Consider the following 56,522-nt stretch of genomic DNA (forward strand, 5'->3'; position numbering starts at 1 on the left):
GGCAGGACCGCCCGCCGCACCCCTCGGTCGCCCTCACCCGCCCAAGGCGCCTGACCACCGTCGCCGCCGAACCACAGATCCTACCCCTCAACCCGATGCCCGCCCAAACATTGCCAGAAACCGGTACGTCCGAGGAGGGTCTGCGGGAGGGGGCAGTCGCAAACCATGACAAAAAGCCGGTTTCCGATACACCGCCCGAGGGGCGGAGATCCGCCCCCGTCGTGGTCGTGCAGGAAGTGTCGCAGAAAGATGACACTGTTGCCGAGGACCTGCCTCCGGTGCGCTTGCGGCCGCGTCGCGTGATCGTCATAAGGTAGGGCATGGCACAGGCAGACGGAGAATTGACGGTCGCGCAGCGGCTTGGTCGGCTCTTGGATCGGGGCGTGCTTCCGGCTGGCGGCCCGGCGGAAGCGGCAGAGCGGCTGCTGGAACGCCTTGAACGCCCGGCGCGGGTGGCGCTGTTGGGCCTGCCCGGGTGCGGCAAGTCGTCCATTCTGAACCTGCTGACCGGCACCGTGGTCGTGCCAGAAATGCTGCGCCTCCCGACGATCATCGTGCAGCATGGCGAGGAGGAGCGGATGCTTTGCACGCTCGCCGATGGCAGGACCGAGGTCGTGCCTGGCCGCGACCTGTCGCAGGTGCTGACGCTCAACCCCGCGCTCATCACGATCGAGGCCGATCTGCCGGCGCTTAAAGTGATCAGCCTGCTTGAAGTGGCCGCCGGCCCGATGGAGGCCGATCAGCGCCGTGCCGCGATCTGGGCCAGCAAACGGGCAGACATCCTGATCTGGTGCACGACCTCCTACCTGCCGAAAGAACAGCAGGTGTGGGAAGGCATGCCCGACATGGTCAAGGACAACGGCTTCCTGTTCCTGACGAAGATCGATCTGCTTGGCAGCCGCGAGGCCGCACAGGGCATGATCGAGCGGGTGGAGTTGCGGGCGGGGGAAGAGTTCCGCCAGGTGCTTGCGATTTCGGCCAAGCAGGCGCGCGCGGCCATGACAGCGCCGGGAGGCCTGGACCGCGACCTGTTCCGCGACAGTGGCGCCTCTGCCGTCATCACCACGATCAAGACCCGCGTGCAGATGGCGCGGCGCGCCGACACCGACATGGCCGAGCTTCTGATCGCACGTCATGCTGCGGCAGACGGTCTTGTGACGCGGCATCCGGCTGAGGCCGGCCCCGACATCCCGCACACCTGGGAAACACGGGGCTGGACGCCGCCGCCTGACCCGGTGCCGGAGGAACCCGCGCGCGAAGCCGCTGTCCCCGCAGAGCAACGCCCGGAACCAGAGCCCGCGCCTATTCCGGAACCCGTGCCCGAGCCGTTGGCCCAACCGAAACCCGAGCTGCTGCCGGAACCAGAGCCGGAAAAGGAACCGAGCCCGGTGCCGGAGCCTGCACCAGAACCGGACCCCAGGATCTGGCAGGAACCCGTCGCAGGTCCTGTCGTTGCCCGAGACGCCGTCGCCGGGCGGCAGCCCTCTGGCGACCCGGCTGCCGGTCGCAGGCGTTTTGCCGAGCGCATCAAGCAACTGCCGATGGGGGATGATGCCGGGTCCTCCTCATCGGTGCCGTTTCGCGCAACATGGAAATCCAAGGCCGAGGCTGCCGCACCACCGTCCAGGCCCGCCCGCGAAGCCGGGCCGGAGGCTGCATCGCCTGCAGTGCCAGTGCCTGAACCCGCGGCGGGGCTTCCGCCAGAACCGGCGGTGATGAAGCGGCCCGGGCCCCGGAGTGGGCAAACCGGCGCCACGGGTGCCGACGAGGGCGGCCCGGACGATGCGGCGATCGCAGCAATGCTGTCTGCGATTTCCGCTGCGCCCGAGGCGCCGCGCGTCCCGCGGGTTCGCCTGGATGCCGGTCTGCGTTCGATGCCAGCGGAGGCTTCTGCGCCGATCGAACGTTTGGCGCGGTCATCGCTGTTTGGCGCGCGCAAGCCTGTGCCTGCCTCGCCGCAGGCTGCTGGCCGCCCTGCCGGCGGTGCCGCCGTTCCGGGCGAGCCGGTCACCCGGGTTCGGGGCCCCAGCCCGCGCCCTGCCGGGGAACAGCCCCGTGCCCCGATCCAGGCGCCAGAGGAATTCGCGTCGTCGCGCCCGGCCATGCCGCGCACGCCCCCCCCGGTTCCCCTCGATGCGCAGGGACAGCCCGATCCGGCCCCCGCAGAACGCCGTGCGCGCCCGCGCATCGCGCGTGTGGTGTCGGTCAGGCCGGCCCCCCCACCTGCGGCCGCCTCTGGCGCGGATCAGGACATCGTGGATGCTGCAATCTCGCTGATCATGACCCGTGCCGCCGATCTTGCGGGCTGGGTCGATCCCGACGCCAAGGTGCCGGTGGACCAGATCCTTGAGCACAGCCGCGAGACGGCAGAGAAGGTAGCCGAGATCATCGGCAGGGGCGCGTCAGAGGCTCTGAGGCGAATCAAGGCCGATCTGGGCGAGGTTCAGGATTTGATCATGCTGATGCAGCTTGAGAAGGGTCACGCGCCCGCAGACGATGCAATCACGCTGCTTCTGCAACTCAGGCGCGATCTGGAAACATTGCGCTCTATCTGACACGATTATTGAGCGTAGATTCGCCAAAAACCTGCCCAATTCGGACCACTTTCCCAACTTATGACACGATTGCGGGGACTTGCGCCTTGGGGTGTGACATAAATCTGGTTCAGGGCGAAGGTTGAGGGGTGATCATGGGACTTGGCGCAATCGTTCAGGATGATGATCCGGGTGCCGAACCGGTTGTTCCAGCCGTTGCGGATGCGGGTTCCGGCCTGAAGCGCAGCTTCCCCGGCCTTGGCCGCATTGCCGAGTCGATCCGGCAGTTCGAGGATGTCCTGCGCGACTTTGTCACCATGGCGGATCCGGACACATCCAAGAAAGTGACCCGCATCCTGCAGCAGGTGCGCGATGTCGAGCCGTCGGTCACGGTGATCGGGCAGATCAAGGCGGGCAAGACATCGCTGATCAACGCGATGATCGGCGCTCCGGGCCTTCTGCCTACCGACGTGAACCCGTGGACCTCGGTTGTCACCTCGCTGCACATCAATACGCCGCCGCCGGAACTGAACGTCAGGGCGAAGTTCAAGTTCTTCGACAACGCCGAATGGGAAAGGCTGGTATCGAACGGTGGCCGGATCGGCCAGCTTGCGGCACGGGCCGGTGCGGACGAGGAGCTGGAAAAGCTTCGTCTTCAGGTCGTCGCCATGCGCGAAAAGGCGCAGGCACGGCTGGGCCGCAAGTTCGAGCTGCTTCTGGGCACCGAACATCGCTATGGCACGGTCGATGACGCGCTGCTGCGCCGTTATGTCTGTGTCGGCGACGATGATGCGGGCGGCGCCGATCAGGGCAGGTTCACCGACATCACCAAGTCGGCCGATCTGTACATGGATCGCGAGGACATTCCGATCATGCTGTGCGTGCGCGACACGCCCGGCGTGAACGACACCTTCATGATGCGCGAGCAGATCACGATCAACGCGGTGCGCGACAGCCGATCCTGTATCGTCGTGCTGTCGGCGCACCAGGCGCTGACCACGATGGACATGGCGCTGATCCGCCTGATCGCCCATCGCCAGAGCCGCGAGATCATCATTTTCGTCAACCGGATCGACGAACTGCCCGATCCTGCCAACCAGGTGCCGGAAATCCATCGCGCGATTCTGGAGACGCTGGAAAAGAACAACGCGCCGCAGGACATCGACATCATCTATGGTTCGGCCCACTGGGCCAATGCGGTGCTGGAAGGCAAGATCGACGAGATGTCCGACGACTCGACCGAGTCGGCGATCAACTGGACTCGCGCTGCCTTTGCCGAAAAGATGGGCGAATGGACGGCCGAGCAGCTTGTCTGGCATGCTTCGGGCGTGCCGGCACTGCTGGATGCGCTGGGGCAGCGGATGTACGAAGGCCCGGTGCGCGAGGCGCTGCAGAAATCGGCCCGCCAGGCGCTGAACCTGGCGCAAAGCCTGGACGTGGTCGATCAGGTCCGCATCCTGGAATCCGACGGTCAGTTGAACCGGACCATGACGCCGGAACAGCTGGACGCCGAGCTGCGCCAGATCGAACAGGCAGCCGTCGACAAGCTGACCCACCTGACGAACAACGTCTGCAAGGATTTCACCAACCGCATCGACCAGAGCTACGAACGCTTCCTCGACCGGGCGACGAACAGCCTGATCGAGCATCTGCAGACCCATGGCGAGGATGCGACCTGGCACTACAGCCCCCTGGGGCTGCGGATGCTACTGTCGTCCAGCTACCAGGTCGTGCTGAAGAAGATGCACGCCATCGCGGCCGAGGTGAACAACGAGACGGCGGTCAAGATCGCCGACCTTTACGGCAAGACCTTCTCGATCGTCGTCGAGGGTTTCAAGATCGAGACCCCGGTCGTGTCCTACATTCCGCCGCCGATCAACCTGGGTCAGACCATCGCGCTGGACCTTCAGGTCAGCTGGTGGAAGGGCTGGTGGCAGCGCCGCCGCGGCTACAAGGCATTTGCACAGGACTTCAACAAGCTGATCCGGGCGGAAACCGACCCGATCATCAACGACCTGAAGACGATCCAGATCGGCCTGTTCCGCGAACGCACCCAGGCGACGCTGCGCGACTTCCTGCAGGAGCAGCGCGAACTTCTGATGAGCGCTCTGGCCAGCTCGGAAATATCGATGGAAGAGATGAAGGAGCTGTTCGGCGTGAATGCCTGGGAGGACCGGCAGCAATGCCTGGCCTCTATCATCGAAGAGCTTGGCGTCTATGCCGATTGAGGCCGGGAAGGGCAGGAAAGGATTGTACCCATGCCGATGACCCGCAAACCGCGCATCGCCATCATGGGCGAGTTCAGCTCGGGCAAGAGCACGCTTTGCAACGTGCTGATGGGCGCAAGGCCGCTGCTTGAAAAGGTCACGGCAACGCAGCTGCCGCCGGTCTGGCTATCCTATGGGCCGGAAGACGCCTATACGATGGGGCTGGATGGCGTGGCTTATGATCTTGACCTGGCCGATCTGGAACACGTGTCGCTGGATACGACGGAACATGTCCGCATCTTCATGAAAAGCGACATCCTGCGCTATTGCGACCTGATCGACATGCCGGGGATTTCCGACCCCTCGATGTCGCCTGAAGTGTGGGAACGGATGACCTATCTCGCTGATGGCGTCCTGTGGTGCACGCATGCGACCCAGGCTTGGCGGCAATCGGAAAGCGGTGTCTGGAACGGCTTCCCGCCCGAGATGCGGCGCAACAGCCTGCTGCTGATCACCCGTTTTGACAAGATCCACAGCGACACCGACCGCGCCAAGGTGTTGAAGCGTGTCCGGCAGGAAGTGGACGGGCTATTTGCCGATGTGTTCCCGGTTTCGCTTCTGAAGGCGATGAACGCGGGGGACGACCAGGAGAAATGGGCAGAAAGCGGGGCGGATGCATTCGCGACCGCGCTTTTCGAGATCATTCACCGCCTGATCGACGAAGGTTCCCCCGAGCCAGGACAGGAGAGGGCACCCGCAGTCCGACCCGAACCGTTCGACAGCGCCGAGGTGGGACAAAGCCTGATCGCCCGGTCGTTCGAGCGGCTGATGGCAGTGCGGAACAGGCCTGTTGTCAGGGTGATGCCGCGTCGCGTTGCCGCAGGCGAACGTCTGCTGCGCACCGAACGCCCGACGGGCGATACCGGCCCTGCCATCGTTTCCTTCTCGGATGACGACATGTTCGCAGCGGCCGAAGCGCAGATGACGGGCCTGCGGTCGCAAGGCAAGTAGTGCGGCGCAAGCCGGGGGGCGCAAATTGGGCGTGATCGAAAGCCTTGGCACCGTGGTCAAAGCCTTTCCCAAGGCGAGGGTGGTGGCTTTTGCCGACCTGTCGTCCAGCATGATCCTTGCCAGCCAGGGGGCAGAGGATATCACCCAGGAACATCTGGACGCCCTGTGCAAGCAGGCGCGGGCCAGCTTCGACGATCCGCTCTTCGCGCTATCGGTCGAGGCCTTTGGCGAGCCTCACGGGGCGCTGGTTGTGGGCGAAGACGGCGTTCGGGTCTTTCTGCGGTCGGAAAGCGAGCCGGCCGATGCACTGTGCTGCATCTGCGAGCATGGCATTGACCTGCCGGAATTTGTGACGAAAATCCGCGAAACGCTGGACGGGATTTCCGGCGGGTGACGCGCGGCACAGGCAGGGCGGGCAGGCCGTTGAACAAGGCAGCAATTCCGATCGTGGCTCGGCTGACGGCACTGCAGGCTGCGGCGCAGATCGCCCCCGGCGGTGCCAGGGTGATCGCCGTGGCGTCCGTTCCCAGCCCTATCGTGGCGCTTCTGCGCGAGGTGAACGAAACCATCCTTGGCAGGGCACTACGATTCGAATCCAGCAGCGGTGCCTCCCTGACTCTGGAAGTCGCCGGGCGTCGCGCACTTCGCCTGACCGAGGCCGTCGGTCTTGCCGGGGCTGAACGCTGTCTTGCCGCCGGTGCCCTGGAGGATGAACACAAGGACGAGCTGATCAAGCTGTTGCAGGCGCTTGCCGCGCCGCGCTGCGAGTTGCGCGTGACCAGCCTGCCCCTTGGCCCTGCCGGCGAAGGCGTGAACGTCGGCTTGCCGGTGGCCCTTCTGGCCGACCTTCTGCTGATCGATCTGAACGCCGTTCCCGGAATGGCACCGCCCGCGCCCGAGCCGGAACCAGAGCCCGTACGAGGGGGGCGCGGGCCGAAGGTCATTCCATTGCCGCGCACTGCTGCCGAACGAAAGGCGCCGCCGGCCGCGACATGCGATCTGGCGGCTCTGGCCCGTGCAATGGGGCCTGGCCTGGTGGCCTGGTTGGTCTCTGGCGGGGTGAGCGACGGGGTGACCGAGGGGCCGGAAGAGATGGTGGCGCATCTGCAGGGCTTTCTGGAGGAGGAAGCCGAAGCCGTTGGTCGCCAGCTTGACCTGATGTCGAACCAGCCCGGCAGCACGGTCTGTTCGCTTCTTGGGGCGACCCTTGTGGACGGCCACAGCATCCTGTGCGCCCGTTCGGGCGAGGGGCTGCTGCTTGGTGTGGTCGAGGGCGATGCGACCCAGGCACTGCTGTCTGCCTGGGCCGCGGCAAAGGCCTGATCAGCGACGCTTGCCCGCAGGATCGAACTGGAACATGCGATCGCGCTGCAGGGTCAGATAGACCGTCTCTGACACAGCGAAGTCATGCTCGCCGAACAGCCGGACGGTCAGCAGGCCATGATCGGGGTGACATGCATAGACCAGCGTCTCGCCGCCCAGCTTCTCGACATGGCTGACCTCGGCCTTCAGGTCGCCGGACTCGCGGCTGATGGTCAGGTGTTCGGGGCGGATCCCGATCCGGCCGGGTGGATAGCCCATGCTGGCCGCGTCAAGGAAGTTCATCTGGGGGCTGCCGATGAAGCCCGCGACAAAGGTGTTCGCCGGGTTGTTGTAAAGTTCCATCGGGCTGCCGACCTGTTCCACCTTGCCCGCGCGCAGCACGACGATACGATCGGCCAGCGTCATCGCCTCCACCTGATCGTGGGTGACGTAGATCATCGTCGCCTTGAGCTCGCGGTGCAGCTTTGCGATCTCGATCCGGGTGGCGACGCGCAGAGCTGCGTCCAGGTTCGACAGAGGCTCGTCGAACAGGAACAGTTTCGGCGTGCGCACGATGGCCCGACCGATGGCCACGCGCTGGCGCTGACCGCCCGAAAGTTCGGCCGGGCGCCGTTCCATCAGGGGTTCCAGCGCCAGCATTGCGGCCGCCTTGTCGGTCGCGGCCCTGATCTCGGCCCGCGAGACACCGGCCTGTTTCAGCGCCAGCCCCATGTTGTCGCGCACGGTCAGGTGGGGGTAGAGCGCATAGGTCTGGAACACCATTGCAAGTTCGCGCTTCGCGGGCGCCACGTCGTTCATGCGCTTGCCGTCCAGAAGGATGTCGCCCCCCGTCGTATCCTCCAGCCCCGCGATCATCCGCAGCAGCGTGGACTTCCCGCAGCCTGAAGGGCCGACGAAGACGCAGAATTCGCCATCGTTCACGATCAGATCGACGCCCTTGATCACGTCGGTCTTGCCGAAGCTTTTCGTGACGCCCTTCAGTTCAAGTGCGCCCATGACGTCCTCCGCACAGCGCCTGGATTGAGAATCGTCGCCTCCCCTTGCTCCGGCTGTGGAGGGGATGGCGGCGGGCGATCCGGATGCGCCCCTCCCTCCCCCCTTTTGTGGGGGAGGGAGGCGCCTTGCGGCTGGGCCGCGTTCACAGCCGCACCGGCTTGCCCGACCGGACGCTTTCGTCGGCGCCAAGGCAGATGGCAAGCGACTGGACGGCATCCTCCATGTGGCGCGTCAGATCCAGGTTCTCCGTGATCGCACGGGCGACAAAGGCCTGTTCGCGCTCGCACAACTCCTGATGGCCGGGCTCGTCGGCCATCGACAGGTCCTGATCCGGCTGGCCGACGCGGTGCACGCGGATCGTCTGGGTCGCGGTGTGGGTGGCATGGTCGTCCGACCGCGCGCTTTCCGGCATCTTGATCGACACGGCACCATTGGGGCTGACCACGTCCTTCACGAAGAACGCCGTGTCCGACATCATCGGCCCCCAGCCGGCCTCATACCAGCCGACCGAGCCGTCATCGAACAGAACCTGGAAATGGCCGTAGTTGTACATGTCGGGCGCGATCTCGTCGGTCAGGCGCACCCCCATGCCTCGCACTTCCACGGGCTTCGCGTCGGTGATCTGGCACATCACGTCAACATAGTGAACGCCGCAATCGACCAGCGGGCTGGTGGTCTTCATCAGGGTCTTGTGAACCTCCCAGGTCGGGCCCTTGGACTGCTGGTTCAGGTTCAGGCGAAAGACGTAGGGTCCGCCCAGGGCGCGCGCCTCTGCGATCAGGCGCATCCATGACGGATGGTGGCGCAGGATATAACCGACGACCAGCTTCTTTCCGTTCGCCTTCGCGCAGTCCACCACCCAACGCGCGTCCTTCACGGTCGTCGCCAGCGGCTTTTCGACGAAGACATGCGCCCCGGCCTCCATCGCGGCCACGGCATAGTCGGCATGGCTGTCGGAATAGGTGGAGATGTTCACCAGATCCGGTTTCAGCCGGTTCAAGGCGGCGTGGAACTCGGGCTCGATGGCGTAGCCGTTCAGCGCCGGGTCCAGCGTCGGGGTAGAGCGGTTGACCAGCCCCACCAGTTGAAAGGCCGGGTTGCGGTGGTAGGCCAGCGCATGGCTGCGGCCCATGGTGCCAAGACCGGCGACCATCACTTTGATCATTTGACGGCTCCTGCGGTGATCCCGCGGATCAGCTGCCGCGAGAAGATGAGGTAGAGGACAAGGACGGGAACGATAGCCAGCGACAGCGCGGCAAGGACGGCATTCCAGTTGGTGACGAACTGCCCGATGAAGACCTGTGCGCCAAGCGTGACGGTCTTGGTCTGTTCGGCCGGAGCCAGGATCAGCGGGAACCAGAGGTCATTCCAGATCGGGATCATGGTAAAGACCGCAACGGTTGCCATGGCCGGCCGCACCAGCGGCAGGACGAGGGTAAAGAAGATGCGGTATTCCGACAGCCCATCGATGCGCCCTGCATCCTTCAGATCCTTCGAGACCGACTTCATGAACTCGGACAGGATGAAGATGGCCAGCGGCAGCCCCTGCGCCGTGTAGACCAGGATGAGCGCAGTCAGTGTGTTCACCAGGCCTGTGGCCACCATGATTTCCAGGATTGCCACCGTGCCCAGACGGATCGGGATCATGATGCCGAGGGCAAGGTAAAGGCCCATCAGGGTGTTTCCCTTGAAGCGGTATTCGCTCAATGCGAAGGCCGCCATGGCGCCGAACAGAAGGACGAAGAACAGGCTGGCCACGGTCACGATCAGGCTGTTCTGGAAGTAAAGCAGGAAATCGCCCTGCTTCAGCACCGTCTGATAGCCCACCAGGTCGAAGTTGGCTGGCATCGGCAGGGCTAGCGGATCGGCAAAGATGGCCTTGCGGCTCTTGAAGCTGTTGATGACGATGACGAAGACCGGAAACAGCGCGATCAGCGTATAGGTCAGAAGGACCGCGTGGGCTGCAATCGTTCGGCCAAGTGAGGTGCGCGCGCTCATCAGAACTGATACCTCCGCAGGCGGGTCTGGATGCCGAACAGGTAAAGGCAGACGCCGATCAGGATGATGCCGAACATCGAACCCGCGATGGCCGAGCCCATGTAGGGATCGCCCAGTTGCAGCTGGAAGCCGAAGAAGGTGCGATAAAGGAAGGTTCCGAGGATATCGGTCGAGAAGTTGGGCCCCGCAAGTGCCCCCTGCGCCACATAGATCAGGTCGAAGGCGTTGAAGTTGCCAACAAAAGTCAGGATCGAGATGATGCCGATACTGGGCAGGATCAGCGGCAGCTTGATCTTCCAGAACTGCGACCAGCCGGTGATCCCGTCCATCTCGGCGGCCTCGATCACCTCGTCGGGGATCGACAGAAGAGCGGCATAGATCAGCATCATCGGAATGCCGACGAATTGCCAGACCGACACCAGCGCCAAGGTGGTCAGCGCGGTTTCCTCCTTGCCCAGCCAGGGCTGGAACAGCGATTTCAGCCCCACAAGGTCCAGAAGGCCGGGGGCGATGCCCCAGATCGGCGACAGGATCAGCTTCCAGACGAAGCCGACGATGACGAAGGAAAGGATCGTGGGGATGAAGATCGCCGTGCGGTAGAACGCCGCCATCCGCAGGCGCGGGGTCGAAAGGATCGCCGCCAGTGCGATGCCGATCGGATTCTGGACCAGCATGTGGATCACGAAGAACCAGGTGTTGTTGGCCAGCGCGTTCCAGAAGGCGTCGGACCACAGCGCGTCGCCGAACAGGCGGGCAAAGTTCGCCAGCCCGACAAAGACCCGCTCGCCAGCCGCGTCCTTGTTGAACAGCGACTGCGCCAGGGTTCCGAACAGGGGAATGATCATCAGGCTGGTGTAGACCAGCACGGCCGGGGCCAGAAACACGGCAATGTGCCAGCGCACGGGCTTACGCGAAGCCATGTTCGTTCCCTTTCATGCTGGTAAGGATTTTCAGGCAGGGTGCGGGGGGCGCAAGGCCCCCCGTCCCGAAGGATCTGGCCTATTTCTGCGGCTCATACCACGAAGCCAGACCGGCTTGCAGGCGCGCGGCCGCAGCTTCCGGCGTCTCCGCACCACGGATCACGTTGGCCGCGGCATTCCAGGTCTCGTTCTCCAGGTTCGGCGTGCCGCGCGAAAGGATCTGGTAGGTGGACCGGATCGTGGACTGGCACTTCTGCCGCCAGGACACGAATTCCTGCGCCAGCGGGTCCGACATTTCGACCGGGGTCGAGTTCAGGCTGAAGAAGCCGGGCAGGGCATTGGCATAAAGCGCCGCGAATTCGGGCGAACCCACCCATTCCAGGAACACCTTGGCGGCCTCTGCGTTCGGCGACTTCGCATTCAGGCCGATGGCGATGTCGGTGTGGTCGGAGATGTAGCAGGTATCGCCCGCAGCGCCCACCGGCGGCGGGAAGGCGCCCATCTTGAAATCGGCCTGGGCGTTGAAGCCCGCAATCTCCCACGAACCGGCCGGGTAGATCGCGGCGCGGCCGAGCGTGAAGAGGTTCTGGCTGTCCGGGTAGGTCTGGGCCTCGAAGCCGTCGCCCAGATAGTCCTTCCAGCGCGCCAGTTCGCGGAACGGCGCAACCCAAGGCTCGTCGGTCAGCTTCTGTTCGCCCTTGATCAGCGCCAGACGGCCCTCCTCGCCCTTCCAGTAGTTCGGCCCGATGTTCTGATAGCCCATCGTGGCGGCTTCCCACTGGTCGTTGGTGCCCATCGCCATCGGGATATAGGTGCCGTCTTCCTTGATCTTGTCGAGCACGGCGAAGAACTCGTCCCGGGTGGTCGGAACCGACAGGCCCAGTTGCTCGAAGGCATCGGCGTTGTAGATGAACCCGTGGATCACCGAGGCCATAGGCACGCAGAAGGTTGCGCTGCCGTCGTCGGTCTGCCAGGCCGACTTCGCAACCGGAGAGAAGTTCGCCATCGCTGCCAGATCCGAAAGGTCGGCCAGGTGGCCCTGGTTGTAAAGCTCGAGGCTGGCGTCGAACGGTCGGCAGGTGATCAGGTCACCGGCCGATCCCGCGGCAAGCTTGGAGTTCAGCACCGCATTGTATTCCGCCGGGGCCGAGGGGGCGAAAACCACCTTGATGTCGGGATGCTGCGCCTCGAAGGCCGGGATGATCGTGTCCTGCCAGATGGTCAGGTCATCGTTGCGCCAGCTTTCGATGGTCAGCGTGGTTTCGGCCAGCGCCGGACCGGCAAGCAGCGTGCTGGTCAGAAGCGCGAGGCGGATTTTTCTGGTCATTCTCGGTCTCCCTGTTGGGGCATATCGCCCGGTGGTCTTCGTGTCAGGTGTTCATCGCAGCGGCCAGATGGCCGCCCGCGCTTGCCAGCCGCGCCAGCGCAGCCTCGGGCGACGCGCCTCGTGCGACCAGCACGGCGGCCTTTACCGCCCCCCCCGTCCGATTCAGGGCGACGCGGGCGGCTGCGGTCTCTACCCCCGCCACATGGGCGACGATCCGTGCCGCACGGTCGCGGAGCTTGGCATTGTCGGCGATCACGTTCACCATCATGCCATCATGGATATGCCCCAGACGCACGCCTGTCAGCACCGAGATGAGGTTCAGCGCCACCTTCTGCGCCGTTGCAGCGCCCAGACGGGTAGACCCGGCCACGATCTCGGCCCCCGTGTCCAGCAGAACCGGCACATCGGCGGCTGTAAGCAGGGCCGAGCCTGCGACATTGGCGATGCCGATGATCCTGGCCCCCGCCGCCGCGGCCCCCTCGGCAACTTTCAGCGTATAGGGCGTCGTGCCCGAGGCCGAGACAGTTATCACCACATCGCCGGGCCGAAGCCCGGCGCGGGCAAGGTCGGCAGCGGCAAGGGCCGGGTTGTCCTCGACCCCGCCGGTCATCTTGAGCAGTGCATCTGCCCCTCCTGCAAACAGCATCGGCGTCCGCTCGGTGGGGATGCCAAAGGTGCCCAGAAGTTCCAGGCAGTCGGCCAGCGCCATAAGGCCGGAGGATCCGGCGCCGGCATAGGCCAGCTTGCCGCCGTTGCGCAGCGCCTCGGCCGCAAGGTCGGCAGCCCTTTCCAGCGCAGGAAGCGCTGGGCGCACTGCCGCAAGGGCGCCCAGCTGGGCGTCAAGCGCGCGTGACAATACCTGATCCGCCGGGGCCAGATGCAGGCCTTGCGCCAGTGGATGCAGTGCCTCGGTCGAATGGTCGGCCATGTGATTCCTCCTTGATCAGGATAATGCCAAAACAATACCACTTGTAAAGCTTCATCTTCCATCTACGGATTTTTCGGCGCAATATTGTGCCTTAAGAATACCTCAAAGATACTGCTTTCAAAATGGTATCTTTTTGGTATTATTTTCTCACAAGGGGATTCGCATGGACCTGTATCTGGGCATAGACGGTGGGGGGACCGGCTGCCGTGCGGCGGTTGCCGATGCTTCAGGCCGCATCCTGGGGCGCGGTGCGGCTGGCCCTGCCAATATCGCCAGCGATGTCCTGGGCGCGCGCGACAACATCCTGGCAGCCGCAAACAAGGCCCTTGCCGAGGCCGACTGTCCCCCCGATGCCATTGCGCGCCTTGCTGCCGGGCTGGGCCTTGCCGGGGCCAACGCGGCAGGTGCGGCGCAGGCCTTGCGACGGGCTCTGCCGTTCACGCGCCTGCGGATCGAGACCGATGGTCATGCGGCTGTCAGGGGCGCGCTTGGCGGCCATGATGGAATCGTTGCCGCAATCGGCACGGGGTCTGTCTTTGCCCGGCAAAGCGGCGGTGTCATCCGCCAGATCGGAGGCTGGGGGCTGGTTCTGGGCGACCAGGGCAGCGGGGCCTGGCTGGGGCGGGGCCTTCTGGCAGAGGTGCTGGCGGGGCTGGATGGATTCCGGCCGATGACGCCCTTGCTGCAACAGGTTGCCGCCCAATACGGCGGCAAGGAGGGGATCATCGCCTTCTCGCTTTCGGCCCGACCGGCAGACTTTGCCGCTCTTGCCCCGCGCATCCTGGACAGCGCAGACCCGGTGGCGCAGCTTCTGCTGGCCCGGGCAACCGATGACGTCGCGGCGGCGATCTCGGTAATTCAGGGCGACCGTCCGCTTCCGGTGACCTTCATCGGCGGGCTCGGCCCTGCCCATGCCGAAAGGCTGGCAGGGCGCTGGCCGATCCGTCCGTCGCAGGGTACCGCGCTGGACGGGGCGCTGATGCTGGCGCGGGAGGCTGCGTGATGGACGGGCTGTTCTCACCCGAGGGGTTCGGCGATGGCGCAGGGCCGCTTTACCTGCAACTTCAGCGCCGGCTGGTGGATGCCATGGCGCAGGGCGCGCTGCCGCCCGGATCAAGCCTTCCGGCAGAGCGCGACATAGCGGCGATGACCGGGCTTTCCCGCGTGACGGTGAGGAAGGCGATCGAGGCGCTGGTCGCCTCGGGCCAGCTGGTGCAGAAGCGCGGTTCCGGCACCTATGTCGCGCCGCGCGTTGAACGGCTGGAGCAGGCATTGTCGCTGCTGACCAGCTTCACGGAAGACATGGCCCGGCGCGGCAAGTCGGTGGAATCGGTCTGGATCAGCCGGTCGGTGCAGCCGCCCACGCCGGAAGAGGTGATGGCCCTTGGCCTTGGCGCCGGCGACCGGGTCGCGCGGCTGGAACGGGTGCGGCGATCGGACGGTGTACCGCTGGCCATCGAACGCGCCTCGATTCCGACACAGGTTCTTCCCGACCCGGAGGTGGTCGGCAGCTCGCTTTATGCCGTGCTGGAAAGATCCGGCCATCGCCCCGTGCGCGCGGTGCAGCGGATTTCGGCCGCCAATCTTGGTCCGCGGGATGCCGAGCTGCTGGGCGTGGCCCCGGGCGCTGCAGGGCTGAAGATCGAGCGCATCGGCTATCTGGCCAATGGCCGGGTGGTGGAATTCACCCGCTCGCTCTACCGGGGCGACGCATATGATTTCGCGGTGGAGCTGAAGCTTGCACCGGAACCGGAAAGGCCGCCAGCATGACCCAATCCCACATGGCCCGCGAAGTGGCCGAAATACCGGAGGCCGCGCGGCGGTTCCTGGCTTTGGCGACCGCTTCGATCGCACAGGCGGCCGAGGCGATGCGCCGCGCCGATCCCGACGTGATCGTGACCGTGGCACGCGGGTCGTCGGATCATGCCGCGACCTATGTGAAATATGCAGTCGAATTGCTGGCTGGGGTGCCGGTGGCAAGCGTCGGACCATCGGTCGCCTCGATCTACCGCCGTCCGCTGCGGCTGCGCCGGGGGGCCTGCATCGGTATCTCCCAATCCGGCCAGAGCCCGGACATCGTTGAAATGATGCGGGCGGCAGCCCAGGGGGGGGCGCTGACCGTGGCGATCACCAACCACGCGAACAGCCCGATGGCAAAGGCTTCGGCGCATTGCCTTGCCTTGCAGGCCGGGGCCGAAAACAGCGTGGCGGCGACCAAGACCTTCGTGATCTCGGTCCTTGCCGGGCTGGCGCTGCTGGCCGAGTGGCAGCAGGACGACAGCCTGCGCGCCGCCGTGGCCAGGCTGCCAGAGGCCTTTGCCCAGGCGCTGACGATGGACTGGTCGCCCCTGGCCGCACGGTTGGCTCGGGCGCAGTCCCTTTATGTGCTGGGGCGCGGGCCGGCCTTTGCCATCGCGAACGAGGCGGCGCTGAAATTCAAGGAAACCTGTGGCCTTCACGCTGAAAGCTTCTCGGCGGCAGAGGTGCTGCACGGGCCTTCGGCCATTGTCCAGGCGCAGTTCCCGGTTCTGGCGCTGGGTGTGGAGGATGCCGCACTGCCCCGCCTGCGCGAGACCGCCGAGCGGCTGGCGGTACAGGGGGCTGACGTGTTCCTGACCGGGGCTGACGCACCGGGGGCCACCCGCCTGCCCAGCCTGCCCGACCTGCACCCGCTGTGTTCGCCGCTGGTCCTGTCGGTCAGCTTCTACGCCTTCATCGAAGGCCTTGCCCGCCGCCGGGGGTTCGACCCCGACGTGCCCCCCCATCTTCGCAAGGTGACGGAAACAGTATGACTGCGCAGATCTTCACCGGCGCGGCGGTCTTTGACGGCACCCATCTGCACCACGGGGCAAGCCTGAGGGTCGAAGACGGCATCGTCACCGAAGCCGGCCCCGGAGAGGAGGTTCGGCTGCACGGCGGCATCCTTGCGCCGGGGTTCCTGGACCTTCAGGTGAATGGGGCAGGCGGGCGGATGGTGGATGCAGGCTGCACCGCCGGCTGGCTGGCCGAAATGTGCGCGATCCATGCCCGGCTGGGGGCGACGGGCATTCTGCCCACGCTGATCACGGACACGCCCGAGGCCACATCCGCGGTGATCGCTGCGGGCATCAAGGCGGCACAGGCCGGCACATCCGGCTTTCTGGGCCTGCATCTGGAAGGCCCGCATCTCGACCCTCGCCGCAAAGGCGCGCATGATCCCGCCCTGATCCGTCCGATGACCGATGGCGACCTCTCTCTCCTGCTCGAGGCCGCGCGGCATCTGCCTTCGCTGCTGGTCACCGTCGCGCCGGAAAGTGTCACGGCAGAGCAGATCGGGCAGCTCGCGGCGGCGGGCGTGGTGGTCAGCCTCGGCCATACCGACTGCACCTGGGCCCAGGCGATGGCCGCCATCGCTGCGGGCGCGACCTGCGTGACGCATCTGTTCAACGCCATGAGCCAGCTGGGCAATCGCGAGCCGGGTCTTGTCGGCGCCGCGTTGACCCAGCCGGTCCATGTCGGGCTCATCGCCGATGGCATCCACGTTGCTCCGCCAGCGATCCGGATCGCCATGGCCGCAAGCGACCGGCTGTTTCTTGTCAGCGATGCGATGGCCTCTGCGGGCAGCGACCTGACCGAATTCACGCTGGGCGGACGCCGCATCCTGCGCCGCGACGGCCGGCTGACCCTGGAGGACGGCACGCTGGCCGGGGCCGACCTGACCCTGCCGCAAGCGGTGGGGGTGATGACCGGACTGGGCTTTCCGGTCGACGTGGCACTGGCCATGGGCACGGCGCGACCGGCAGCCTGCCTGGGCCGAAGCGCGGAACTGGGCCACCTGCTGCCGGGGCGCCGGGCGGACATGGTTCATGTCACGCCAGAGGGGAAGCTTCTTGGTGTCTGGCAAGCCGGGTCGCGGATCGTCTGACCCCGGCGCAATATGGCCCGATCACGGCCTTTCCCTAAAAGCCCGCAGGTTAAGGTTGGGGAAAGTGTCCTGGTGCTATCACCCGTAACGGGTGTGACAAAGGGTGATACGGAATGGCAGGGCAAGGCAATGCCACGCCGGTCATCATCAGGCGCAGGAAGGTCGTGGCTGGCGGCGGTCACCACAGCGGGGCATGGAAGGTGGCCTATGCCGACTTCGTGACCGCGATGATGGCCTTCTTCCTCTTGATGTGGCTTCTGAACGCAACGACCGAAAGGCAGCGCAAGGGAATTTCGGATTACTTCAATCCGACGGTCCCGGTGAACCGCGTTTCGGGCGGCGGTGACGGGGCCTTTGGTGGCGACAGTGTTTTCGCCGAAGAGACGATGGCACATACCGGGACCGGTGCGATCGACACGAGGGGCATGCTGGCCGCTGCTGCCTCACCTGGCATGAACGGCAAACAGGAAACGGCGGGCATCGAAAAGGCACCATCGGACCTTGAGGACGTGGAAAAGGCCTTGCTTGCCCGTGGCGGTGAAAGCAGCACGATGCAGCGCTTGCTGCGTCATGTCGTGACCAGGATCACCGACGAGGGGCTGGTGATCGAACTGTTCGATCGGCCCGACGCCACCCTGTTCAGGCAGGAAACAGCCGAGCCTTCGGCCCTCACGCGTGAGATAGCCTTGCTTCTGGGCGAGGTTCTGAACCTGACCACGAACGAAATCGCTGTGAACGGGCATCTGCGCGCCCATCCCGTGACCCTGGCAGACAATCCCGTCTGGCCACTGTCTGCGGAACGCGCGCAGGCCACGCGTGCGCTGCTGGAAACATCTGGAATTGACGCAGGCAGGATGCAGCGCGTCACGGGCTATGCCGACCGCAAACCCGTGACAAGGGATCCGACGGCCCTGCGGAACAACCGGATCGAGATCGTTCTTCTACGCCGCGACCGATGAAGGGATCTGTCGGATTTTACCCGTTAGGCCGGTGTTAATCCACCCCGGTGCAGCTTTCCCCCATCGGGGCACAAAGCAGCAGAAGGGCGCTTTCCCATGTCGATTTCCTCATCGCTCTCCGCGGGCGTGGCCGGCCTCAATGCCAATGCGACGCGGCTTGCCGCGATTTCCGACAACATCGCGAACTCATCCACCTATGGCTACAAGCGGGCACAAACCGAATTCACCAGCATGGTGGTCTCTTCCGCCCGCGGTGCCAGTTCCTATTCCGCCGGCGGCGTGTGCGCGTCGGCTGTTCGCCTGATCGACGAGCGTGGTGATCTCATCGGCACCGGAAATGCCCTGGATCTGGCGATTTCCGGCCGGGGAATGCTGCCGGTGATCAGCGAGGCCGCGCTGGGCAACCCACTCAGCAACTCACCGCTTCTGATGACACGGACGGGCAGTTTCCGCACGGACGCGAACGGCGTTCTCAAAACCGATACCGGGCTGGTGCTGCTTGGCTGGCCGGCCAATGCCGATGGGTCGATCCCGCCGAAGCCGCGCGACACGATTGCGGGGCTTGTGCCGGTGGTGATCAACACCAACCAGGCGGCAGGCGATCCGACGACGATGATGAGCCTGGGGGTCAACCTGCCGGCGACCTACACCAATGCCGGCTCGACTTCAGTTCCGCCGCCGCTGTCGGTGGAATATTTCGGCAACCTTGGCACCTCGGAGACGCTGGAGGTGACATTCATCCCTGTTGTGCCGGTATCGGGATCCTCGAACCAGTGGCGGATGGAGATTCGCGATTCTGCCTCGGGCGGGGCGCTGATCGGGGAATACAGCCTGACCTTCGACGATTCGCGCGGCGCGGGCGGAACGCTGGCCTCGGTGAGCGTGATTTCCGGTGGGGCCTACAACCCGGCAGATGGCACGCTGGCGCTGACAGTCGCCGGGGGGCCGATGACCGTCGGGATCGGCCGGCTGGGTGATCCGAACGGGCTGACGCAGCTTTCTGACAGTTTTGCTCCGGTATCCATCGCAAAGAACGGCTCTCCGGTCGGCAACCTGACCACGATAGAAATCGACGAAAACGGTTATGTGAACGCCACCTACAACACCGGCTTCACGAAGCGGCTCTATCAGATCCCCCTCGTCGATGTGCCCAACCCCAACGGGCTGTTATCCCTCTCGAACCAAGCATATCAGGTTTCGCCCGAATCGGGCTCTTTCTTCCTGTGGGATGCCGGGGCCGGGCCCACCGGGACCATCCATGGCTATTCGCGCGAAGGATCGAAGACCGATGTCGCGGCGGAACTGACCAGCCTGATCCAGACCCAGCGCGCCTATTCATCAAACGCCAAGGTCATCCAGACCGTGGACGAGATGCTGCAGGAAACCACCAACATCAAGCGATAACGGGACATGAGCATCACCTCTGCCCTATCCTCTGCGCTGAGCGGCCTCGCGGCCACTTCGCGCCAGGCCGAGATCCTGTCGTCGAACGTGGCCAATGCTGCCACGCCCGGCTACGCCCGCCGCGAGGTCAACCTGCGCGCGGCAATCCTGGGCGGCTCCGGGCAGGGCGTGTCGATCGTCGGGATCACCCGGGATGTGGATCGGTTCCTGCTGGGCGAAAGGCGGCTTGCCCAGGCCGCCGGGGGCGATCGCGCTCTTCGAGCGCAGTTCCTGCAGCGGGTAGAGGCTGCCATGGGCACCGCGGACAAGCCGGGCTCGCTTGCGGCACGCGTTGCGGCTTTCGATGCCGCCCTGCTTGAGGCTTCGGCGCGACCGGAATCGGAGGCGCGGTTGCTGACGGTTGCCGCGACAGCCGAATCGCTTGTCCAGGGTCTGGCCGAGGCCACCGGCGAAATCCAGTCCGCCCGTGCCGCAGCCGACCGGCAGATTGCCGAACAGGTCGGCCGGCTGAACTTGGCGTTGCAGCAGGTGCGCCAGTTGAACGTCGAACTTCAGACATGCGGCGGCGCGGGCCGCGACATTTCCTCTCTCCTCGACGAACGGCAGCGGCTGGTAGACCAGATCGCCGCCATCGTTCCGGTGCGGGAAATCCCGCGCGCGCAGGACCAGATCGCGTTGTTCACCGCAGGCGGTGTGGCGTTGCTGGACGGATCGGCCGCGGTTCTGGGGTTCACCGCAGTACACACTGTCACTCCAGAGATGTCGCAGGCCCTGAGCGGTCTTTCCGGGATCTCGATCAATGGCAGGCAATACGACACCGCTGGTCCTGGAAGCCCTATTCTTGGCGGGACGCTGGGCGCCCTGTTCGCTATCCGGGACGAGCTTGCGGTCACCGCCCAGGCCAGGCTTGACGCTTTCGCGCGTGACCTCGCAGAGCGGTTTGCTGACAGCGGGCTTGATCCTACGCTGACCCCCGGTGCCGCAGGGTTGTTCACCGACATGGGCACCCCATTCCTTCCCGCCAATGAAACCGGCCTTGCCGGCCGTCTGAAACTGAATGCCCTTGTCGATCCGAGTCGGGGCGGGGCGCTCTTCCGGCTGCGCGACGGAATCGGGGCCACGGTCGAGGGGCCCCCGGGCAATGGCGCACTGCTGGCGGCGATGCATGACAGGTTGAATGCGGTCCGACCGCTTGCATCGCCCGGTTTCGCATCGGGCAGCCGCAGTCTTGCAAGCCTTGCGGCCGATCTCATTTCGGATGCGTCGGCCAGGCGGCTTTCGGCGCAGTCCGAACAGACCTTCGCCTCGGCGCGGTTGACCGCACTGACCGACCTCGAGGCTCAGAATGGCATCGACACCGACAGGGAAATGCAGACGCTGCTGACGATCGAAAAGAATTATGCCGCAAACGCGCGGGTGCTCCAGACGCTCAGCGACATGATCGACAGGTTGTTGGAGCTTGGGCGATGACCCGTGTCTCGCTTGGGGATGCCAGTCTTGCGAACATGCTTGCCCGACAGGGAGCAGAGTTGCGTGGTCAGGTCCAGCGCGCCACGCAGGAAGTGACGACCGGGCGACACGCTGACCTGGGCAAGGCCCTTCGCGGTGACTTTTCCCCCCTGCTGGCCATTGACGCAAGCATCGCGCGGCTGAGTGCCTTCGGCCGCGTAGCCACCGATGCTGGCACGCAGACTGCAGCACAGCAGGCGGCAATGGCGGGGCTGTCCTCGCTGGCTACCGGGATCACCCCAATGCTGATCGGCATGCGCGATTTTCAGACAGCTGCGCAGACAAGCACGCTTGGCGCGCAAGCGCGCGGGCGGCTGGAATCTGCCATTGGGCTTCTGAACACGCAGGCCGCGGGCCGCGCCGTGTTCTCCGGGGTCGAAACCGGCACCATGCCGCTGGGCCCGGCCGATGACATGCTCGCCGCGCTCGAGACAGCAGTGGCCGGCGCCACGACCGGGGGGCAGGTTGCTGCTGCGGTCCTTGACTGGTTCGATGATCCTTCGGGCTTTGGCGCCTTCTACCGCGGCGGCAGTCCACTGCCGGCCGTCGCGGTAGCGCCCGGCCAGATGGTCGGGCCCGGCACCACCGCGATGGACCCCGTCCTGCGCAAGACGCTTGCGGGTTTTGCCATGGCAGCCCTGCTTGACCGGGGTGTCCTTCCCGGCATGCATGAGGAACGCGCCCGGCTTGCCGTGGTCGCGGGCGAAACCCTTCTGGCCGGTGAGGATGGTCGGATCGCGCTGGCCGCAAGGATCGGCATTGCCGAGGCGCAGATTGAGGCTGCGCGCACCCGCAACGCTGCCGAAACCACAGCGTTGGGCATCCTGCGGTCCGAGATCGCCTCGGTCGATCAATACGAAGCCGCCACCCGGCTTGAAGCCGCGCGAACACAGCTGGAGGCGCTATATCTTCTGACTGCCCGTGTCTCTCGCCTGAGCCTGACGGAGTTCCTCAGATGATGCGCTTTCTGCTTGTCCTGTTTCTTGCAGCAACGGCGGCTGTCGCCGAACCGGTCCGCATCAAGGATCTGGTGGAGTTCGACGGGGTGCGCGGCAACGACCTGGTGGGCTACGGGCTGGTCGTCGGCCTGAACGGCACCGGCGATGGCATTCGCAACTCGCCCTTCACCGAAGAGATCATGGCCAACCTTCTGGAGCGCCTTGGGGCAAACGTGACGGGTGAGCAACTGCGGCCGAAGAACGTGGCCGCAGTCTTCGTCACGGCGCAACTGCCACCCTTTGCCCGCGCGGGAACGCGGATCGACGTGACCGTTTCGGCGATCGGCGATGCCAAGAGCCTGCTTGGCGGAACACTGATCATGACGCCTTTGAACGGGGCGGACGGACAGATCTATGCCGTCGCCCAGGGAACCATCATCGCGGGCGGGATCTCGGCCGAGGGTCAGGCAGCACGGGTGGTGCAGGGCGTGCCGACCGCCGGGAGCATTCCTTCGGGTGCGCGGGTCGAGCGGGAGGTGGAATTCGACTTTTCCAGCCTCTCTGTCCTTCGGCTGGCGCTGAAGTCAGCCGATTTCACCACTGCCGAACGGATCGAACGTGCGATCAACGCCGAATTCGGGGCCCGGATTGCCCTGATGAAGGATGCGGGAACGGTGTCGGTAGACATCAGGGCGACGGGCAGCGCGTCGCCAGCCCATGTCCTGAGCCGGATCGAGGGCATACGGGTGGAACCCGAGACACGCGCCCGTGTCGTGGTGGACCAGCGCTCTGGGACCATCGTCATGGGGGCGGATGTGCGGATCAGCCGGGTTGCGGTAGCGCAGGGCAATCTGACATTGCGGGTCGAGGAAGAGCCCTTGGCCGTTCAGCCGAGCCCGTTCAGCCGGGGCGAGACGATTGTCGTGCCGCGTTCCAGTGCCGAGATCGGCAAGACGGGCACCGGTCTGGCAGAGCTGCGCGGCGGCACCGACCTGGCAGAGGTGGTGGCCGGTCTCAACGCACTGGGCGTCGCGCCGCACGACATGATCGACATCCTGAAAAGCATCAATGCCGCCGGCGCCCTCCATGCCGAATTCGTGGTCAATTGACCGCCGGGGGCGAAATCAGGTGCCGATTGGTTCTGGCGGACGATGCCCGGGTCGGCGTGCTTCGGCCGCTGCAGCCAGCCGCGCCGCGGCAAGCCGGCGGAAGGTTGCCGGAAGGGGATCGGGCACTGACAGGTGCAGCGCCGAAAGCCGGGCATGCGCCCCGGCCTGATCCGCTGCGCCGCCAAGGGCGATCTGACCCAGCGCAACTGCCCAACGCGAAAGTCCCGCGGCGCCGGCGCGTTCCGCCGCCAGGGCCCAGAGCTGGTGCGTCAGCGGCGCGGCCAGTGCGCGGCGCTCGGCTTCGGCCAGAGCTGCCACCGCCCCATCCCCTAGGGCTACAAGCTCGACCAGTGACCGCGCCGCCGCACTGTCGGCCGGGTCAAGCGACAGGGCGGCGCGAAACGCAGCCATGGCGCCGTCCTTGTCGCCGCAGTCGCGCCGCAGTTCACCGACCCGGCGCGCCTTGATCTGGTCTTCCGGGTCAAGCGCCCAGGCGGCCTCGGCCTTTTCAAGGGCAGCCTCGGGCCTGTCGGCAAGAGCCGCTGCCTCGGCCAGCAAGGCATCGGCCGACCGGATCTGCGCGAGGCCCTCGGTCAGGCCGTGCCGGTCGGCCTGGGCGGCAAGCCACAGTGTTGCAGCCGCGCATCTGCGTTCGGCATGCGAAAGGCCGGGCTCGTCGGCTAGCCGGCACTCTGCCAGGGCCAGTCGCCGCCGCAGCGAGGGCTGCAATGTCAGGGCAGGCGTAGCTTCGGCCGCCAGCGACCGGTAGGGCAAATGCGCCGATCGGCGCAAGCCGCGGCGGCGTTCATCGCGAAGCAGATCGATGAGGGTGGTTGCGTCACGATGCACCGTCACCACGTCCGGCGCCCAAGCGGGCACCGCGAAGCGGGCGGCACGGCGATTCAGCACCGTGTCCTCGGTGGCGGCGAGACCCGGCGGGAAGGCGCCACAGAGATCGAGCAGGTCGCGCGAATAGGACAGTCCGTAGTGAACAAGATGCCGTCCATCCGTCAGAGGATGGCGGGTCGAGTAATGCAGCCGGTTGGCCGCAAGCGCGACTGGCCCGGTTCCATCCTCGCCGACAACGGCAGAGGAGACAGCCAGTGCGCCCGCCCGGTGACGCGCAAGCCGGCCCGTGACCCAGCCGGGACGTGCGCGGCAGTCGCCTGCCAGAAAGGCCACGAAGGGCGCGCGGCTGGCAGCTATCCCGATGTTCCTGGCCGCACCCACCTGCAGCGGCGTTTCACAGGTGATGAGCCGGATCCGGTCGAGGAACGGGGCAAGCGCGACTGCAACCCTGCCGCCACCGCTGTTGACCACCACGACTTCCGGCACCTCGTCCTGATCCAGCAGCGATTGCACGGCCGCAGGCAACCCCGGCTGGTTGCGAAAGCCGATCACCACGGTCGCAAGGTCAGAGCGGACCATCGCCAGGCCTTCTCGGATCGTTGCATCGCCTGGGGCGATGCCGCGCCATGCCGCATCGGGTGCCATCAGGTCGGCGTGGGCAAGGTTCGCCCGGCAAGCAAGCGCCGCCACCAGCGGGCTGCCGGGCACGGCTGCGTCCAGCACGCCGATGTCATCGCCCGCATCGACCGATCTGCCCAGGCCGATCAGCGCCCGTGCCCGCAGGATGCGGGGGTAAAGATCGTCAGGCCGCGCTGCAAGCGCCTCATCCACCAGATGCAGCGCCCGATCGAAGGCTTGGGCGTCGCAGGCGAACCGGGCAGACAGCAGCCGCAGGTCGTTGTCCTGGGGGCTGGCGCGGAAAAGATCGTCCATGACATGATGCGCGGACAACTGTCCCCGGCGACGGGACGAGCGCGCCGCACGCGTGAGGCAGACCTCATAGGGATCGGGCCTGATCTCACCGGTTGTGCCAGCCGGCGGGGACCAGAGGCCGTGGTCCTCCAGGAAGGGTGGATGGAAGCCTCGCCCCGGGGGGATCGGTTCCAGAACCATTCCCCGTTCGTCTGACAGATAGTCATAGCCGATCGCCTGGAACTTCCGCTCGGGATCGGCGGCAGCATAGAGATCGCGGCGAAGCTGGCGGCGGGCGGGCAAGGCCATGCGCAGATGGAACAGGCCGATGCCCGAGTGGCGGCAGACATGGCCACGATCATCAACCGCCCATCGGCCGTGCAGCCTGCGGGCCGGGTCGATCATGGCAGCCCCGATGGGGAAAAGCCGCAGCACCGTCTTGCGGCCCCACAGCCCGTCGGTCCGGATTTCGGTCGGACTGAACAGTTCGTGCAACTGGAAGGACCAGAGGATCCGGTCGCCTTCCTCCAGCAGATCGGGCAGCCAGCTTTCGATGCCTCTTTCGAAGCGTTCGTCGGGGTCGGGGGTCAGAAGCCAGTCCGCACCCAACGCCTGCGCCTCGGTCAGAAGGGCCTGACGTCGCGTCGTTTCGTCCGACAGCGTATCCGCGGCACCGCGGTCATCCCACATGACACAGCCGTGCAAACCGGGACGGACGTTCTCGATAAGGTCCGGCACCAGATGTGCATCATGGCGGAACGAGAAAGCGGCCAGCACCATCGGCTTGCCCGGCGCAGGGGTGCGGAAGATCTGGCGATGAATCATTGCTGTGGCAATTCAGGGAAGCATGTGCCGCCCGATGTTATCCGCCGCGCCCTTCCGCGCAAGCGCCGGAGCCCATGTTGACCCCGTGGGATGCCGGGCGTAATCGGGGGGCACCTGACCGGAGCTTGAGCGTGGCCATACATCTGCACAAGAACGACCTTCCCGACGGGCTGGCCCTTGGCCCCGTCGTTGCCATCGATACCGAAACGATGGGCCTGGATCCCCGCCGCGACCGGCTGTGCGTTGTGCAGCTTTCGGACGGTTCGGGTGATGCGCATCTGGTGCAGATCGCCCGGGGCCAGACCCGCGCGCCGAACCTGGAGCAGCTGCTCGCAGATCCCGGAACGCTGAAGCTGTTCCATTACGGCCGGTTTGACATCGCCATGCTGAAGAAAGCCTTCGGTGTGACTGCGGCCCCGGTCTGGTGCACCAAGATCGCCTCCAAGCTGGTGCGCACGTTCACGGACCGGCATGGTCTGAAATACCTGCTGGCCGATCTGGTGGGCATCGACGTCTCCAAACAGCAGCAGACCAGTGACTGGGGGGCCGAGACGCTGAGCGATGCGCAGAAGGAATATGCCGCGTCGGACGTCCTGTATCTGCATGCCCTCAAGGCCGAGCTGGAAGCGCGGCTGCTGCGCGAAGGGCGGCTGGAGTTGGCGCACAAGTGCTTCGACTTTCTGCCCGTGCGGGCCGAACTCGACCTTCTGGGATGGGAGGACACGAATGATATCTTCCTCCACTGACTTCCTCGCTACCGGCCGCCGTGTGATCCGGCGTGAGGCCGAGGCGCTTGCTGCCCTGGCCGATGCGCTGGGGGAAAGCTTTTCCGCCGCCGTCGCCCTGCTGATGCAGGCGAAGGGGCGGGTGATCGTATCGGGCATGGGGAAGTCGGGCCATATCGCCCGCAAGATCGCGGCGACCTTTGCCAGCACCGGGACGCCCGCGCATTTCGTTCACCCCGCCGAGGCGAGCCATGGCGACCTGGGCATGGTGGCACGGGGCGACGTTCTGATCGTGCTGTCGAACTCCGGCGAGACGCCGGAACTGGCCGACATCCTGTCCCATGCCAAGCGGTTCGGAATCCCGCTGATCGGGGTTGCGGGCCGCGAGGGATCGACCCTGCTGCGACAGGCGGATGTGGCGATCCTGCTGCCGCAGGTGGCCGAGGCCTGCGCCACGGGGATCGTGCCGACCACCTCGACCACGATGACGCTGGCGTTGGGCGATGCACTGGCGATCGCACTGATGGAACATCGTGCCTTCACGGCAGACCATTTCCGCATGTTTCACCCCGGCGGCAAGCTGGGGGCGCGGCTTCTGCGGGTGCGCGACCTGATGCACACCGATCCACCGCTGGTTCCCGAAACCATGCCGATGGGCGAGACCCTGGTGGAAATCTCGCGCCGCGGTTTCGGCGTCGTGGGGGTGACGGATGCACATGGTCACCTGACCGGCATCATCACCGATGGCGACCTGCGCCGGCACCTTGACGGGCTGCTGTCCCACCGGGCCGGAGAAGTGATGACGCGCGGCCCCCGCACCATCGAGCCCGAAGCGCTGGCCGGCGAGGCGCTGGCCCTGATGAACGACCGCAAGATAACCTGCCTTCTGGTGACCGAAGGGCCCCGCGCGATCGGTATCCTGCATGTGCACGACTGCCTGCGCGCCGGGGTTGCCTAGGCCATGGCGCGCGCCGATCCACATACGCGGATCGTGGGGTGGCTGAAGGTTGCCTTGCCGATCCTCGCCCTGGTGATCCTGGCCACGCTTTTCCTGGTTGCCGACCGGATCGACCCGGAGGACGCGCTTCCCTACGCAGAAGTCGATGTCGCAGAGCGCGCCCGCGAACCCCGGATGACGGCGCCCAGCTATGCAGGCACAACCTCTGATGGTGCTTCGCTGACGTTGACTGCCGAAGAGGCCAGGCCGGCAGCCGCAGGATCCCCGGCCTCTGCCAGGGGCGTGCGGCTGGACCTGTCCACGCCGGACGGCGCGACGACCGAATTGCGCGCGGCAACGGCGGTGGTCGATCAGGCGGCGCGGTTGCTGGTCCTGTCGGGGGGGGTCACGGTGACGACCGGAACCGGCTATCGGCTGGAGACGCCGGAAGTCGCGGCGCGGCTGGACCGGTCGGGGCTGGAAAGCCGGGGTGAAGTCAGCGCGACGGGTCCTCTGGGCGAAATCCGGGCCGACGGGATGCGGCTGGATCAGGACAACCGGACCCCCGGTGTCTATCTTCTGGTTTTCAATGGTGGCGTCCGGCTGGTATACCGTCCAGGGGGCTGAGGCCCGAGAGGTTGATGGAATGACATTGAAGCATCTGGCATTGGCGGCAGTTCTGGCGTTCGGCACATTCCCCGCATTGGCGCAGCAGGCGAAGGTCGCCTTTGGCGAGCTGAACCAGGATACGACCCTTCCGGTCGAGGTTACGGCCGACCGGCTGGCGGTCAACAACGCAGACGGCACCGCCGTGTTCAGCGGAAATGTTCTTGTCACCCAGGGCGAGATGAAGCTTTCGGCCGCGGAAGTGCTGGTGAAGTACGCCCCCGACCAGAAGGCGATCGACCAGCTTGTCGCTACCGGCGGGGTGACGATAACCAACCTGGGCGATGCGGCCGAGGCGCAGGAAGCCGTCTATACCATCGACACCGGCGTGATCGTCCTGACAGGTAACGTGCTTCTGGCACAGGGGCCTTCGGCGATGACCGGGCAGAAGCTGACGATAAACCTGAAGGACGGGACGGGCATCATGGAAGGCCGCGTGACCACGACCTTCGTGCCGGGCGGCAATTGATGGCGGTCAAGCCGGATCTGACGGTCAGGCCGGGCGAGGCCGGGTTGCAGATCCGCAGCCTGCGCAAAAGCTACAGAAAGCGCCCGGTGATCCGCGATGTCAGCATGGATTTGCGGCGCGGCGAGGTGGTTGCCCTGCTGGGGCCGAACGGATCGGGCAAGACGACCTGCTTTTACGCCATAGCCGGGCTGGTCATGCCAGAGGGCGGCCAGGTGCTGATCGACGGCAAGGATGTGACAGGGCTGCCGATGTATCGCCGCGCCCGGCTGGGGATCGGCTATCTGCCGCAGGAGGTCAGCATTTTCCGTGGCCTCAACGTCGAGGACAATATCCTGGCCGTGCTGGAAATTGCCGAGCCCGACCGCCACAAGCGGCGCGAACGGCTGGAGGAGCTTCTGTCGGAATTCTCGATTACCCACCTGCGCCGCACGCCGGCGCTGGCGCTGTCGGGTGGGGAACGCCGAAGGGTGGAAATCGCCCGCTGTCTGGCGGCCAGTCCGAAGTATCTGCTGCTGGACGAACCTTTCGCCGGGGTTGACCCGATCGCCGTGGGGGAAATCCGTCATCTGGTGCATGACCTGAAAGCGCGCGGCATCGGCGTTCTGATCACCGATCACAACGTCCGCGAGACGCTGGAGATCGTCGATCGCGCCTATATCCTGCATGATGGCAAGGTGCTGATGAGCGGCACCACGGATGAAGTCGTGCGCGATGAAACCGTGCGTCGCGTCTACCTGGGCGAGAACTTCCGTATCATCTGAAGGCGCGGCGCCGTCGTCCATCGACTCGGTTGACAAGGGGCGCGGGCGTGACGCCAAATGCCTGTGATGCGTGCGTTACAAACCCCCAGCTTCAGCCGCTTTTCCGCGCCGAATCCGGTCGGCGGGGCTTGCATGACGCAACGTTCCAACCAACATCGGAACAAGGGTCCGGACGGCCCGGAATGACCCGGCCCGCGCCGGTAGCATGCGAAAGGAGAGGCCATGCGCTATCAGATCAGTGGGAAACAGATCGACGTCGGTGAGGCCCTTCAGACCCATGTGAAGGCTGAAATGGGCGAACTGGTTGAGAAATATGCCCAGCGCCCGACCGAATGCATCGTGGTGTTTTCCCGTTCCGCGCATGAATACGTCTGCGAGGCAACGATCCACCTGTCTACGGGCCTGAATGCGCAGGCCAAGGGCCATGCGACAGAAATCTACGCGGCCTTCGAATCGTGCCGCGAAAAGATGGACAAGCAGTTGCGCCGCTACAAGCGCCGCATCCGCAACCACCACAGCCATCGCGCGACCCCGGTTGAATTCGCCGGGGCGGCCTCGTATATCCTCGCCGCACCAGAGGATGCCGAGGATGCAGAGCCCGAAACGCTCCAGCCCATCGTCATCGCCGAGATGGAGACGAAGATCCCTTCGATCACCGTCGGCGAAGCCGTGATGCAGATGGAGCTGGCGGGGCAGCGCATGCTGGTTTTCCGCAACGAAGGCCATGGGGGCGTGAACGTGGTGTATCGCCGGGATGACGGCAACATCGGCTGGATCGATCCCCGCAACAGCAAGTAAAGGTGCGCCCCCTGGCGCAGGAACATCGCCCGCTCATGGAACTTTCCAAACTGCTTACCCCCGCCGCCGTCCGCGTTGTCGGGCAATTCACATCGAAGAAGCGGCTGTTCCAGGAACTGGGCGAAATCGCGGCGCAGGTCTACGGGCTGTCGGCGGCGCAGGCCATCGACGGCTTGCAGGAACGCGAGACGCTGGGGCCCACCGGCGTGGGCCACGGCGTCGCCTTGCCGCATGCCCGGCTGGAGGATCTGAAAAGCATCGTCGGGGTCTTCGTCCGGCTGGAAAAGCCGCTGGACTATGACAGCGTGGACCGTCAGCCGGTCGATCTGGTCTTTGCCCTGTTTGCGCCGAAGGATTCGGGGGTGGATCACCTGAAGGCGCTGGCGCTGGTCAGCCGCACGATGCGGGATGCCGGAATCGTTGCGAAACTGCGGGCCAATACCGACCCGGCCAAGCTGCACGCGATCCTGACCGAAAGCCGCGCCCCTCAGGCGGCCTGAGGCGGGTCAGCGCCGCCAGCGCCCAAAGCCGAAGCCCACATAGTCGCGCCCGTAGGCCGCCTCGGCCGCCTCTTCCAGGCTATCGTCGTGTATTGCGGCCAGCGCCTCGGCGGCGGCGTCGGGGCCGGGGGGCGGCGCCGTTGCAAGGCCGATCTCGTTGCACAGGAAGGCCAACCCTTCCGCCAGGCGATCCTCGCGGATCACCAGGTCGGGCGGATGGAAGGCGGAAAAGCCTTGCACGATCGCCGTCTGGCTTGCCCAGTTCGGATCGACGCGCTGCCCGGTCTGGCCAGAGGTTGCCAGACGGCAATAGTGCAGGAAGATGCGGAATGCCTCGCGCTCGGCCGCGGCATCGGGAAAGGGCTGGCCCGGTTCGGGCAGCCTGGCCTTGTAGGCACGGATCAGGATGCGGCGGTGGTCGGCCAGCTGGCCCGAGGCGATCCTTTCTCGGAAGGCCACATGGGCGCGCAGCAGCGGATGGCGCACCACGGTAAAGGTGCGATGGCCGGCATGGGCGCGCTTCCATTGGCGCAAGGTCTTTTGGTCGAACCCTTCGCGAAGTCCGCCGAAGCCTGAAAGCCAGTTACGCAGGGCAGCGTCGGGGCCTGACCGGACCGGAAAGAACAACAGTGGCGCTTCGCCGGCCGCCACTGCGGTGGGCACCGCGGCAGGGCGCCGGGGCTCGAACACGGGGCTGCGCGACATGGCGAACAGGTCGGCGCGGGCCAGCGCCGGGGCCAGCGCCTCGGGATTTTCCAGCCTGGATTCCAGCGGTTCGGGGTTCTGCTTCTTCAGCGTGTCATCGACCGCCTTCAGCCGCCCCTCGACCCCCAGAAAGGCGGCGAGCCCGTTCAGAACCTCGACCGAGGCCAGGTCTTCGTAATCCAGGATGAAGGCCGTCTGCCCCGTAGTCTGCAGCCTGCGCAGAACCCGCAGATGGAAATCCTGCGCCGTGGCCAGGTGTTCGGCGAAGCCGTCGGGATCGAACCGGACCGTGGTGGATTTCAGGCGCCTGGCATCAGTCAGTTTCCATTGCCCCGTGGATCGCGCGGCCAGCAGGCTTACATAGCTTTCAACGGGATTGCGCGTCAGGATGATCTTGGCGCAGGTCACATCGTCCAGCACCAGGTCAAGGACACGGGGATCGTGGTCGTGAAAGAAGCGGAAGCCGGCAATCCCCCTGGTTTCCGACCGGAGCCGGCGCAGCAGCGGCATCGGGTTCGCTTCGCGTTCGGCCAGGGTGACCCCGAACAGTTCGGTCGTGTCCTTCTTGCCGATGAAATGCGGGTTGAAGACCTCGCCGTAGCTTGTGACACCAGGCAACGCATTCAGGTTCGCCTCGAGGAAGTTCGAGCCTGTCCGCATCCCCGCAAGAATGACGAAACTGTTGAAGCCGACTGCAGCCATCGGGTTACCGCACCACCCGCAGCCTGGCAGTGGGCAGCGTTTCGGGCGCCGTGTCGAGGCTTGCGTCGATATCACCGATCAGCACGGGAAGCATGCCCTGGTTGCGCAGATCCTGCACGAAATCGCCGAAACCGCGCAGCGGTACCAGCTGCGGCAGGTCGGTAACACGGTGGCTGCTGCGCGGGTTCAGGTCATCCAGAAGCTGCTGCAAGGGTTCCGCCGGGTTTTCCAGAAACTCGGCCAGGGTCCAGCGCCGAACCTGCGCCTTCGTCCAGGGAGACTCGAGTCTTGCGATCAGGTCGGCCTCGATCTTCTGCATCCGGGCAGCCAGCGGGCGGACTTCAGCCACGCTCATGCCCGATCGCCAGAGCGGCACGGCAAAGGCGCCCGACACGATGAAGACCCGCGCCTGCGGATCCTCGGCGATGAACCAGACAATGTCCTGTACGTCGCCGGGACCGAACTGGAAGCACTGGGTTTCGCCCCTGGTGTTCCAGATCAGGTTCGTCAGGAAGCTTTGCGGATTGTAGTCGCGCAGCGTCGCGCTGTCGGAAAGGCCACCCTTGAACACGGTTTCGCCGCCCGCAAACTGCACCCGCTCGGGGTCGAAAAGATGGCCGTGGACCCGCGCGCCTGCGGCCCGGGTCAGCCAGGGCCGGAAGTCCGTGAACAATTCGTCGAACCCTGCAAGCACCCCATAGGGTCCGGCCGAACACTTCGCCCCCCGGCCCCATGTGGGGAAGCGGCTTTGCATGAACAGCCCCTGCCGCCCCCGGGTGCGCCGTTCAACCGCTTTGGCGAACAGCCGGTCGATCTTGCCGGGGTTCGGGGCCGGACGGTTCTGGTCGTCCTCGCCAAGGAAGGTGCGATACAGCAGATCTGCCTGCGGCCAGATCTTGCGCGCGACGAAGGCCGGGGACTGCCGCAGAAGGTGCAGATGATCGTCATAGAACACATGCGGTCGCCCTTGGAAATCGAACTTCGCCAGCGTAAGCGACCGGCTTTCGATCCGCGTCGATACCCGCCGCACGAGGGTCTGGAAATAGCTTTCGTCGGGAATCCAGACGCGGCGGAAATACCGGTCGTGGCGTGGGCGGTCAGGATGCGTGAGGATCGCTTCCAGCGAACGGCGCGTCAGGCACCACCACTGGCTGCCAAGGTGGGGCACGATCCCCTCGGGTATGCGGCGCTGAATGCGCAGTCGGCGCTGCAGCCGGACATAGGCGTCGAAGAGACGCCGCTGCTTCTTCCACGAAAAGGGAAAGTGCAGGGTGAAGCGTTCCTTGTTCAGGCCGCCGACGGTCCAGCCGACATCGGCGGTAGTCACGCTTTCGATGAAATCGGTGTCGGGGTGGGCGGCAAGATGCGCCTTAAGGTCTGCCACCGGCCGGATCGGCAGGCAGGATCCCGAGGCAAGGAAGACATGCGAAACGTCCGGGAATTGCTCAAGCATCCGGGTCGCGGCCAGAATCGTGGCCTGGACAAGGCCGAAGGTGCCCCATTCACAGGCCACCCGCGGTGAAAAGAGGACGTCGGGCAGATCGGCCAGCCCTGCCTTCATGGCATCAAGGTCGGTTTGCGGCACCCTGCTGTCCACGTGAATGACGACCGGGCAGCCATTTTCTGCCCAGTGCCGCGCCACCTGTGCTGCGCGGTTCAGCGCCGTGTGACAGAGCATGACGACGCCAAGGCTCATGCCCAGTTCCCCTTCGACATCAGCCCCAGGATCTCGAGCTGCCGCCAGTTGATATACTTCTCGCTCCATGTGCACCACAGGTCGCGTTCCCGGGCGAGGCCATCCCGATAGGCGCGATATTCGTGGCTGTCGGCATAATGCTGGCCACGTTTCATCTCTTCCTCGGCCTTGGCGGCGAAGGTGTCGAGGAATTTTGCATGCAGAAGGCAACCCGATGGCTTTTCGCCCCCGTCCTGCTCGTAGGTCAGGTTCAGGCCGCGTGGCAGCAGCATATGCGTCGAACTGATGTAGGCATAGGAGCGGTGCCATTTCACCAGAGGGATCTTGTTCATCGCCGGGGCCTGCCTCGGCTGCGATGCGAAGAACAGCCTTGCCCTGGGACCACCCTGAATCCAGAGGTTGTGATAGTGCCAGTTGCGGCTGATCGTGTAGTTGCCGCTGTCGAAATACTGGGCGATTTCAAAGGGGCTCTGTCCTTCGCGGTAGGGCTGCTCATGCATCGCGCCCTTGGGATACATGTCCAGCAGCATGGCCGAGAAGGTTCTTGTTCCGCTGCTGTCCAGCCAGTCCGTCAGGGCGCGCAGCGGTCGGGTCTCGCAATAGGGATAGACCAGGAATTCGTCGACATCGACTGTCAGGCACCAGCGCCCGGCACCATGCCGGCGCAGCAGGTGCATGATCCAGTCCATGCCGAACCGCGACTGCTTGTAGCCCGCTTCGGCAGACCACAGCGAAACATCCGGTTGCTGTGCCAGATATTCGTGTGTGCCGTCATCGGACGCGTTGTCCACGACCAGGAAGTGATCGATGCCCAGCCTGCGGTAGTAGTCCAGAAAATAGGGCAGGCGGATGCGTTCGTTTCGCATGGTCGAGAACAGCAGGATCGGCTGATCGCGCAGCCGATCCATCCGGTTCGTGACCGGCCGCAACTGCCGGCGTTTCAGGAAGGCCCGCCAGAGAAGCCGTTTCCGCTGCAGCCGCAGGCGATAGATCGACAGCGGGTTCACCGCGATTGCCTCATACCCAACCACCACGCGAGATGAGACCCAGGGCCTCCAGCTGGCGCCAGCCGGTCAAACGGGTCGAGGCAGCGCAGCGCAGCACCGGATCGGCAGTCAACCGATCATAGTAGCTGGCATATTGCGCACCGTCGGCAAAATGCTCTGCCCGGACCTTTTCCTCGGCGGCCCGTTCGATGATGCCGGGAAGGAACTTGGTGTGCAACAGGGCACCGGAGGTCAGCATCCCGCCATCCGTCGCATAGACCCGGTTCAACCGCGGCGGCAGAAGCGCGTGGGTCGAATTCACGTAGGCATAGCGCCAGTGCCATCTGACCAGCGGGATCTTGTTCAGGGTTGGCGCGCGGCGCGGCTGCGAGGCGAAGAAGACCCGCGCCCTTGCCCCCCCCTGGATCCAGAGATTGCCCATTCTCGGCTGGACCTGGACCTGATAGTTGCCGCTGTCGAACCATCTCAGGATGCCCAGCGGATCGTCGCCCGGCGCATAGGTGCCCTCGGACACGCGTCCAGCAGGATACAGGTCGATTGTCAGGGCCCCCAGGGCGACTTGTCCCTGCCGATCAAGCCAGTCGGTCAGTGCGGCAAGGCAGCGGGTCTGCCAGTGGGGATAGACAAGCAGCTCGTCGGCATCCAGTGTCAGGCACCAATGCCCATGGCCATATCGCATCAGAAGCCAGTTCACCCAGTCCATGCCGAAACGGGCAGACTTGTAGCTGCCTTCCGTCCGCCACAGTGACACATCCGGTCTTGCGGCAAGAAGATCGGCCGTCCCGTCGGTACTGGCGTTGTCGATGATCAGGAAGTGGCGCACCCCCAGATTGCGGTGATGGTCCAGCATGAAGGGCAGGCGCGCGTCTTCGTTGCGCACGCACATGAAGCCCAGAATGTCACCCGGCGCGATCCTGTCGGTGCGATCGGCCACCGCGACCAGCTGACGCCGCCGGTGCAGCGCGCGGCCCAGAAGCCAGCGCCGGCGCATCCGCAGACGATAGGCATGCCACAGACCTTTGGCGCCGGACTGGGGCCGATCCGGCATAGCCCCGATCGGCCAGGCATGCGGTTGGGCTGACAAGGGACTACTGCGCTGCCTTCTGCGTTGCCATCAGTTCATGAAGGAAGCTCTCGAATTCGGCACCCAGATCGGGACGCGACAGGCCGAAGGCCACCGTGGCCTGAAGGAAGCCGATCTTCGAGCCGCAATCGTAGCGATGACCGCGGAAGCGCAGGCCGTGCACGCCCGCCGCAGTATCGACCTCTTCGGCGATGGCGTCTGTCAGCTGGATTTCCCCGCCCGCGCCCTGCTTCATCCGGTTCAGATTGGTCAGCACCTTGGGGGTCAGGATGTAGCGGCCGATGATGGCCAGGTTCGACGGGGCGTCCTCGGGCCGCGGCTTTTCGACAAGGCCCTTGGCGCGGACGATTGTTCCCCCGTCCTCGCCGATGTCCAGAATGCCGTAGCTCGAGGTTCTTTGCGGGGCGACTTCCATGGCTGCGACCATGCAGCCCCCGGTTTCGGCATGGGCCTCGACCATCTGCTGGAGGCAGGGTCGATCGGCGGCAATCACGTCATCGGGCAAAAGCACGGCAAAGGGTTCGTTCCCGATCAGGCGGCGCGCGCACCACACGGCATGGCCCAGGCCCAGGGCCCGATTCTGCCGCACATAGGCAATGGCGCCCGAATCCATGTTGGTGTCCTTCAGGATATCCAGCAGTTCGGTCTTGCCCTTCTTGCGCAGTTCTGACTCCAGTTCCGGTGCGTGGTCGAAATAGTCCTCGAGTGCCGACTTGCCGCGAGCCGTCACGAAGATGAATTCCTTGATGCCGGCAGCGCGCGCCTCGTCGATGGCGTACTGAATCAAGGGGCGATCGACGAGTGTCATGATCTCTTTGGGGATCGACTTGGTCGCGGGCAGAAAGCGTGTGCCAAGACCGGCCACGGGAAAGACGGCCTTGGTGATCTTCTTCGTTCTCATGTTCGACTCGTTATTGCGCATCCAGAGCCGCCTCTGCGGACATCGCCCCGGCTCTGACCCCACCATTGCAGGAGAATCTGGCCGTATCCGGGCGGACCTGCGGCAGTAACGTCAATCTGCCCGGCAAAAATCCGCATTGCACGCGAAAAGTCGCGGGCTCTTGCGCCGACGCCCGATTGCCCGGCTACGCCGCGGGATCCGGCAAGGCCGCAAGCATGCTTTCGATGACTGGCACATCCGAAGGATTGTTCAGTTCCCAGAACTGCCGCCCACGCGCCTGAACCTCGACGCACAGGACCACACGACCGTTTTCCAGGAAGCGCAGTTGCTCCAGCCCTTCCAGGGTCTCCAGAGGGCCGATGGGCCAGGACGGATAGGCCGCCAGCGCCGCCGGACGATAGGCATAGACCCCGACATGGTGAAAGACGGGTGTGGGCTCGTCTGGCGCGTAGTCCCGGCCGGTGTAGGGGATGACCTCTTTCGAGAAGTAAAGCGCCCGCCCTCCGGCCCCGAAGACCGCCGTGGTTCCCCCGACCCGCCCGGCACGGCGATCGGCAAGAAAGCCCGCCACCGCCCGGCCGTCACAGCGCAGGACCGGGGTGGCAATGTCGGCACCCGGGTCGGTCGCGAGGCCCGCCACCAGATCCTCGACGAACCAGGCAGGTGTCAGCGGCGCGTCACCCTGCAGGTTTACGACCACGTCGTAGCCCGGCAGCCTTGCCGACACCTCGGCGCAGCGTTCGGTGCCGTTGCGCGCGTCAGCAGAGGTCATCACCACCTCGGCACCGAAGCCCGCAGCATGGTCGGCGATCCGGTCGTCATCGGTCGCCACCACGACCCGGTCGATACCGCGCACGGCCATTGCCGCCTCCCAGCTGCGGCGTATCAGGGTCTTTTCGCCGTCGCGTCCGCGAAGGGCGACCAGCGGTTTTCCGGGATAGCGGGTCGAGGCATAGCGGGCGGGAATGGCGATCAGCGTCTTCATTTCAGGACCACACCGGGGGCAAAGGCTACGAAGAAAGGGTTTTCCCAGCCGGGCTTGCCGTAGGTCAGCGGCTGGTGATCGTCGAACCGCACCACCTGCCCGCCCGCGCCACGCAGCACCGCGTCGCCGGCGGCCGTGTCCCATTCCATCGTGCGGCCGAGGCGCGGATACAGGTCGGCCTCGCCGGTGGCAACCAGGCAGAACTTGAGGCTGGAGCCTGCCGAGGTCATGTCCTTCACGGCATAGCGGGCGATGTAATCGTCGGTCGCCTGATCACGGTGCGATTTCGACGCCACCACCATAAGGGCGGAATTGTCCGGGACGGATACATGCAGCGGTGCCAGCGGACCGGGCCGATCCTTGTCGAGGGGGCCTGTCTCCTCGACCGAGGTTCCGTCCGCCAGCGTGTAGAACAGCCGCCCCTTTGCAGGGGCGTAAACGATGCCCCGGCAGGGCAGGCCATCCTGCACATAGGCGATGTTCACGGTAAAATCGCCGCGGCGCCGGACGAATTCCTTGGTGCCGTCCAGCGGATCGACGATCAGGAAGGTGCGCGCGGACTGGGCGTGGCTTTCCGCCTGTTCCTCGGTGATCAGCGGCACATCCGGGAAGGCCGCACGCAGACCGGCGGAAATCACGGCATCGGCGGCCTCGTCAGCCACGGTCACCGGCGAGGCATCGCCCTTGGCGCGAACCTCGAACTCCGGGCCGGCATAGACCTGCATGATGCGGTCTCCGGCCTCCAGCGCAAGGCGGCGGATTGTCTTCACGAGGATTTCGAGGTCCATCAACGCTCCTGCCGCCGTGTCGTCGGCGATTTGACATCTTATGGGCCGCCCTTATCCTGTGTGAATAACGGAACGGCAAGGTTTCCCTGCGCAGTCTGCCGAACCGACCGGAGATGGCCGCATGTTTCGTTACCATTCCGCCAGGAAGACAGCTTTGGGCAAGGCCTTCGAGACGGCCGAACTGATCTACCATGCGGCGGTCAGGGAACTGCGCAAGTCGAATGGCAACGCGGTCCTGGGCCTGGTCATCCAGATCGTGCAGTCGCTGATTCTGGTCCTGACGATGTATTTCCTGTTCAGCGTGCTGGGCCTGCGCCGCATCGCCGTGCGCGGCGACTTCATGTTGTATGTCATGTCGGGGGTCTTCCTTTTCATGACGCATATCAAGGCCATCGGTGCGGTGGCGGGCGCGGATGGCCCGACATCGGCCATGATGATGCACGCGCCGATGAATCCGATCATCTCGATCGGCGGGGCGGCGCTTGCCTCGCTCTATCAGCAGGTTCTGGCGGCCACGGTCATCATCTTCTTCTATCATTCCGTGATCACGCCGATCACCATCGAGGATCCCGTCGGCGTACTGGGGGCGTTCCTTCTGGCCTGGTTCTCGGGTGTGGGGCTGGGCATGGTGTTCCTTTCAGCCCGGCCCTGGCAGCCGGAGGCGATGTCGATCATCATCCCTCTCTACCAGCGGCTGAACATGATCGCCTCGGGCAAGATGGTGCTGGCCAACAACACCAAACCCGACATGCGGGCGATCTTCGACTGGAATCCGCTGTTCCACACCATCGACCAGGGCCGCGGCTTCATGTTCCTGAACTACACGCCCCGCTATACCTCGATCGAGTATGCGGTGAAGTTCGGTCTTGTCTGCCTCATGATCGGTCTTATGGCCGAATTCTTCACCCGCAAACACATGTCGGCCAGCTGGAACAAGCGAAGATGATGCGTCTTGCAACGATCATGCTCCTGATGTCGCCCCTTGCCGTGATGGCCGAGGATTTTCCCGCACGTTACGCGGTGAGCGGGGTCTCGTCCGACAACGTTCTGAACATCCGCGCCGCACCCGGGGCCGGGTCGGCAAGGATTGGCGAACTGGGGCCCGACACCACGGATATCGAGGTGTTGGGCCTGTCGGAGAACGGCCGCTGGGGCCGGATCGGCATGCCGGAGGGGAACGGCTGGGTGGCGATGCGCTATCTGGCCCGCCAGGACCAGCCCGAGGGGACCGTGATACCCCGTCCGCTGTCCTGTCGCGGAACCGAACCCTTCTGGCGGATCGGCCTTTTGTCGCGCGGCGACATATACGAAAGGCTGGGTGAGAACCCGGTCGATCTGGACCTTGTGGCCGAACGCCCGGGCGATAACGGCTACGAGGCCGATCTATCCGCCCCGGACGGCACGGGCTTCAGCCTGGTCGTTGCCCGTGGCACCTGCCTTGACGGCATGTCCGACCGCGAGTTCGGCTGGACAGGCACGCTTCGGATCGGCGGGCAGGGCCAGGACGAGACGCTGCAGGGCTGCTGCACGCTGGATCACAGACAGGGGGAATGAGCCGCGCCCCGACCCTGCGGCAGGGGTGCTGCAAATTTGTCGCATCGCGCCTCTTGCTACCGTTGCAGCCCCGCCCGCACCTGCCTATATACGCCAAGTCCGGCAAGGGGCGTGCACCCCGACGCCGTAACATGTCCGGCCCCGCGTGCCGCCGTCTTCGGGCGCTGGGCCGGTAGATCGCCTGCAAGAAAGGGATGAACACATGGCCAAAGTCATCGGTATCGACCTCGGGACGACCAACTCCTGCGTTGCCATCATGGATGGTTCGCAACCCCGGGTGATCGAGAACTCGGAAGGCGCGCGCACGACGCCCTCCATCGTCGCTTTCACGGACAACGAACGCCTGGTCGGCCAGCCCGCCAAGCGGCAGGCCGTGACCAACCCCGCAAATACCATCTTTGCCGTCAAGCGCCTGATCGGGCGCCGGCTTGGCGACCCGGAGGTCGAGAAGGACAAGAAGCTTGTCCCCTACAAGATCGTCGATGGCGGCAACGGCGATGCCTGGGTCGAGGTGCGCGGCGAGAAATACAGCCCGTCGCAGATTTCTGCCTTCATCCTGCAGAAGATGAAGGAAACCGCCGAGAACTATCTGGGCGAGCCGGTGACGCAGGCCGTGATCACGGTGCCCGCCTATTTCAACGACGCGCAGCGCCAGGCCACCAAGGACGCGGGCAAGATCGCGGGCCTGGAAGTCCTTCGCATCATCAACGAACCGACGGCGGCCGCGCTGGCCTATGGCCTGGACAAGAAGGAATCGAAGACCATCGCCGTCTATGACCTTGGCGGCGGTACCTTCGACATCACCATCCTGGAAATCGACGACGGCCTGTTCGAGGTGAAGTCCACCAACGGCGACACCTTCCTGGGTGGTGAAGACTTCGACATGCGCATCGTCCAGTATCTGGCCGACGAGTTCAAGAAAGAGCATGGGGTTGACCTGACGCTCGACAAGATGGCGTTGCAGCGCCTGAAGGAAGCGGCCGAAAAGGCCAAGATCGAGCTGTCGTCCAGCCAGCAGACGGAAATCAACCAGCCCTTCATCAGCATGGACAAGAATACCGGGCAGCCCTTGCACCTGGTGGTCAAGCTGACCCGCGCCAAGCTGGAGAGCCTGGTCGATGACCTGATCAAGAAGTCGCTGAAACCCTGCCAGGCCGCGCTGAAGGATGCCGGTGTCAGCAAGGACGACATCGACGAGGTGGTGCTGGTCGGCGGGATGACCCGGATGCCGAAGGTGATCGAGGAAGTCACCAAGTTCTTCGGCAAGGAACCCCACAAGGGCGTAAACCCTGATGAAGTCGTGGCCATGGGTGCAGCGATCCAGGCCGGCGTCCTGCAGGGCGACGTGAAGGACGTGGTGCTTCTGGACGTGACGCCCCTGTCGCTGGGCATCGAGACGCTGGGTGGCGTGTTCACCCGGCTGATCGACCGCAACACGACGATCCCGACGAAGAAGAGCCAGGTCTTCTCGACCGCCGAGGACAACCAGAACGCGGTGACGATCCGCGTCTTCCAGGGCGAACGCGAAATGGCGGCCGACAACAAGCTGCTGGGTCAGTTCAACCTGGAACAGATCCCGCCGGCACCCCGCGGCGTGCCGCAGATCGAGGTGACCTTCGACATCGACGCCAACGGGATCGTGTCGGTTTCGGCCAAGGACAAGGGCACGGGTCGCGCGCAGCAGATCACCATCCAGGCTTCGGGTGGCCTCTCGGAAGAGGACATCGAGAAGATGATCAAGGACGCCGAGGCGAATGCCGAGGCTGACCGCGCCCGCAAGGAACTGGTCGAGACGAAGAACCAGGGCGAAAGCCTGTTGCACTCGACCAGGAAGTCGCTGGCCGAACATGGCGACAAGGTCGATCCCTCGACTGTCGAGGCGATCGAGCTGGCGATGAGCCCGCTGGAAGACGCGCTCAAGGGCGAAGATGCCGGCAAGATCCGTTCGGCGATCCAGAACCTGACCGAAGCCGCGATGAAACTGGGCGAGGCGATCTACAAGGCCCAGCAGGCCGAGGGTGGCAGCGACGACGAGCCGCGTCCGGTGGACGATGACGACATCGTGGATGCCGACTTCGAGGATCTGGGCAGCGACAAGCGGAAGTAACGCCGCGTGAACCGGAAACAGGGGCGGTCTGGAAACGGGCCGCCCCTGTCCGGTTCGGTTTGGGGGTTTTGCCGTGGCAAAGCGTGATTACTACGAGGTTCTGGGCGTCAGGAAAGGCGCCTCGGCCGAGGAACTGAAGAAAGCCTATCGTCAGAAGGCGAAAGAGCTGCACCCCGACCGCAACGCCGACAATCCGCAGGCCGAGGCCCAGTTCAAGGAGGTGAACGAGGCCTGGGAAGTCCTGAAGGACGAACAGAAGAAGGCTGCCTACGACCGGTTCGGCCATGCGGCCTTCGAGGGCGGCATGGGTGGCGGCCCGCGGCCTGGCGGTTACGCCGGGCAGGGCGATTTCGCATCCGCATTCTCGGACGTGTTCGAGGATCTGTTCGGCGACTTCATGGGCCGTGGCGGCGGCGGGCGCGCCCGTGCGCAGCGCGGGTCGGACCTGCGGTACAATCTGCGTGTGACGCTTGAAGAGGCTTACACCGGCCTGCAGAAGACCATCACCGTGCCCACAGCCGTCACCTGCGAGGTCTGCCACGGTTCAGGCGCCGAAGGCGGGGCCGAACCCGTCTCCTGCCCGACCTGCGGCGGGATGGGCAAGGTGCGTGCCCAGCAGGGTTTCTTCACCGTCGAGCGTACCTGCCCCCAGTGCAACGGCATGGGGCAGATCATCAAGAATCCCTGTCGCGCCTGCGGTGGCCATGGCCGTGTGCAGAAGGAACGGACGCTTTCCGTCACCATCCCTCAGGGGGTTGAAACCGGAACGCGCATCCGTCTGGCGGGCGAGGGCGAGGCCGGTCTGCGCGGCGGGCCGAATGGTGATCTGTACATCTTCATAGAGGTGAAGGAACACCCGATCTTCCAGCGCGAAGGCGTGCATCTCTTTTGCCGGGTGCCGGTGCCGATGACGACCGCCGCCCTGGGCGGCGAGGTAGAGGTGCCGACCATCGACGGTGGCAGGGCAAGGGTGAAGGTGCCCGCCGGTTCCCAGACCGGCAAGCAGATGCGGCTGCGGATGAAGGGCATGCCGGCCCTGCGGTCGTCGAACACCGGCGACATGGTGATCGAACTGGCGGTGGAAACGCCGGTCAACCTTACTGCCCGCCAGCGCGAATTGCTGCGCGAGTTCGAGCAGCTGTCGGAAGAGAACAACCCGGAAGGCAAGTCGTTCTTTTCCAAGGTGAAAAGCTTCTGGGACGGGATGAAGGGCTGACCCTTCGCTATTCGGCCGCGGCGGCGGGTGCGGGCACTGTTCCGTGCAGCCGCCGCCAGCGGATCGACGACCACAGTGCCACGCCGATGAAGCCCGCGCCCAGCAGGCCGGTGACGACCTCGGGGATATGGGTCAGGGTCTGGCCGAACATGACACAGGCCAGAACGAAGATCGACCAGAAGGCCCCGTGCTCCAGATAGCGGAACTGCGACAGGGTCTGGCGTTCCACCAGCATGATGGTCATCGACCGCACATACATCGCGCCGACGCCCAGGCCGATGGCGATCAGGAAAAGGTTCTGCGTCAGGGCAAAGGCGCCGATCACCCCGTCGAAGCTGAAAGAGGCATCAAGCACCTCCAGATACAGGAAGGCGCCCAGCCCCCCCTTCACTGCGATGTCAGCTGCCTGATCAGCCTTGTCCAGGACATGGCCCAGCACATCGACCACCATGAAGGTCACGAGCCCGGCCACTGCAGAATACAGGAATGTTGCCACCAGTATCGCCGGGATGATCGTGGCGAAGGTCAGGATGATGACCAGGACGATGGAAATCTCCAGCCCCTGGACCGACGAGAAACGGGCCATCGCGCGCTCGATCCCGGCAATCCAGTGCACGTCCTTGCCTTCGTCGAAGAAATATTTCAGCGCCACCATCATCAGGAAGGCCCCGCCGAAAGCCGCGATGGAAATATGCGCCCCGCCGACGATGCGGGAATATTCGGCCGGTTCCGTGGCGGCCAATCGCACCGCCTCGATAGGGCCGATCCTTGCGGCGAAAACCACGATCAGGATCGGAAAGACAATCCGCATCCCGAAGACGGCGATCAGGATGCCCCAGGTCAGGAAGCGTTGCTGCCAGACCGGGGTCATGTCCTTCAACTTGTTCGCGTTCACGATGGCATTGTCGAAGGACAGGCTGATTTCCAGCACCGACAGGACCGCCCCGATGAACAGGAAGCCCAGCGCACCCGACAAGGTGCCCGTATAGGCCCAGCCGAGCCACAGCGACAGGACCAGCCCAACCCCCGTCACGAGGAAGGCCCAGCGGAAGTAATGCAGCGCGGTCGACATCATGCCCTCGCAGGTGGCGCAGCGCCGATCTAAGCCCAAGCCGGGCCATCCGCAAGGAAGCCGTTGGCATTAACCGTTCGTTCACCACCTTGTCGGCAAACTGGCGCCATGAACGCACCGCCCGGCTTCCGCGATTCCCTGTTTTCCCTGCCCGGCCCGGCCGACAGCGACGAGGCGCCGGTTGCCGACCTGCCCGCGCGGCTGCCCAGCTATATCGCCGATCACCGTGCCCGCCTGCGCGCCCGGTTTCTTGACGGCGGCGCCGCAGCCGTGCCCGACTATGAACTGCTGGAACTGGTCCTGTTCCGCGCCATTCCCCGGCAGGATGTGAAGCCCTTGGCCAGACTGCTTCTGGATACCTTCGGCGATTTCAACCGGGTGATCACGGCCTCGCCAGCGCGCCTGAACCTGGTGAAGGGGGTGGGCCCCGCCGTGGTGCTGGAGCTGAAGCTGGTGGAAGCCGCCGCCCAGCGGATGATGCGGGCGCGGGTGATGCAGAAGCCGCTGATTTCCAGCTGGGATGCCCTGCTTGACTACTGCCACACCGCCATGTCGCATCGGGAAACCGAACAGTTCCGCGTCCTGTTCCTCGACCGGAAGAACGTGCTGATCGCCGACGAGGAGCAAGCGAAGGGCACCGTGGATCACGTCCCCGTCTATCCGCGCGAGATCGTCAAGCGCGCGCTGGAACTGAACGCAAGCGCGCTGATCCTGGTTCATAACCACCCGTCGGGCGATCCGACCCCGTCGGATGCGGACCTGTCGATGACTCATCAGGTGCAGGACGCCTGCCATGCCCTGGGGCTGACCCTGCACGACCACCTGATCATTGGCAAGTCGCGCGAACTGAGTTTTCGTGCGCAGGGCTACCTTTAGGGCAATCCATGCGCTAGCCATGGACGCATGAACGAATTCGACCTCGTCATCTTCGACTGCGACGGCGTGCTGATTGACAGCGAAATCATCAGCGCCCGGATGCTGGTGGCCGAACTCGGACGCCTGGGGCTGGCGATCGACCTGGCTTACGTCGAACGCCATTTTCTCGGCCGCAGCTACCCGGTGGTGATGGAAACGATCCGCCGCGACTTTGGCCTGGACCTGCCGCCCGGATTCGAGGCGCAGTATCGCGAATCGCTCCTCGCTGCCTTCAAGGACGATTTGACCATCGTCCCCCATGTCCGCGAAGTGCTGGAAGGCATCGGTGTGCCCTTCTGCGTCGCCACCTCCTCCAGCCCGCGCCGGGCGGAGATGTCGCTGGATCTTGTCGGTCTCACGGCGCTGGTCGGCGACAGGCTGTTCACCTCGACCATGGTCGCCCGCGGCAAGCCCGCGCCCGACCTGTTCCTCTTCGCCGCCGAACGGATGGGCGTGCTTCCCGACCGGACTCTGGTGATCGAGGACAGCCTGACCGGCATCCGCGCCGGGCTGGCCGCGGGGATGACCGTCTGGCGCTTTGTCGGCGGCAGCCATCTGGGGCCGGACGCGCCCGAGGAACCGCCGGACGCTCGCCCGCACCGCAGGCTTGCCAGCTTTGCCGAATTCTTCCAGATTGCCCCGGGTCTGAAATCCGTCCGGGCACCGGCATGAGCAACGAACTCACCTTGCAGGACGAAGCCGCCCGCGCTGGCTGGCTTTACTACGTTGCCGGCATGACCCAGGACCAGATCGCCGCCGAGCTGGGCGTCAGCCGTCAGCGGGCGCAAAGGCTGGTTGCGCGGGCCTCGGCCGAGGGGCTGATCCAGATCCGCCTGGTGCACCGGATCGGCGCCTGCCTCGAGCTGGAGCGGGCCCTGACGGAACGTTACCACCTGACACGCTGCCGCGTGGCCCCGGGTCTCGGACCGGGGGGTGATCCGGCAAGGGCCATCGCCACGGCCGCCGCAGCCGAGCTGGAGCGCGTTCTGCGCATGGAAACGCCGCAGGTCATCGCCTTCGGCACCGGACGCGCCCTGCGTGCGATGGCCGAACAGCTGACCCACACCGACCCGGGGCGGCACCGCATCGTCTCGCTTCTGGGTAACATCGCGCCGGACGGGTCGGCAACGCTCTACGACGTGATCAGCCGCATCGCCGAGAAGCTGAACGCCACCTATTACCCGATGCCCGTGCCCGTGATCTCCGACACGCCGGAAGAACGCGAGTTCTTCATGCATCTGCGCCCGGTGCGAACAGTGTTCAACCTGGCCCGGCAGGCCGACATCACCTTTGTCGGCGTGGGGCAGATGGGCCCCGACGCGCCCCTTGCCCTGGACGGTTTCGTGACACCCGATGTGCTGCGAGAGTTGCAGGAGCTTGGCGCGGTCGGAGAGATCTGCAGCTGGGTCTATGATGCGCAGGGCCGCTACATCGACACCCCGCGCAACGCACTTGTCGGCGGTGTGCGCGTCGAACCGGGGCAAAGCAAGCCGGTCATTTCGGTGGCGGCCGGCAGTGCAAAGGTCACGGCCATCCGGGCGGCGCTGACGGGGCGCATCGTCAACGGCCTTGTCACCGACGAGCCCACCGCCACCGCGCTTCTGGCAAGTTCCTGAACAGTGCACGCGCAGCGAAAGTTTGGGCTTGACGACTCATGGCACAATGTGGGCATTTACTCATGCGGTGAGGATTTGCTCAACCGTCAGAGGGAGGAATTCTAATGACCATCTCGCTCGGCGCCCTTCTGGGTGCGACGGCGTCGCTCGCCCTTTCGGGTGCTGCGATGGCCCAAACCACCATCACCGTCGCCACCGTGAACAACGGCGACATGGTCCGCATGCAGGGCCTGATGGACGACTTCAACGCCAAGCATCCCGACATCAAGGTGGAATGGGTGACGCTGGAGGAAAACGTCCTGCGCCAGAACGTCACGACCGACATCGCCACCGGCGGCGGGCAGTATGACGTGATCACCATCGGTACCTACGAGGTTCCGATCTGGGGCAAGCAGGGCTGGCTGGAAAGCCTGAACGACCTGCCCGCCGATTATGACGTGGACGACCTCCTGCCCGCGATCCGCGGCGGGCTTACGGTGGACGGCACCCTCTATGCCTCGCCCTTCTACGGCGAAAGCTCTATGGTGATGTATCGCACCGACCTGATGGAAGCCGCCGGGATGACCATGCCCGAGGCGCCGACCTGGGCCGACATCGAGAAGGCCGCCGCCGCCATGACCAACAAGGATGCCGGCATCTACGGCGTCTGCCTGCGCGGCAAGGCCGGCTGGGGCGAGAACACGGCCTTCATAACCGCCATGTCGAACAGCTTCGGCGCGCGCTGGTTCGACGAGAACTGGGTGCCGCAGTTCGACCAGCCGGAATGGAAGGCGACGATCGACTTCTACCTCAACCTGATGAACAACTATGGCCCGCCCGGTGCCAGCAACAACGGGTTCAACGAAAACCTGACGCTGTTCCAGCAGGGCAAGTGCGGCATGTGGATCGACGCCACCGTCGCGGCCTCTTTCGTGACCAACCCGAAGGATTCGACCGTCGCCGACAAGGTGGGCTTCGCGCTCGCCCCCGACAACGGGCTGGGCAAGCGCGGCAACTGGCTCTGGGCCTGGAGCCTGGCGATCCCCGCCTCCTCGGACGCCAAGGACGCGGCCAAGACCTTCATCAACTGGGCAACGAACAAGGACTATCTGGCGCTGGTCGCGTCCAAGGAAGGCTGGGCGAACGTGCCTCCGGGCACCCGGACCTCGCTTTATGAGAACCCGGAATACCAGAAGGTGCCCTTCGCCAAGATGACGCTCGAGTCGATCAACTCGGCCGACCCGAACAATCCGACGGTGAAGCCAGTGCCTTACGTCGGCGTGCAGTTCGTGGCGATCCCCGAGTTCCAGGGCATCGGCACCACGGTGGGCGAGATCTTCTCGGCCGCGCTGGCCGGGCAGAAGACTGCCGATCAGGCTCTGGCCGAGGCGCAGGCCGTCGTCACCGAAGAGATGAAGGCCTCGGGCTACATCCAGTGACGCCGAGCCCCGGGGGCGGTCCTCTCAAGGCCGCCGGGATCACTTTCGGCCTGCGGGCGGCTTGGTGCGCCCGCAGGCCGACCCTTCGCAGGTGCATGTCCGATCCCTGCTTGCGCAGTCGCCGTTCCGGCCGCACCCTTCCGCTTCGTCATCCGAGCCTCGGGAGACCGCCATGTCCACCCAGTCCAGCCGCTTCGCCGCCCGCCTGATGGTCGCGCCTTCGGTCGCGCTGCTTTTGATCTGGATGATCGTTCCGCTGGCGATGACGCTTTACTATTCCTTCCGGCTCTACCGCCTGTTGTCGCCGGACCGGACGGGCTGGGTGGGGTTCAACAATTATCTGTGGTTCTTCAATTCGCCCGACTTCTGGCTTGCGCTGTTCAACACCCTGGCGCTGGTGGGCGGCGTGCTGGTCATCACCGTGACCCTGGGCATCCTGATCGCGCTTCTGATCGACCAGCCGGTGAAGGGGCAGGGATTCCTGCGGATCCTGGTGATCGCGCCCTTCTTCGTGATGCCGCCCGTCGCCGCCTCGATCTGGGAAAACCTGTTCATGCATCCGCAGAACGGGCTCTTCTCGGCCGTCGCACGCGGCTTCGGGGCGCAGCCGATCCTGTTCCTGGAGCAGTATCCGATGTGGTCGGTCATCGGCATCGTCAGCTGGGAGTGGCTGCCCTTCGCGACGCTCATCCTGCTGACCGCATTGCAGTCGCTGTCCTCCGAACAGCTCGAGGCGGCCGAGATGGACGGCGCCGGGGCCTTCGCGCGTTTCCGCTACATCATCCTGCCGCACCTGACGCGGGCGATCACCGTGGTGATCCTGATCCAGACCATCTTCCTTCTCGGCATCTTCGGTGAGATCTTCACCACCACCCAGGGCGGGCCCGGTTCGGCTTCGACCACGCTGCCTTACATGATCTTCAAGCAGGCCATCGCGGCCAAGGACATCGGCCGCGCCGCCGCCGGGGGGATCATCGCGGTCATTCTGGCCAACATCGTCGCCTACTTCCTGATGCGCGGCCTTGGCCGCAACCTGAACAGCTGAGGTTCCCATGGCCCGCGCCCTTTCCCCCCGCCGCCAGCTTGTCACCACCCTTGCCGCCTGGACCGTGGCGCTGCTGATCTTCTTCCCGGTCCTCTGGATGATCCTGACCAGCTTCAAGACCGAAGCTTCGGCCGTTGCCATGCCGCCGCAGTTCCTGTCGGCCGACTGGACGCTGGAGAATTACGCCGAGGTCTGGGCGCGGTCGGATTATCCGCGGTTCTTCTGGAACTCGGTCGTCATCGCGGTGGGTTCCACCCTTCTCGGCCTTCTGGTCGCGATCCCTTCGGCCTGGGCCATGGCCTTCGTGCCCGGGCAGCGCACACGCGATCTGCTGATGTGGATGCTGTCCACCAAGATGATGCCCGCGGTGGCGGTCATGGTGCCGCTTTACCTGATCTTCCAGCGCCTCGGGCTGCTCGACAGCCGGATCGGCCTTGTCATCGTGCTGATGCTGATGAACCTGCCGATCATCGTCTGGATGCTCTACACCTACTTCAAGGAAATCCCCGGCGAGATCCTGGAAGCCGCGCGCATGGACGGGGCGAGCCTGTGGAACGAGATCGTCCATGTGCTGACGCCCATGGCGCTGCCCGGCATTGCCTCGACCATGCTTCTGAACATCATCCTCGCCTGGAACGAGGCGTTCTGGACCATCGTCCTGACCACGACCAAGGCGGCCCCCCTTTCGGCCTTCATCGCGAGCTTCTCGGCGCCGCAGGGCCTGTTCTACGCGAAACTCTCGGCGGCTTCGGCCATGGCCATCCTGCCGATCCTGATCCTTGGCTGGTTCAGCCAGAAACAACTCGTGCGCGGCCTGACCTTTGGCGCGGTGAAGTGAGGACAACATGGGCAAGATCCAACTGACCAAGGTCCGCAAGGCGTTCGGCGAGGTGGATGTCATCCCCGGCATCGACCTGACCATCGAGGATGGCGAGTTCGTCGTCTTCGTCGGGCCGTCGGGCTGCGGGAAATCTACCCTTCTGCGGCTGATCGCGGGGCTGGAGGATACGACCTCCGGCACCATCGAGATCGACGGCAAGGACGCGACCAACCTGCCGCCGGCCAAACGCGGGCTGGCGATGGTCTTCCAGTCCTACGCGCTGTATCCCCACATGACGGTGCGCAAGAACATCGCCTTCCCGCTGAAGATGGCCGGGATGGACCGGGCCGAGCAGGACCGGCGGGTGGAACGCGCCGCCAAGGTGCTGAACCTCACCAACTACCTCGACCGCCGTCCCGGCCAGCTGTCGGGCGGCCAGCGTCAGCGCGTCGCCATCGGGCGGGCGATCGTGCGCGAACCGGCGGCCTTCCTCTTCGACGAGCCCTTGTCGAACCTCGACGCCGCCCTGCGCGTGGGCATGCGACAAGAGATCAGCGAACTGCACCAGTCGCTGAAGACAACGATGATCTACGTCACCCACGACCAGGTCGAGGCGATGACCATGGCCGACAAGATCGTGGTGCTGAACGCCGGCCGAATCGAGCAGGTCGGAGCGCCGCTGGAGCTTTACAACCATCCCCGCAACCTCTTCGTTGCGGGCTTCATCGGCAGCCCGAAGATGAACTTCATCGAAGGCGCCGAGGCGGCGAAGCACGACGCCCACACCATCGGCATCCGGCCCGAACACATCGCGGTGGGCGATGGCCCGTGGGAAGGTGTGGTCGGCCTGTCCGAACATCTCGGCTCCGACAGCTTCCTCAAGGTCGCGGTCGAGGGGATCGGCACCCTGACCGTCCGCGCCCCCGGCGAAGTCGCCGCACGCCACGGCGACCGCATCCGCCTGGCCCCGGCCGGCAAGATCCACCGCTTCGACACGAATGGACTGGCAATATGAGACTTGCAGGAAAATCCGCCCTGATCACCGGGGCCGCGCGCGGTATCGGGCTGGCCTTCGCCCGCGCCTACATCGCCGAGGGGGCCGAGGTCGCCATCGCCGACATCAACCTGGATGCCGCCCGCGCGGCGGCCGATGCGCTCGGCCCCAAGGCCCACGCCATCGCGCTGGACGTGACCCGGCAGGACTCGATCGACGCCGGTTTCGCCCAAGCCATCGAGCGGATGGGCAAGCTCGACATCCTGATCAACAACGCCGCCCTCTTTTCTGCCGCCCCCATCGTCGAGATCACGCGGGAAGACTATGACCGCCTGTTCGCGGTGAATGTCGCCGGCACGCTCTTCTGCCTGCAGGCCGCCGCGCGCCACATGATCGACCGCGGCCAGGGCGGCACGATCATCAACATGGCCTCGCAGGCCGGGCGGCGCGGCGAAAGCCTGGTGGCCGTCTATTGCGCCACCAAGGCCGCCGTCATCAGCCTGACGCAATCGGCCGGGCTGAACCTGATCCGTCACGGCATCAACGTGAACGCCATCGCGCCCGGCGTGGTGGACGGCGAACACTGGGACGGGGTGGATGCCTTCTTCGCGAAATACGAAGGCAAGGCCCCCGGCCAGAAGAAGCGCGAGGTTGGCGCCGCCGTTCCCTTCGGGCGCATGGGCACGGCCGAGGATCTGACCGGCATGGCGATCTTCCTCGCCACCGACGAAGCCAAATACATCGTCGCCCAATGCTTCGGTGTGGACGGCGGCAACTGGATGGCATGACCCATGGACCTTGGACTTGAAGGAAAACTGGCGGTGATTTCGGGCGGGTCGGTCGGCATCGGCCTTGCCGCTGCGCGCACACTGGCGCGCGAAGGCGCGCGCGTGCTGATCGCCGCCCGCGACGGCGCCCGCGCGGCAGACGAAGCCGCCAGCATCCGCGCCGATTTCGGCGGCGACGCGCAGGCCGTTGCCGCTGATGTGACAACGGCCGAAGGCTGTGCCGCCGTGGTGGCGGCCGCTGCGGCGATGGGCGGGGCCGAGCTTCTGTTCAACAACGCCGGCACCGGCTCGAACGAGACGATCCTCGATGCGCCGGACGAGAAATGGCTGCACTACTGGAACCTGCACGTGATGGCCGCCGTGCGCCTCGCCCGGGGCCTCGTGCCGCAGATGCGGGCCCATGGCGGCGGCGCGATCCTGAACAACGCCTCGATCTGCGCGGTCCAGCCGCTCTGGTACGAGCCGATCTACAACACCACCAAGGCGGCGCTGATGATGCTGTCGAAGACCATGTCCACCGAGTTCATCCCGCTCGGCATCCGGGTCAACACGCTGAATCCGGGGCTGATCCTGACGCCCGACTGGATCAAGACAGCCAAGGCCCTGGCAAAGGATGGCGACTGGCAGGGCTATCTGCAATCGGTCGCCGACGAACACGCCCCGATCCGCCGCTTCGGCACGCCCGAGGAACTGGCCGATGTCATCGCCTTCCTGCTGTCGCCGCGCGCCAGCTACTGCACCGGCTCCGCCTACCATGTCGATGGCGGCATGCTGAAAACCGTCTGAGGCCCCGAATGTCCCCCACCGTTGCGCTGCCCGCATACGACCGATCACGCCTGAGCCCCGGCATCGTCCACATCGGGCTGGGCAATTTCCACCGCGCCCACATGGCCGTCTATCTGGACGACCTGTTCAACCTGGGGCTCGACCACGACTGGGCGATTCTGGGCGCCGGGGTGCGCGAGGCCGATGCCCGGATGCGCGAGGCGCTGAAGGCGCAAGATTGCCTGTCCACGGTGATCGAGCTGGATCCGAAGGGCAAATCCGCCCGCCGGGTGGGGGCGATGATCGACTTCCTGCCGGTCCAATCCGACAACGCCGCACTGATCGAGGCCATGTCCCGGCCCGAGATCCGCATCGTCAGCCTGACCGTGACCGAGGGTGGCTATTTCATCAACCCGGCGACCGGGCAGTTCGACCCGACGCATCCCGAGATCCTGGCCGATGCCGCGGATCCGCACCGGACCGCCTTCGGCGCGATCATCGCGGCGCTGAAGGCGCGGAGGGCCGCCGGCGTGGCGCCCTTCACCGTCATGTCCTGCGACAACCTGCCCGGCAACGGCCATGTCACCCGCGCCGCCGTCACCGGTCTGGCCGCGCTTCGCGACCCGGACCTGGCCGACTGGATCGCGGCCCATGTCGCCTTCCCGAACGGCATGGTGGACCGCATCACCCCGGCGACCGGCCCGCGCGAACGGGCGATGGCGGCGGCCTTCGGACTGGCCGACGACCCCGTGCCGGTGACCTGCGAGCCTTTCCGGCAATGGGTGCTGGAGGACAACTTCCCCGCCGGCCGTCCGGCCTGGGAAAAGGTCGGGGTCACGCTGACCCCGCATGTCCACAATTTCGAGCTGATGAAGATCCGCATCCTGAACGGCGGCCATGCGACCATCGCCTATCCCGGCGGGCTGATGGACATCGAATATGTCCACGAGGCCATGGCCGAGCCGCTGATCCGCGGCCTGCTCGACAAGGTCGAGATCCACGAGATCATCCCCTACATCCCGCCGGTCCCCGATACCAACCTCGGCGACTATTACCGGCTGATCGTGGACCGCTTCTCGAACCCCGAGGTGGCCGACACCGAACGCCGGCTCTGCCTCGACGGGTCGAACCGGCAGCCCAAGTTCATCGTGCCTTCGATCCGCGACGCGCTGGCGGCTGGCGGGTCGGTCGAGGGGCTGGCGCTCGTCTCGGCCATGTGGTGCCGCTACTGCTTTGGCGAGACGGACAGCGGCACGCACATTCCGCCGAACGACCCCGACTGGGATGCGCTGGTCGCCCGGTCGCAGGCGGCAAGGTCGCGCCCGGCGGCCTGGCTGGAGATGACGACGGTCTATGGCGATCTCGGGCAGAATCCGCGCTTTGCCGCAGCCTTCGAACGGCACCTGAATCGGCTCTGGGCCGTGGGAACCCGCCAGACGCTCGCCGAGTTCCTGTCCTAGGGAGGTGGCTCCGGCGCCGGCGCACTGCCGGTGTGGGTAAAGTCGGGCAGCAGCCAAAGTTCCACCCGACGGTTCAACTGGCGGCCGATTGCGGTTTCATCACAGGCCATCGGCAGGGCTTCGCCAAAACCTTCGACCGCTGGAATGGCATCGGGTGGCAGATCGGGTGCAACGGCAGCAAGTTCCTGCGCCACGCGTGCTGCACGTTCGACCGACAGTGCCAGATTGGCCGGCGCCGCGCCCGATCCGTCGGAAAAGCCGGCCAGAACCATCCGTTCGTTGCGAAACCGGCCCGAGGCAATCAGCTGCGCCAGATCCAGCAGGTTATCGCGCGACTGCGCATCCAGCGTGGACGATCCGTCTTCGAAGCGAAAGGTCAGCGACAGCCGGTCTGCACCGTCCATCACATCGACCAGCCGCTTGAGGTCGGCCAGGGTGATGTCGTCGCCTGCCCCCTGAATGGCGTTGATCAGCCGCAAGCCGTCGGCTGTCATCGGCTGGCGGGTGGGGGAACGATCGATGTAGCCGTTCGCCGAGATCACCTCCTGAGCGGCAGGCGTGCGCAGGAAATCCAGAAACTCGCGGGTCATCAGCGGCAGGCGCCGCCTTGGCGCAAGCAGAAGGACGGGAATGGAAAATGGGTAATCCTCGGCCTTGACCGCCAAGGGGGTGGGCAGCAGCGGAAAACCGCAGCTATCGGTCAAGGGAATATGCCGGGCGGGGTAAACCGCTGCCCGTCCGGTGACGGCAATGGCCCAGGGGTCACGCGCCACCGCAAGGGCGAGGCTTGCCTGGCTATCGTGCTGCACCGCGGCTGATACGGGTGCCCCAAGCCGTGCGGAAAGCGCAAGCTGCATGTCCACCTCGGGAGCCAATGCATGCAGGACCAGTGGCATGTCCGGCCCGCCGATCTGTGCCCAGTTCGAAACCTCTCCGGCCAGGACGCGCACAAGGTCGCTGGTCGATATGGCAGGCGTCGGATTGTCGGGGGCGACGATCGCCACCATGGCGTCCATCGCCAGACCGTGCGCGCCAAAGCTGCGGTTATCCTGAAAGGCAAGTTGCAGGTCGGCCTCGCCAGCAGCCACCGCAGCAGCAGCAAGGGCGGGCGTCTGCGGCTGAAAGCTGATCGCGGCCAGCTCCTCAAGGCTTTGCGGATCGCGAATGACCGCGGCAAAATCGGTGCCTTCGATCTGCTCGTAAAGAAGACCACGCCGATCTGCAAAGGCTTTGAACAGGGCGGGAAGCAGGTCGCTTCCCGGACCAGCAGCGCCGACAATGCGGATTTCCGCCCGGGGGGCCATCAAATCGGGGCAGGCAGGCCCTTCGCAGATCACGCCCTGACCATCGACGGTCAGCAGGCCGTAGGAGGTCTCGATCCGGTAGAACTCGCCATCATAGCCCTGCAGCGTGCCAGTCAGTGCGATGCCCCCTTCGCGAGCCACCAGGGTGACGTCCTGCGCCTTGGCAGATTTACAAAGGAAAACGGCGGCGAAAGCCGCCGCAACACCTGCCTTGAACCACATGTTCCCTGATCCGGCCCCTAGTCTGAGGCGGCGAGTGTCAGGGGGCCAAGAAGATTCTTCAACACCAGAATGTCCCCTGCCGTGCCGCAAAGCGGCAGCGAAAGCGGAAGGCTGCCACGGACAGTGTTGCCGCCCCGCGATAGCACGGTTTCACCCAGATAGCTGTTGCCGCAGGTTTCGGGCGTGATGCGCAGTTCGACGGTTAGGTTGGCTGCGGTCAGGTCAGTGCCGGGAAACGTATATACCTGCGACAGAATCGGGTCCGACACCGACGCTGTTCCAAGCAGTCGGATCTTGCGGCTTCCGTCCTGTGCGGCCTGGGCACCCCGGCCGGAATAGACACGCCCGGCCTCCTCTGCGCGCAGGTCGAACTGCACCGGGAAGGGGGCCTGGAAGGCAAACCGTGTCAGACCTGCCATTTCCGGAACGCTGACAGTCGCCAGCGCCATCTCGGAATTCTCGAAATAGACCGCGACCAGCGCCTCGTCATCAAGGGCGGGAAGGCGCTGCGCAAGTTTGCCATCGGGGCCGGTCTTGGCCGTGAACGAAAGACCCGCGTGCCGGATCACAACGCGCTGGCCCTGATTGCAGGGCGCATCAAGTGCCAGGTCAATGCTCGCGTCCTCGGCCGCGGCCAGCGTCACGGTGGGTACACAGGCCGTCTGGCTGCCTGTGTCCGCTGTGGCAGCAACCGGGGTGATGCCCATCAGCTGTGGTATGTCGCCGTCTGCCGAAAGCGACGCCGCTCTGGGCAGACCCGATGGTGCCGTGGCCGTGCCCTGGCCGGATCTGCCGTCCAGAGGGCCGGACCGTTCGGAAGGCAGGTTCCAGGGACTTGCCGTCGAGCGC

Annotated in this window: 53 protein-coding genes (1 of these 53 running past the window's edge); 36 read left to right on the forward strand and 17 right to left on the reverse strand. The window is 65.2% G+C overall.

Annotated features, from left to right (window positions below; genetic code table 11):
* The 6 genes from EYB42_RS17490 to EYB42_RS12715 all read left to right on the forward strand — a co-directional run.
* The coding region (locus tag EYB42_RS17490) for a hypothetical protein (RefSeq protein WP_205909988.1) at positions 1–317 on the forward strand (317 nt) is incomplete at its 5' end.
* Positions 318–320: 3 nt separating this feature from the next.
* On the forward strand, positions 321–2,555 hold the full coding sequence (locus EYB42_RS12695; protein WP_135450496.1) for a hypothetical protein: 2,235 nt from the start codon (positions 321–323) through the stop codon (positions 2,553–2,555).
* 134 nt (positions 2,556–2,689) lie between these two features.
* Entirely contained in the window at positions 2,690–4,762 is a 2,073-nt protein-coding gene (locus EYB42_RS12700) for a dynamin family protein (protein WP_135450497.1), read from the forward strand.
* A gap of 30 nt (positions 4,763–4,792) precedes the next feature.
* Positions 4,793–5,752 (forward strand): P-loop NTPase family protein, encoded by a 960-nt coding sequence (locus tag EYB42_RS12705; RefSeq protein WP_135450498.1) that lies wholly within the window; start codon positions 4,793–4,795, stop codon positions 5,750–5,752.
* Positions 5,753–5,777: 25 nt separating this feature from the next.
* On the forward strand, positions 5,778–6,146 hold the full coding sequence (locus tag EYB42_RS12710) for a hypothetical protein (protein ID WP_135450499.1): 369 nt from the start codon (positions 5,778–5,780) through the stop codon (positions 6,144–6,146).
* Between the two features lie 29 nt (positions 6,147–6,175).
* Positions 6,176–7,075, forward strand: coding sequence for a hypothetical protein (locus EYB42_RS12715; RefSeq protein ID WP_135450500.1), 900 nt, complete (start codon positions 6,176–6,178; stop codon positions 7,073–7,075).
* On the opposite strand, the gene EYB42_RS12720 is transcribed toward EYB42_RS12715, so the two are convergent.
* The 6 genes from EYB42_RS12720 to EYB42_RS12745 form a co-directional block, all read right to left on the reverse strand.
* Positions 7,076–8,071 carry an ABC transporter ATP-binding protein gene (locus tag EYB42_RS12720; protein ID WP_135450501.1) on the reverse strand — a complete coding sequence of 332 codons (996 nt, stop codon included), beginning with the start codon at positions 8,069–8,071 and terminating at the stop codon, positions 7,076–7,078.
* A 142-nt stretch (positions 8,072–8,213) separates the two neighbouring features.
* On the reverse strand, positions 8,214–9,236 hold the full coding sequence (locus EYB42_RS12725; RefSeq protein ID WP_167851016.1) for a Gfo/Idh/MocA family protein: 1,023 nt from the start codon (positions 9,234–9,236) through the stop codon (positions 8,214–8,216).
* Positions 9,233–10,069: a carbohydrate ABC transporter permease gene (locus EYB42_RS12730; protein WP_205909989.1), complete on the reverse strand. Its 837-nt coding sequence runs from the start codon at positions 10,067–10,069 to the stop codon at positions 9,233–9,235. The genes EYB42_RS12725 and EYB42_RS12730 overlap by 4 nt, the downstream gene beginning before the upstream one ends.
* On the reverse strand, positions 10,069–10,989 hold the full coding sequence (locus EYB42_RS12735) for a carbohydrate ABC transporter permease (protein ID WP_135450502.1): 921 nt from the start codon (positions 10,987–10,989) through the stop codon (positions 10,069–10,071). Before EYB42_RS12735 ends, EYB42_RS12730 begins: the two co-directional genes overlap by 1 nt.
* 79 nt (positions 10,990–11,068) lie before the next feature.
* A complete protein-coding gene (locus EYB42_RS12740; RefSeq protein ID WP_135450503.1) occupies positions 11,069–12,316 on the reverse strand; it encodes an ABC transporter substrate-binding protein in 1,248 nt (415 codons plus the stop codon).
* 43 nt (positions 12,317–12,359) lie between these two features.
* Entirely contained in the window at positions 12,360–13,244 is an 885-nt protein-coding gene (locus tag EYB42_RS12745; RefSeq protein WP_135450504.1) for an N-acetylmuramic acid 6-phosphate etherase, read from the reverse strand.
* A gap of 163 nt (positions 13,245–13,407) precedes the next feature.
* Between EYB42_RS12745 and EYB42_RS12750 the strand changes: the two genes are divergently transcribed.
* From EYB42_RS12750 to EYB42_RS12790, 9 genes are all read left to right on the forward strand, one after another.
* On the forward strand, positions 13,408–14,247 hold the full coding sequence (locus EYB42_RS12750; RefSeq protein WP_135450505.1) for a BadF/BadG/BcrA/BcrD ATPase family protein: 840 nt from the start codon (positions 13,408–13,410) through the stop codon (positions 14,245–14,247).
* Positions 14,247–15,014 carry a GntR family transcriptional regulator gene (locus tag EYB42_RS12755; RefSeq protein ID WP_135450506.1) on the forward strand — a complete coding sequence of 256 codons (768 nt, stop codon included), beginning with the start codon at positions 14,247–14,249 and terminating at the stop codon, positions 15,012–15,014. The genes EYB42_RS12750 and EYB42_RS12755 overlap by 1 nt, the downstream gene beginning before the upstream one ends.
* Positions 15,011–16,036, forward strand: a complete 1,026-nt coding sequence (locus EYB42_RS12760) for an SIS domain-containing protein (protein ID WP_135450507.1) — start codon at positions 15,011–15,013, stop codon at positions 16,034–16,036. Before EYB42_RS12755 ends, EYB42_RS12760 begins: the two co-directional genes overlap by 4 nt.
* Positions 16,033–17,148 carry an N-acetylglucosamine-6-phosphate deacetylase gene (gene nagA / locus EYB42_RS12765; protein WP_135450508.1) on the forward strand — a complete coding sequence of 372 codons (1,116 nt, stop codon included), beginning with the start codon at positions 16,033–16,035 and terminating at the stop codon, positions 17,146–17,148. Before EYB42_RS12760 ends, nagA begins: the two co-directional genes overlap by 4 nt.
* Before the next feature lie 113 nt (positions 17,149–17,261).
* A complete protein-coding gene (locus EYB42_RS12770) occupies positions 17,262–18,107 on the forward strand; it encodes a flagellar motor protein MotB (RefSeq protein WP_135450509.1) in 846 nt (281 codons plus the stop codon).
* A 96-nt stretch (positions 18,108–18,203) separates the two neighbouring features.
* The gene (locus tag EYB42_RS12775; RefSeq protein ID WP_135450510.1) at positions 18,204–19,511 is read left to right on the forward strand and encodes a flagellar hook protein FlgE; all 1,308 of its coding nucleotides are present in this window, start codon (positions 18,204–18,206) and stop codon (positions 19,509–19,511) included.
* Positions 19,512–19,517: 6 nt separating this feature from the next.
* Positions 19,518–20,981 carry a flagellar hook-associated protein FlgK gene (gene flgK, locus EYB42_RS12780; protein WP_135450511.1) on the forward strand — a complete coding sequence of 488 codons (1,464 nt, stop codon included), beginning with the start codon at positions 19,518–19,520 and terminating at the stop codon, positions 20,979–20,981.
* The gene (locus EYB42_RS12785) at positions 20,978–21,979 is read left to right on the forward strand and encodes a flagellin (RefSeq protein WP_135450512.1); all 1,002 of its coding nucleotides are present in this window, start codon (positions 20,978–20,980) and stop codon (positions 21,977–21,979) included. Before flgK ends, EYB42_RS12785 begins: the two co-directional genes overlap by 4 nt.
* The gene (locus EYB42_RS12790; RefSeq protein WP_135450513.1) at positions 21,976–23,067 is read left to right on the forward strand and encodes a flagellar basal body P-ring protein FlgI; all 1,092 of its coding nucleotides are present in this window, start codon (positions 21,976–21,978) and stop codon (positions 23,065–23,067) included. The genes EYB42_RS12785 and EYB42_RS12790 overlap by 4 nt, the downstream gene beginning before the upstream one ends.
* 15 nt (positions 23,068–23,082) lie before the next feature.
* Here the strand turns inward: EYB42_RS12790 and EYB42_RS12795 are convergent, their stop codons facing one another.
* Positions 23,083–25,653 carry a glycosyltransferase family 2 protein gene (locus EYB42_RS12795; protein ID WP_135450514.1) on the reverse strand — a complete coding sequence of 857 codons (2,571 nt, stop codon included), beginning with the start codon at positions 25,651–25,653 and terminating at the stop codon, positions 23,083–23,085.
* Positions 25,654–25,784: 131 nt separating this feature from the next.
* Between EYB42_RS12795 and EYB42_RS12800 the strand changes: the two genes are divergently transcribed.
* From EYB42_RS12800 to EYB42_RS12830, 7 genes are all read left to right on the forward strand, one after another.
* A complete protein-coding gene (locus tag EYB42_RS12800; protein ID WP_135450515.1) occupies positions 25,785–26,399 on the forward strand; it encodes a ribonuclease D in 615 nt (204 codons plus the stop codon).
* The gene (locus EYB42_RS12805) at positions 26,380–27,336 is read left to right on the forward strand and encodes a KpsF/GutQ family sugar-phosphate isomerase (protein ID WP_135450516.1); all 957 of its coding nucleotides are present in this window, start codon (positions 26,380–26,382) and stop codon (positions 27,334–27,336) included. The genes EYB42_RS12800 and EYB42_RS12805 overlap by 20 nt, the downstream gene beginning before the upstream one ends.
* Positions 27,337–27,339: 3 nt before the next feature.
* Positions 27,340–27,942 (forward strand): LPS export ABC transporter periplasmic protein LptC, encoded by a 603-nt coding sequence (gene lptC, locus EYB42_RS12810; RefSeq protein WP_135450517.1) that lies wholly within the window; start codon positions 27,340–27,342, stop codon positions 27,940–27,942.
* Positions 27,943–27,961: 19 nt separating this feature from the next.
* Positions 27,962–28,450, forward strand: coding sequence for a lipopolysaccharide transport periplasmic protein LptA (gene lptA, locus EYB42_RS12815; protein WP_135450518.1), 489 nt, complete (start codon positions 27,962–27,964; stop codon positions 28,448–28,450).
* Positions 28,450–29,211 (forward strand): LPS export ABC transporter ATP-binding protein, encoded by a 762-nt coding sequence (gene lptB / locus EYB42_RS12820; RefSeq protein ID WP_135450519.1) that lies wholly within the window; start codon positions 28,450–28,452, stop codon positions 29,209–29,211. Before lptA ends, lptB begins: the two co-directional genes overlap by 1 nt.
* A gap of 222 nt (positions 29,212–29,433) precedes the next feature.
* Positions 29,434–30,009, forward strand: coding sequence for a ribosome hibernation-promoting factor, HPF/YfiA family (hpf, locus tag EYB42_RS12825; protein ID WP_135450520.1), 576 nt, complete (start codon positions 29,434–29,436; stop codon positions 30,007–30,009).
* 35 nt (positions 30,010–30,044) lie between these two features.
* The gene (locus tag EYB42_RS12830; RefSeq protein WP_135450521.1) at positions 30,045–30,509 is read left to right on the forward strand and encodes a PTS sugar transporter subunit IIA; all 465 of its coding nucleotides are present in this window, start codon (positions 30,045–30,047) and stop codon (positions 30,507–30,509) included.
* A 6-nt stretch (positions 30,510–30,515) separates the two neighbouring features.
* Here the strand turns inward: EYB42_RS12830 and EYB42_RS12835 are convergent, their stop codons facing one another.
* The 7 genes from EYB42_RS12835 to cysQ form a co-directional block, all read right to left on the reverse strand.
* Positions 30,516–31,916: a nodulation protein NodH gene (locus tag EYB42_RS12835; RefSeq protein ID WP_135450522.1), complete on the reverse strand. Its 1,401-nt coding sequence runs from the start codon at positions 31,914–31,916 to the stop codon at positions 30,516–30,518.
* Between the two features lie 4 nt (positions 31,917–31,920).
* Positions 31,921–33,612, reverse strand: a complete 1,692-nt coding sequence (locus EYB42_RS12840) for a DUF5927 domain-containing protein (protein ID WP_135450523.1) — start codon at positions 33,610–33,612, stop codon at positions 31,921–31,923.
* Positions 33,609–34,619 (reverse strand): glycosyltransferase family 2 protein, encoded by a 1,011-nt coding sequence (locus EYB42_RS12845; RefSeq protein WP_394346492.1) that lies wholly within the window; start codon positions 34,617–34,619, stop codon positions 33,609–33,611. Before EYB42_RS12845 ends, EYB42_RS12840 begins: the two co-directional genes overlap by 4 nt.
* 10 nt (positions 34,620–34,629) lie before the next feature.
* A complete protein-coding gene (locus tag EYB42_RS12850) occupies positions 34,630–35,667 on the reverse strand; it encodes a glycosyltransferase family 2 protein (protein ID WP_135450524.1) in 1,038 nt (345 codons plus the stop codon).
* A 40-nt stretch (positions 35,668–35,707) separates the two neighbouring features.
* Complete coding sequence (galU, locus tag EYB42_RS12855) at positions 35,708–36,604, reverse strand: UTP--glucose-1-phosphate uridylyltransferase GalU (protein ID WP_135450525.1); 897 nt, start codon at positions 36,602–36,604, stop codon at positions 35,708–35,710.
* Between the two features lie 184 nt (positions 36,605–36,788).
* The gene (locus EYB42_RS12860; protein ID WP_135450526.1) at positions 36,789–37,589 is read right to left on the reverse strand and encodes a 3-deoxy-manno-octulosonate cytidylyltransferase; all 801 of its coding nucleotides are present in this window, start codon (positions 37,587–37,589) and stop codon (positions 36,789–36,791) included.
* Complete coding sequence (gene cysQ, locus EYB42_RS12865) at positions 37,586–38,377, reverse strand: 3'(2'),5'-bisphosphate nucleotidase CysQ (protein ID WP_135450527.1); 792 nt, start codon at positions 38,375–38,377, stop codon at positions 37,586–37,588. Before cysQ ends, EYB42_RS12860 begins: the two co-directional genes overlap by 4 nt.
* A gap of 121 nt (positions 38,378–38,498) precedes the next feature.
* Here cysQ and EYB42_RS12870 point away from each other — a divergent pair, with 121 nt between their 5' ends.
* From EYB42_RS12870 to dnaJ, 4 genes are all read left to right on the forward strand, one after another.
* Positions 38,499–39,323 (forward strand): ABC transporter permease, encoded by an 825-nt coding sequence (locus EYB42_RS12870; RefSeq protein WP_135450528.1) that lies wholly within the window; start codon positions 38,499–38,501, stop codon positions 39,321–39,323.
* Positions 39,320–39,931 carry a COG3650 family protein gene (locus EYB42_RS12875; RefSeq protein ID WP_167851017.1) on the forward strand — a complete coding sequence of 204 codons (612 nt, stop codon included), beginning with the start codon at positions 39,320–39,322 and terminating at the stop codon, positions 39,929–39,931. The genes EYB42_RS12870 and EYB42_RS12875 overlap by 4 nt, the downstream gene beginning before the upstream one ends.
* Before the next feature lie 202 nt (positions 39,932–40,133).
* A complete protein-coding gene (gene dnaK, locus EYB42_RS12880) occupies positions 40,134–42,038 on the forward strand; it encodes a molecular chaperone DnaK (protein ID WP_135450530.1) in 1,905 nt (634 codons plus the stop codon).
* Between the two features lie 73 nt (positions 42,039–42,111).
* On the forward strand, positions 42,112–43,254 hold the full coding sequence (gene dnaJ, locus EYB42_RS12885; RefSeq protein ID WP_135450531.1) for a molecular chaperone DnaJ: 1,143 nt from the start codon (positions 42,112–42,114) through the stop codon (positions 43,252–43,254).
* 7 nt (positions 43,255–43,261) lie between these two features.
* Here the strand turns inward: dnaJ and EYB42_RS12890 are convergent, their stop codons facing one another.
* Positions 43,262–44,326, reverse strand: a complete 1,065-nt coding sequence (locus EYB42_RS12890; protein ID WP_135450627.1) for a DUF475 domain-containing protein — start codon at positions 44,324–44,326, stop codon at positions 43,262–43,264.
* A gap of 108 nt (positions 44,327–44,434) precedes the next feature.
* Between EYB42_RS12890 and radC the strand changes: the two genes are divergently transcribed.
* The 10 genes from radC to EYB42_RS12940 all read left to right on the forward strand — a co-directional run bounded on the left by radC (position 44,435) and on the right by EYB42_RS12940 (position 54,147).
* Positions 44,435–45,202 carry a RadC family protein gene (radC, locus tag EYB42_RS12895; protein ID WP_135450532.1) on the forward strand — a complete coding sequence of 256 codons (768 nt, stop codon included), beginning with the start codon at positions 44,435–44,437 and terminating at the stop codon, positions 45,200–45,202.
* A gap of 27 nt (positions 45,203–45,229) precedes the next feature.
* The gene (locus EYB42_RS12900) at positions 45,230–45,913 is read left to right on the forward strand and encodes an HAD family hydrolase (protein WP_135450533.1); all 684 of its coding nucleotides are present in this window, start codon (positions 45,230–45,232) and stop codon (positions 45,911–45,913) included.
* Positions 45,910–46,857, forward strand: a complete 948-nt coding sequence (locus EYB42_RS12905; RefSeq protein WP_135450534.1) for a sugar-binding transcriptional regulator — start codon at positions 45,910–45,912, stop codon at positions 46,855–46,857. Before EYB42_RS12900 ends, EYB42_RS12905 begins: the two co-directional genes overlap by 4 nt.
* Positions 46,858–46,961: 104 nt before the next feature.
* On the forward strand, positions 46,962–48,275 hold the full coding sequence (locus EYB42_RS12910) for an ABC transporter substrate-binding protein (protein WP_135450535.1): 1,314 nt from the start codon (positions 46,962–46,964) through the stop codon (positions 48,273–48,275).
* Positions 48,276–48,447: 172 nt separating this feature from the next.
* Complete coding sequence (locus EYB42_RS12915) at positions 48,448–49,320, forward strand: carbohydrate ABC transporter permease (protein WP_135450536.1); 873 nt, start codon at positions 48,448–48,450, stop codon at positions 49,318–49,320.
* Positions 49,321–49,327: 7 nt separating this feature from the next.
* Positions 49,328–50,158, forward strand: a complete 831-nt coding sequence (locus EYB42_RS12920; protein ID WP_135450537.1) for a carbohydrate ABC transporter permease — start codon at positions 49,328–49,330, stop codon at positions 50,156–50,158.
* A 7-nt stretch (positions 50,159–50,165) separates the two neighbouring features.
* Positions 50,166–51,155 carry an ABC transporter ATP-binding protein gene (locus EYB42_RS12925; RefSeq protein ID WP_135450538.1) on the forward strand — a complete coding sequence of 330 codons (990 nt, stop codon included), beginning with the start codon at positions 50,166–50,168 and terminating at the stop codon, positions 51,153–51,155.
* Positions 51,152–51,922 (forward strand): L-iditol 2-dehydrogenase, encoded by a 771-nt coding sequence (locus EYB42_RS12930; RefSeq protein ID WP_135450539.1) that lies wholly within the window; start codon positions 51,152–51,154, stop codon positions 51,920–51,922. The genes EYB42_RS12925 and EYB42_RS12930 overlap by 4 nt, the downstream gene beginning before the upstream one ends.
* 3 nt (positions 51,923–51,925) lie before the next feature.
* Positions 51,926–52,708, forward strand: coding sequence for an SDR family NAD(P)-dependent oxidoreductase (locus EYB42_RS12935; protein WP_135450540.1), 783 nt, complete (start codon positions 51,926–51,928; stop codon positions 52,706–52,708).
* A gap of 8 nt (positions 52,709–52,716) precedes the next feature.
* Positions 52,717–54,147 (forward strand): mannitol dehydrogenase family protein, encoded by a 1,431-nt coding sequence (locus tag EYB42_RS12940; RefSeq protein ID WP_135450541.1) that lies wholly within the window; start codon positions 52,717–52,719, stop codon positions 54,145–54,147.
* On the opposite strand, the gene EYB42_RS12945 is transcribed toward EYB42_RS12940, so the two are convergent.
* Together EYB42_RS12945 and EYB42_RS12950 are read right to left on the reverse strand one after the other, a co-directional pair.
* Complete coding sequence (locus tag EYB42_RS12945; protein WP_135450542.1) at positions 54,144–55,673, reverse strand: phosphate ABC transporter substrate-binding/OmpA family protein; 1,530 nt, start codon at positions 55,671–55,673, stop codon at positions 54,144–54,146. The genes EYB42_RS12940 and EYB42_RS12945 overlap by 4 nt on opposite strands.
* Before the next feature lie 17 nt (positions 55,674–55,690).
* On the reverse strand, positions 55,691–56,522 hold the 3' portion of the coding sequence (locus EYB42_RS12950) for a hypothetical protein (RefSeq protein WP_135450543.1). Its footprint extends 101 nt past the window's final position; 832 of the gene's 933 nt are visible here — the last part of the coding sequence; the start codon falls outside the window, past its right edge; it ends in the stop codon at positions 55,691–55,693.

It is taken from the genome of Tabrizicola caldifontis (assembly GCF_004762095.1).
Classification (GTDB): Bacteria; Pseudomonadota; Alphaproteobacteria; order Rhodobacterales; family Rhodobacteraceae; genus Tabrizicola; species Tabrizicola caldifontis.

Excerpts from the sequence above, each read along its gene's own strand:
- EYB42_RS12695 (WP_135450496.1), top strand. The coding sequence starts at position 321 with ATGGCACAGGCAGACGGAGAATTGACGGTCGCGCAGCGGCTTGGTCGG.
- EYB42_RS12700 (WP_135450497.1), top strand. The coding sequence starts at position 2,690 with ATGGGACTTGGCGCAATCGTTCAGGATGATGATCCGGGTGCCGAACCG.
- EYB42_RS12705 (WP_135450498.1), top strand. The coding sequence starts at position 4,793 with ATGCCGATGACCCGCAAACCGCGCATCGCCATCATGGGCGAGTTCAGC.
- EYB42_RS12720 (WP_135450501.1), bottom strand. The coding sequence starts at position 8,071 with ATGGGCGCACTTGAACTGAAGGGCGTCACGAAAAGCTTCGGCAAGACC.
- EYB42_RS12725 (WP_167851016.1), bottom strand. The coding sequence starts at position 9,236 with ATGATCAAAGTGATGGTCGCCGGTCTTGGCACCATGGGCCGCAGCCAT.
- EYB42_RS12730 (WP_205909989.1), bottom strand. The coding sequence starts at position 10,069 with ATGAGCGCGCGCACCTCACTTGGCCGAACGATTGCAGCCCACGCGGTC.
- EYB42_RS12735 (WP_135450502.1), bottom strand. The coding sequence starts at position 10,989 with ATGGCTTCGCGTAAGCCCGTGCGCTGGCACATTGCCGTGTTTCTGGCC.
- EYB42_RS12740 (WP_135450503.1), bottom strand. The coding sequence starts at position 12,316 with ATGACCAGAAAAATCCGCCTCGCGCTTCTGACCAGCACGCTGCTTGCC.
- EYB42_RS12745 (WP_135450504.1), bottom strand. The coding sequence starts at position 13,244 with ATGGCCGACCATTCGACCGAGGCACTGCATCCACTGGCGCAAGGCCTG.
- EYB42_RS12750 (WP_135450505.1), top strand. The coding sequence starts at position 13,408 with ATGGACCTGTATCTGGGCATAGACGGTGGGGGGACCGGCTGCCGTGCG.
- EYB42_RS12755 (WP_135450506.1), top strand. The coding sequence starts at position 14,247 with ATGGACGGGCTGTTCTCACCCGAGGGGTTCGGCGATGGCGCAGGGCCG.
- EYB42_RS12760 (WP_135450507.1), top strand. The coding sequence starts at position 15,011 with ATGACCCAATCCCACATGGCCCGCGAAGTGGCCGAAATACCGGAGGCC.
- nagA (WP_135450508.1), top strand. The coding sequence starts at position 16,033 with ATGACTGCGCAGATCTTCACCGGCGCGGCGGTCTTTGACGGCACCCAT.
- EYB42_RS12770 (WP_135450509.1), top strand. The coding sequence starts at position 17,262 with ATGGCAGGGCAAGGCAATGCCACGCCGGTCATCATCAGGCGCAGGAAG.
- EYB42_RS12775 (WP_135450510.1), top strand. The coding sequence starts at position 18,204 with ATGTCGATTTCCTCATCGCTCTCCGCGGGCGTGGCCGGCCTCAATGCC.
- flgK (WP_135450511.1), top strand. The coding sequence starts at position 19,518 with ATGAGCATCACCTCTGCCCTATCCTCTGCGCTGAGCGGCCTCGCGGCC.
- EYB42_RS12785 (WP_135450512.1), top strand. The coding sequence starts at position 20,978 with ATGACCCGTGTCTCGCTTGGGGATGCCAGTCTTGCGAACATGCTTGCC.
- EYB42_RS12790 (WP_135450513.1), top strand. The coding sequence starts at position 21,976 with ATGATGCGCTTTCTGCTTGTCCTGTTTCTTGCAGCAACGGCGGCTGTC.
- EYB42_RS12795 (WP_135450514.1), bottom strand. The coding sequence starts at position 25,653 with ATGATTCATCGCCAGATCTTCCGCACCCCTGCGCCGGGCAAGCCGATG.
- EYB42_RS12805 (WP_135450516.1), top strand. The coding sequence starts at position 26,380 with ATGATATCTTCCTCCACTGACTTCCTCGCTACCGGCCGCCGTGTGATC.
- lptC (WP_135450517.1), top strand. The coding sequence starts at position 27,340 with ATGGCGCGCGCCGATCCACATACGCGGATCGTGGGGTGGCTGAAGGTT.
- lptA (WP_135450518.1), top strand. The coding sequence starts at position 27,962 with ATGACATTGAAGCATCTGGCATTGGCGGCAGTTCTGGCGTTCGGCACA.
- lptB (WP_135450519.1), top strand. The coding sequence starts at position 28,450 with ATGGCGGTCAAGCCGGATCTGACGGTCAGGCCGGGCGAGGCCGGGTTG.
- hpf (WP_135450520.1), top strand. The coding sequence starts at position 29,434 with ATGCGCTATCAGATCAGTGGGAAACAGATCGACGTCGGTGAGGCCCTT.
- EYB42_RS12830 (WP_135450521.1), top strand. The coding sequence starts at position 30,045 with ATGGAACTTTCCAAACTGCTTACCCCCGCCGCCGTCCGCGTTGTCGGG.
- EYB42_RS12835 (WP_135450522.1), bottom strand. The coding sequence starts at position 31,916 with ATGGCTGCAGTCGGCTTCAACAGTTTCGTCATTCTTGCGGGGATGCGG.
- EYB42_RS12840 (WP_135450523.1), bottom strand. The coding sequence starts at position 33,612 with ATGAGCCTTGGCGTCGTCATGCTCTGTCACACGGCGCTGAACCGCGCA.
- EYB42_RS12850 (WP_135450524.1), bottom strand. The coding sequence starts at position 35,667 with ATGCCGGATCGGCCCCAGTCCGGCGCCAAAGGTCTGTGGCATGCCTAT.
- galU (WP_135450525.1), bottom strand. The coding sequence starts at position 36,604 with ATGAGAACGAAGAAGATCACCAAGGCCGTCTTTCCCGTGGCCGGTCTT.
- EYB42_RS12860 (WP_135450526.1), bottom strand. The coding sequence starts at position 37,589 with ATGAAGACGCTGATCGCCATTCCCGCCCGCTATGCCTCGACCCGCTAT.
- cysQ (WP_135450527.1), bottom strand. The coding sequence starts at position 38,377 with ATGGACCTCGAAATCCTCGTGAAGACAATCCGCCGCCTTGCGCTGGAG.
- EYB42_RS12870 (WP_135450528.1), top strand. The coding sequence starts at position 38,499 with ATGTTTCGTTACCATTCCGCCAGGAAGACAGCTTTGGGCAAGGCCTTC.
- EYB42_RS12875 (WP_167851017.1), top strand. The coding sequence starts at position 39,320 with ATGATGCGTCTTGCAACGATCATGCTCCTGATGTCGCCCCTTGCCGTG.
- dnaK (WP_135450530.1), top strand. The coding sequence starts at position 40,134 with ATGGCCAAAGTCATCGGTATCGACCTCGGGACGACCAACTCCTGCGTT.
- EYB42_RS12890 (WP_135450627.1), bottom strand. The coding sequence starts at position 44,326 with ATGTCGACCGCGCTGCATTACTTCCGCTGGGCCTTCCTCGTGACGGGG.
- radC (WP_135450532.1), top strand. The coding sequence starts at position 44,435 with ATGAACGCACCGCCCGGCTTCCGCGATTCCCTGTTTTCCCTGCCCGGC.
- EYB42_RS12900 (WP_135450533.1), top strand. The coding sequence starts at position 45,230 with ATGAACGAATTCGACCTCGTCATCTTCGACTGCGACGGCGTGCTGATT.
- EYB42_RS12905 (WP_135450534.1), top strand. The coding sequence starts at position 45,910 with ATGAGCAACGAACTCACCTTGCAGGACGAAGCCGCCCGCGCTGGCTGG.
- EYB42_RS12910 (WP_135450535.1), top strand. The coding sequence starts at position 46,962 with ATGACCATCTCGCTCGGCGCCCTTCTGGGTGCGACGGCGTCGCTCGCC.
- EYB42_RS12915 (WP_135450536.1), top strand. The coding sequence starts at position 48,448 with ATGTCCACCCAGTCCAGCCGCTTCGCCGCCCGCCTGATGGTCGCGCCT.
- EYB42_RS12920 (WP_135450537.1), top strand. The coding sequence starts at position 49,328 with ATGGCCCGCGCCCTTTCCCCCCGCCGCCAGCTTGTCACCACCCTTGCC.
- EYB42_RS12925 (WP_135450538.1), top strand. The coding sequence starts at position 50,166 with ATGGGCAAGATCCAACTGACCAAGGTCCGCAAGGCGTTCGGCGAGGTG.
- EYB42_RS12930 (WP_135450539.1), top strand. The coding sequence starts at position 51,152 with ATGAGACTTGCAGGAAAATCCGCCCTGATCACCGGGGCCGCGCGCGGT.
- EYB42_RS12935 (WP_135450540.1), top strand. The coding sequence starts at position 51,926 with ATGGACCTTGGACTTGAAGGAAAACTGGCGGTGATTTCGGGCGGGTCG.
- EYB42_RS12940 (WP_135450541.1), top strand. The coding sequence starts at position 52,717 with ATGTCCCCCACCGTTGCGCTGCCCGCATACGACCGATCACGCCTGAGC.
- EYB42_RS12945 (WP_135450542.1), bottom strand. The coding sequence starts at position 55,673 with ATGTGGTTCAAGGCAGGTGTTGCGGCGGCTTTCGCCGCCGTTTTCCTT.